51 protein-coding genes and 4 pseudogenes (1 of these 55 running past the window's edge) are annotated in these 57,671 nt (G+C 56.9%); 20 read left to right on the top strand and 35 right to left on the bottom strand.

The window, feature by feature from the left end; translation table 11 throughout:
* The 3 genes and pseudogenes from TU86_RS19505 to TU86_RS19495 form a co-directional block, all read right to left on the bottom strand.
* Positions 1–219: pseudogene (locus TU86_RS19505) on the bottom strand (CitMHS family transporter); it reaches 1,086 nt to the left of the window's first position.
* A 143-nt stretch (positions 220–362) separates the two neighbouring features.
* Positions 363–575: pseudogene (locus TU86_RS19500) on the bottom strand (cation:dicarboxylate symporter family transporter); the annotation flags it as partial.
* Positions 576–619: 44 nt separating this feature from the next.
* On the bottom strand, positions 620–1,702 hold the full coding sequence (locus TU86_RS19495) for a 4-oxalomesaconate tautomerase (protein ID WP_048365969.1): 1,083 nt from the start codon (positions 1,700–1,702) through the stop codon (positions 620–622).
* 166 nt (positions 1,703–1,868) lie between these two features.
* Between TU86_RS19495 and TU86_RS19490 the strand changes: the two genes are divergently transcribed.
* Together TU86_RS19490 and TU86_RS19485 are read left to right on the top strand one after the other, a co-directional pair.
* A complete protein-coding gene (locus TU86_RS19490) occupies positions 1,869–2,759 on the top strand; it encodes a LysR family transcriptional regulator (RefSeq protein ID WP_048365968.1) in 891 nt (296 codons plus the stop codon).
* Positions 2,760–2,968: 209 nt separating this feature from the next.
* Positions 2,969–3,526, top strand: a complete 558-nt coding sequence (locus tag TU86_RS19485; RefSeq protein WP_125828562.1) for a hypothetical protein — start codon at positions 2,969–2,971, stop codon at positions 3,524–3,526.
* A 9-nt stretch (positions 3,527–3,535) separates the two neighbouring features.
* Here TU86_RS19485 and TU86_RS22980 read toward each other — a convergent pair whose 3' ends face one another.
* From TU86_RS22980 to TU86_RS19415, 16 genes and pseudogenes are all read right to left on the bottom strand, one after another.
* Complete coding sequence (locus TU86_RS22980) at positions 3,536–3,703, bottom strand: hypothetical protein (protein WP_157395930.1); 168 nt, start codon at positions 3,701–3,703, stop codon at positions 3,536–3,538.
* Positions 3,703–3,936: a hypothetical protein gene (locus TU86_RS22655; protein ID WP_193387792.1), complete on the bottom strand. Its 234-nt coding sequence runs from the start codon at positions 3,934–3,936 to the stop codon at positions 3,703–3,705. Before TU86_RS22655 ends, TU86_RS22980 begins: the two co-directional genes overlap by 1 nt.
* Positions 3,899–4,090 (bottom strand): annotated as a pseudogene (gene tssD / locus TU86_RS19480) (type VI secretion system tube protein TssD); the annotation flags it as partial. The gene TU86_RS22655 and the pseudogene tssD, both read right to left, overlap by 38 nt.
* 431 nt (positions 4,091–4,521) lie before the next feature.
* Positions 4,522–5,100: a TerD family protein gene (locus TU86_RS19475; protein ID WP_048365966.1), complete on the bottom strand. Its 579-nt coding sequence runs from the start codon at positions 5,098–5,100 to the stop codon at positions 4,522–4,524.
* A gap of 39 nt (positions 5,101–5,139) precedes the next feature.
* Positions 5,140–5,715: a TerD family protein gene (locus tag TU86_RS19470; RefSeq protein ID WP_048365965.1), complete on the bottom strand. Its 576-nt coding sequence runs from the start codon at positions 5,713–5,715 to the stop codon at positions 5,140–5,142.
* Between the two features lie 27 nt (positions 5,716–5,742).
* Complete coding sequence (locus tag TU86_RS19465; RefSeq protein WP_048365964.1) at positions 5,743–6,789, bottom strand: TerC/Alx family metal homeostasis membrane protein; 1,047 nt, start codon at positions 6,787–6,789, stop codon at positions 5,743–5,745.
* Positions 6,790–6,796: 7 nt separating this feature from the next.
* Positions 6,797–7,246 carry a tellurite resistance TerB family protein gene (locus TU86_RS19460; protein WP_048365963.1) on the bottom strand — a complete coding sequence of 150 codons (450 nt, stop codon included), beginning with the start codon at positions 7,244–7,246 and terminating at the stop codon, positions 6,797–6,799.
* 66 nt (positions 7,247–7,312) lie between these two features.
* Positions 7,313–8,524 (bottom strand): TerD family protein, encoded by a 1,212-nt coding sequence (locus tag TU86_RS19455; RefSeq protein WP_048365962.1) that lies wholly within the window; start codon positions 8,522–8,524, stop codon positions 7,313–7,315.
* The gene (locus TU86_RS19450; RefSeq protein ID WP_048365961.1) at positions 8,521–9,111 is read right to left on the bottom strand and encodes a TerD family protein; all 591 of its coding nucleotides are present in this window, start codon (positions 9,109–9,111) and stop codon (positions 8,521–8,523) included. The genes TU86_RS19455 and TU86_RS19450 overlap by 4 nt, the downstream gene beginning before the upstream one ends.
* A 76-nt stretch (positions 9,112–9,187) precedes the next feature.
* The gene (locus TU86_RS19445) at positions 9,188–9,862 is read right to left on the bottom strand and encodes an HAD family hydrolase (protein ID WP_048365960.1); all 675 of its coding nucleotides are present in this window, start codon (positions 9,860–9,862) and stop codon (positions 9,188–9,190) included.
* Positions 9,859–10,818, bottom strand: coding sequence for an HpcH/HpaI aldolase/citrate lyase family protein (locus tag TU86_RS19440; protein ID WP_048365959.1), 960 nt, complete (start codon positions 10,816–10,818; stop codon positions 9,859–9,861). The genes TU86_RS19445 and TU86_RS19440 overlap by 4 nt, the downstream gene beginning before the upstream one ends.
* Positions 10,818–11,912 (bottom strand): cysteine protease StiP family protein, encoded by a 1,095-nt coding sequence (locus TU86_RS19435; protein ID WP_048365958.1) that lies wholly within the window; start codon positions 11,910–11,912, stop codon positions 10,818–10,820. The genes TU86_RS19440 and TU86_RS19435 overlap by 1 nt, the downstream gene beginning before the upstream one ends.
* A complete protein-coding gene (locus tag TU86_RS19430; RefSeq protein WP_048365957.1) occupies positions 11,905–12,663 on the bottom strand; it encodes an HAD family hydrolase in 759 nt (252 codons plus the stop codon). Before TU86_RS19430 ends, TU86_RS19435 begins: the two co-directional genes overlap by 8 nt.
* On the bottom strand, positions 12,653–13,789 hold the full coding sequence (locus tag TU86_RS19425; protein WP_048365956.1) for a phosphoribosyltransferase domain-containing protein: 1,137 nt from the start codon (positions 13,787–13,789) through the stop codon (positions 12,653–12,655). The genes TU86_RS19430 and TU86_RS19425 overlap by 11 nt, the downstream gene beginning before the upstream one ends.
* Before the next feature lie 76 nt (positions 13,790–13,865).
* Positions 13,866–15,005, bottom strand: coding sequence for a trypsin-like peptidase domain-containing protein (locus tag TU86_RS19420; protein ID WP_048365955.1), 1,140 nt, complete (start codon positions 15,003–15,005; stop codon positions 13,866–13,868).
* A 41-nt stretch (positions 15,006–15,046) separates the two neighbouring features.
* Positions 15,047–16,060, bottom strand: a complete 1,014-nt coding sequence (locus TU86_RS19415; protein WP_048365954.1) for an ATP-grasp domain-containing protein — start codon at positions 16,058–16,060, stop codon at positions 15,047–15,049.
* 291 nt (positions 16,061–16,351) lie between these two features.
* On the opposite strand from TU86_RS19415, the gene TU86_RS19410 reads away from it, so the two are divergent.
* The 5 genes from TU86_RS19410 (at position 16,352) to TU86_RS19390 (ending at position 19,570) form a co-directional block, all read left to right on the top strand.
* Positions 16,352–16,795, top strand: a complete 444-nt coding sequence (locus tag TU86_RS19410) for a TM2 domain-containing protein (protein WP_048365953.1) — start codon at positions 16,352–16,354, stop codon at positions 16,793–16,795.
* 254 nt (positions 16,796–17,049) lie between these two features.
* A complete protein-coding gene (locus TU86_RS19405) occupies positions 17,050–17,556 on the top strand; it encodes a hypothetical protein (RefSeq protein WP_048365952.1) in 507 nt (168 codons plus the stop codon).
* A 233-nt stretch (positions 17,557–17,789) separates the two neighbouring features.
* Positions 17,790–18,173, top strand: coding sequence for a transcriptional regulator (locus TU86_RS19400; protein WP_048365951.1), 384 nt, complete (start codon positions 17,790–17,792; stop codon positions 18,171–18,173).
* Between the two features lie 81 nt (positions 18,174–18,254).
* A complete protein-coding gene (locus TU86_RS19395; protein WP_048365950.1) occupies positions 18,255–18,902 on the top strand; it encodes a DUF2589 domain-containing protein in 648 nt (215 codons plus the stop codon).
* A gap of 65 nt (positions 18,903–18,967) precedes the next feature.
* Positions 18,968–19,570 carry a DUF2589 domain-containing protein gene (locus TU86_RS19390; protein WP_239658840.1) on the top strand — a complete coding sequence of 201 codons (603 nt, stop codon included), beginning with the start codon at positions 18,968–18,970 and terminating at the stop codon, positions 19,568–19,570.
* Between the two features lie 5 nt (positions 19,571–19,575).
* Here TU86_RS19390 and pmrG read toward each other — a convergent pair whose 3' ends face one another.
* Positions 19,576–20,298 carry a lipopolysaccharide core heptose(II)-phosphate phosphatase PmrG gene (gene pmrG / locus TU86_RS19385; protein WP_420876388.1) on the bottom strand — a complete coding sequence of 241 codons (723 nt, stop codon included), beginning with the start codon at positions 20,296–20,298 and terminating at the stop codon, positions 19,576–19,578.
* Positions 20,299–20,645: 347 nt separating this feature from the next.
* Here pmrG and TU86_RS23770 point away from each other — a divergent pair.
* The 3 genes and pseudogenes from TU86_RS23770 to TU86_RS19375 all read left to right on the top strand — a co-directional run.
* Positions 20,646–21,713, top strand: a pseudogene (locus TU86_RS23770) (methyl-accepting chemotaxis protein); the annotation flags it as partial.
* Positions 21,705–22,568 (top strand): methyl-accepting chemotaxis protein, encoded by an 864-nt coding sequence (locus tag TU86_RS23765; RefSeq protein ID WP_420850457.1) that lies wholly within the window; start codon positions 21,705–21,707, stop codon positions 22,566–22,568. The pseudogene TU86_RS23770 and the gene TU86_RS23765, both read left to right, overlap by 9 nt.
* Positions 22,569–22,754: 186 nt before the next feature.
* Positions 22,755–23,135, top strand: a complete 381-nt coding sequence (locus TU86_RS19375) for a hypothetical protein (RefSeq protein ID WP_048365947.1) — start codon at positions 22,755–22,757, stop codon at positions 23,133–23,135.
* On the opposite strand, the gene TU86_RS19370 is transcribed toward TU86_RS19375, so the two are convergent.
* The 5 genes from TU86_RS19370 to mdaB all read right to left on the bottom strand — a co-directional run bounded on the left by TU86_RS19370 (position 23,136) and on the right by mdaB (position 29,149).
* Positions 23,136–24,581 carry a SulP family inorganic anion transporter gene (locus tag TU86_RS19370; protein ID WP_048365946.1) on the bottom strand — a complete coding sequence of 482 codons (1,446 nt, stop codon included), beginning with the start codon at positions 24,579–24,581 and terminating at the stop codon, positions 23,136–23,138.
* 112 nt (positions 24,582–24,693) lie between these two features.
* Positions 24,694–26,361: a gamma-glutamyltransferase gene (gene ggt / locus TU86_RS19365; RefSeq protein WP_048365945.1), complete on the bottom strand. Its 1,668-nt coding sequence runs from the start codon at positions 26,359–26,361 to the stop codon at positions 24,694–24,696.
* A 155-nt stretch (positions 26,362–26,516) separates the two neighbouring features.
* The gene (locus TU86_RS19360) at positions 26,517–27,410 is read right to left on the bottom strand and encodes an NAD-dependent epimerase/dehydratase family protein (RefSeq protein WP_048365944.1); all 894 of its coding nucleotides are present in this window, start codon (positions 27,408–27,410) and stop codon (positions 26,517–26,519) included.
* 115 nt (positions 27,411–27,525) lie between these two features.
* Entirely contained in the window at positions 27,526–28,437 is a 912-nt protein-coding gene (locus tag TU86_RS19355) for a LysR family transcriptional regulator (protein WP_048365943.1), read from the bottom strand.
* A 127-nt stretch (positions 28,438–28,564) separates the two neighbouring features.
* The gene (gene mdaB / locus TU86_RS19350) at positions 28,565–29,149 is read right to left on the bottom strand and encodes an NADPH:quinone oxidoreductase MdaB (protein ID WP_048365942.1); all 585 of its coding nucleotides are present in this window, start codon (positions 29,147–29,149) and stop codon (positions 28,565–28,567) included.
* A gap of 200 nt (positions 29,150–29,349) precedes the next feature.
* On the opposite strand from mdaB, the gene TU86_RS19345 reads away from it, so the two are divergent.
* Positions 29,350–29,664 carry a putative quinol monooxygenase gene (locus TU86_RS19345; RefSeq protein ID WP_048365941.1) on the top strand — a complete coding sequence of 105 codons (315 nt, stop codon included), beginning with the start codon at positions 29,350–29,352 and terminating at the stop codon, positions 29,662–29,664.
* Here the strand turns inward: TU86_RS19345 and TU86_RS19340 are convergent.
* Complete coding sequence (locus TU86_RS19340) at positions 29,654–30,418, bottom strand: sulfite exporter TauE/SafE family protein (protein ID WP_048365940.1); 765 nt, start codon at positions 30,416–30,418, stop codon at positions 29,654–29,656. The genes TU86_RS19345 and TU86_RS19340 overlap by 11 nt on opposite strands.
* A gap of 120 nt (positions 30,419–30,538) precedes the next feature.
* On the opposite strand from TU86_RS19340, the gene TU86_RS19335 reads away from it, so the two are divergent.
* Both TU86_RS19335 and TU86_RS19330 read left to right on the top strand, forming a co-directional pair.
* Positions 30,539–31,423: a LysR substrate-binding domain-containing protein gene (locus TU86_RS19335; protein ID WP_048365939.1), complete on the top strand. Its 885-nt coding sequence runs from the start codon at positions 30,539–30,541 to the stop codon at positions 31,421–31,423.
* A gap of 148 nt (positions 31,424–31,571) precedes the next feature.
* Positions 31,572–32,975 carry an amino acid permease gene (locus tag TU86_RS19330; protein WP_048365938.1) on the top strand — a complete coding sequence of 468 codons (1,404 nt, stop codon included), beginning with the start codon at positions 31,572–31,574 and terminating at the stop codon, positions 32,973–32,975.
* Between the two features lie 105 nt (positions 32,976–33,080).
* Here TU86_RS19330 and mmsB read toward each other — a convergent pair whose 3' ends face one another.
* Complete coding sequence (gene mmsB, locus TU86_RS19325) at positions 33,081–33,968, bottom strand: 3-hydroxyisobutyrate dehydrogenase (RefSeq protein ID WP_048365937.1); 888 nt, start codon at positions 33,966–33,968, stop codon at positions 33,081–33,083.
* A gap of 10 nt (positions 33,969–33,978) precedes the next feature.
* On the bottom strand, positions 33,979–35,490 hold the full coding sequence (locus TU86_RS19320; protein ID WP_048365936.1) for a CoA-acylating methylmalonate-semialdehyde dehydrogenase: 1,512 nt from the start codon (positions 35,488–35,490) through the stop codon (positions 33,979–33,981).
* Between the two features lie 113 nt (positions 35,491–35,603).
* Between TU86_RS19320 and TU86_RS19315 the strand changes: the two genes are divergently transcribed.
* The 7 genes from TU86_RS19315 to TU86_RS19285 all read left to right on the top strand — a co-directional run bounded on the left by TU86_RS19315 (position 35,604) and on the right by TU86_RS19285 (position 44,535).
* Positions 35,604–36,551 (top strand): LysR family transcriptional regulator, encoded by a 948-nt coding sequence (locus tag TU86_RS19315; RefSeq protein WP_048365935.1) that lies wholly within the window; start codon positions 35,604–35,606, stop codon positions 36,549–36,551.
* Between the two features lie 772 nt (positions 36,552–37,323).
* Positions 37,324–39,399: a type VI secretion system Vgr family protein gene (locus TU86_RS19310; protein WP_048365934.1), complete on the top strand. Its 2,076-nt coding sequence runs from the start codon at positions 37,324–37,326 to the stop codon at positions 39,397–39,399.
* Positions 39,396–40,253 carry a DUF4123 domain-containing protein gene (locus TU86_RS19305; RefSeq protein WP_048365933.1) on the top strand — a complete coding sequence of 286 codons (858 nt, stop codon included), beginning with the start codon at positions 39,396–39,398 and terminating at the stop codon, positions 40,251–40,253. The genes TU86_RS19310 and TU86_RS19305 overlap by 4 nt, the downstream gene beginning before the upstream one ends.
* Positions 40,250–41,023, top strand: a complete 774-nt coding sequence (locus TU86_RS19300; protein WP_048365932.1) for a hypothetical protein — start codon at positions 40,250–40,252, stop codon at positions 41,021–41,023. The genes TU86_RS19305 and TU86_RS19300 overlap by 4 nt, the downstream gene beginning before the upstream one ends.
* Positions 41,024–41,035: 12 nt before the next feature.
* Positions 41,036–41,560, top strand: a complete 525-nt coding sequence (locus tag TU86_RS23590; RefSeq protein WP_048365931.1) for a hypothetical protein — start codon at positions 41,036–41,038, stop codon at positions 41,558–41,560.
* The gene (locus TU86_RS19290) at positions 41,557–42,333 is read left to right on the top strand and encodes a hypothetical protein (protein WP_048365930.1); all 777 of its coding nucleotides are present in this window, start codon (positions 41,557–41,559) and stop codon (positions 42,331–42,333) included. Before TU86_RS23590 ends, TU86_RS19290 begins: the two co-directional genes overlap by 4 nt.
* A 12-nt stretch (positions 42,334–42,345) precedes the next feature.
* Positions 42,346–44,535 carry a lipase family protein gene (locus tag TU86_RS19285; protein ID WP_048365929.1) on the top strand — a complete coding sequence of 730 codons (2,190 nt, stop codon included), beginning with the start codon at positions 42,346–42,348 and terminating at the stop codon, positions 44,533–44,535.
* Positions 44,536–45,056: 521 nt separating this feature from the next.
* On the opposite strand, the gene yfiB is transcribed toward TU86_RS19285, so the two are convergent.
* The 7 genes from yfiB to TU86_RS19245 all read right to left on the bottom strand — a co-directional run bounded on the left by yfiB (position 45,057) and on the right by TU86_RS19245 (position 57,322).
* A complete protein-coding gene (yfiB, locus tag TU86_RS19275; protein ID WP_048365927.1) occupies positions 45,057–45,560 on the bottom strand; it encodes an outer membrane lipoprotein YfiB in 504 nt (167 codons plus the stop codon).
* A 6-nt stretch (positions 45,561–45,566) separates the two neighbouring features.
* The gene (dgcN, locus tag TU86_RS19270) at positions 45,567–46,838 is read right to left on the bottom strand and encodes a diguanylate cyclase DgcN/YfiN (protein ID WP_048365926.1); all 1,272 of its coding nucleotides are present in this window, start codon (positions 46,836–46,838) and stop codon (positions 45,567–45,569) included.
* A complete protein-coding gene (yfiR, locus tag TU86_RS19265) occupies positions 46,835–47,410 on the bottom strand; it encodes a regulatory sequestration protein YfiR (protein WP_048365925.1) in 576 nt (191 codons plus the stop codon). Before yfiR ends, dgcN begins: the two co-directional genes overlap by 4 nt.
* A 118-nt stretch (positions 47,411–47,528) precedes the next feature.
* A complete protein-coding gene (recD, locus tag TU86_RS19260) occupies positions 47,529–49,613 on the bottom strand; it encodes an exodeoxyribonuclease V subunit alpha (protein WP_048365924.1) in 2,085 nt (694 codons plus the stop codon).
* Positions 49,610–53,302 carry an exodeoxyribonuclease V subunit beta gene (recB, locus tag TU86_RS19255; RefSeq protein WP_048365923.1) on the bottom strand — a complete coding sequence of 1,231 codons (3,693 nt, stop codon included), beginning with the start codon at positions 53,300–53,302 and terminating at the stop codon, positions 49,610–49,612. The genes recD and recB overlap by 4 nt, the downstream gene beginning before the upstream one ends.
* Positions 53,302–56,751, bottom strand: coding sequence for an exodeoxyribonuclease V subunit gamma (gene recC, locus TU86_RS19250; RefSeq protein ID WP_048365922.1), 3,450 nt, complete (start codon positions 56,749–56,751; stop codon positions 53,302–53,304). Before recC ends, recB begins: the two co-directional genes overlap by 1 nt.
* 208 nt (positions 56,752–56,959) lie before the next feature.
* Positions 56,960–57,322: a P-loop NTPase family protein gene (locus tag TU86_RS19245; protein ID WP_053076073.1), complete on the bottom strand. Its 363-nt coding sequence runs from the start codon at positions 57,320–57,322 to the stop codon at positions 56,960–56,962.
* Positions 57,323–57,671 lie beyond the last annotated feature (349 nt).

Raw genomic sequence — 57,671 nt, 5'->3', positions numbered from 1 at the left:
CATCAGGCCGAAGAACAGGATGGCAAACAGCAGAAGCGCAGCCGAAGGCGCAACCATCTTCAGGCCGTCTAGCATCATCTTGCCCGTACTGTCAGCAAAACCGCCAATCACCGCAAACACAATCGGCACCACCGTCAGGGCGACAATCGGCTATAAGCGTTTCGACATTATCAGGTAGGTGAAAACCACCACCATGGTCAAACCAAGAAATGCGAGCATAGGTCAATTCTCTTGTTCTTATCATTAGCGTGGGCGATGCGCAGGCGCACGACCTCGAACCCGCACGACCAACGGTGCCTGGCGGGGAGTTGAATGAAATGTTTGTTGGGGGGGGGTCAGCCGTGTCCGGTCAGACGTGTGCCGCGCCCGAGGGAGCGTTTATCGCTCATGCCGGCGATACCGGTGACGATGGTGCAGAACACCACCGGAGCGATCATCATCTTGATGAACGCGTCGCCAAGCGGTTTCAAGGCAATGGCCTGTTGCGACCCAAAATGCCCGACCAGCGCACCCAACAGCACGGCGAGGAGAATCTGGAAGTAGAGCGATTTTACAAGTTTCATGGCATCACCCATTTTTAGAATTGTGCTGATGCAAGAACCGCCAGGACCAAGAAAAATTATCCGGCAAGTCGTTGGGAAACCGTGGCGTAGACAAAACCGGAGAACAGCCTGCGCGATGTACGCACCACAGAGGCACGAATTGTCGCCCCCTGATCTCCGGTGTAGGACAATGCGACATCTATCCCGCCACTAGGATGTTCAATGCGTACTTGCTTCAAGCGCGGCTCGCTAACCTCGCCGAGCAATTGCGCGACCACACTGCCCTCAGTGACACAAGCGGTGGCAAGGCCGATGGAGCCGGTGATCGCCAAGGCTCGATGGCAGTTGTGTGGCATGAAGTAGCGCACCTGGATTGTGCCGCCAGTCTTGGCCGGTGACACCAGTACTGGCTTGGGAATCACTTTGTTGCTGACGTCACCCAGGCCCATTGCCAGGCCGACTTGGAGTCGCAAGGACTCCAGGCGGCGCATGAACTCTTTATCGGCATCCAGTTCAGCAGGACTTTCATCGCCGCGCTTACCCAGTTGGCCGGCTTCGACAATCAACATCGGCATCGCCATGTCGATGCAGGTGACTGGAATACCGTCGATCAAATCTTGCGGTTGCCCAGTAGGGAAAAGTTTGCCGGTCTTGCTGCCCGCAGCATCCAGGAAGGTCAGTTGCACAGGAGCGGCGGTACCCGGCACACCATCGATGGCGGTGTCACCTTCATAGCTGACCTTCCCTGCGGGCGTCTGTACCTCGCAGTTCACAAAAGTCCCCGTGTTGAGGTTGCGAATACGCACACGGGTCAAGTCTTTAGAGGCTTTTACCAGCCCCTGCTCGATGGCGAACGGGCCAACGGCGCAAAGCATGTTGCCGCAATTAGGCGCGGTGTCGACTCGACGCTGGGAAACCATTACTTGGACGAACAGATAGTCGACATCCGCCTCCGGATGCAGCGACGGGCTAACGATCGCCACCTTGCTGGTTTGTGGGCTACCGCCACCGATGCCATCAATTTCCAGCTCATGACCAGAGCCCATCACGTTGAGCAGAAGTTCATCACGGTCTTCGATCGCAACAGGTAGATCCCGGGCGAGGAACACTGGGCCCTTGGAAGTACCACCGCGCATTAGCACACAGGGAATTCGTTGCATGAATACTGACTCTTGTTGATCAATCGGGGTAATTGATGTCTTGTGAGCAAGAGTCGCAGGCTGGTGAAGTTGTTTCCAATGCAAATATCAGCCTGATTATTGCGTTTTGCGAATGATAGCTCTAGGCATACTGGGCTTAACAACTCTTGGCTAGTGAGACAAATAAGTGAATTATGAGCTCAATGACATCCGATCTTTCGTGAAGATCGCAGAACTTGGAAGCTTCCACGAAGCTGCCGATGCATTGCATCTCTCTCAACCCGCGTTGAGTCGCAGAATGAAAAAGCTTGAGGAGGGATTGGGAACAGCGCTTCTGGATCGCACGACAAGAAGGGTAAGCCTCACCAGCGTTGGGCGAGACTTCCTGCCCAAGGCGCGACGCTTATTGGATGACTTCGACGACTCGATACTTAACATCCGAGAGTTGGCGGAGCGACAGAGCGGCCGTGTAACCCTCGCCTGTATTCCCACCGCAGCCTTCTACTTTCTCCCTTCGGTAATCCGCCTCTACAACGAGCGCTATCCACAAATCCGCATTCGCTTGCTTGATCTTAGTGCGAACGAAGGATTGGAGGCTGTTCTGCGTGGCGAAGCCGACTTTGGCATCAACATGATGAGCGGACAGCACCCAGACATAGAGTTCGTGCCGTTGGTCAACGAGCCTTTTGTTTTAGCTTGTCGACGCGATCATGAGCTGGCCGAGCGTAGCTCGGTAACCTGGTCTGAACTCAGCAATTACCGCCTTATCGGGGTCGGTCGCCTAAGCGGCAACCGCATGCTGCTTGACCACGCTTTGTCAAGTTTGAGCTGGCGTCCACAGTGGTTCTATGAGGTTCAACACCTGTCTACATCGCTGGGTCTGGTAGAAGCGGGATTAGGTGTCTCGGCAATGCCGAGCCTCGCAATGCCTGCTGTGGATCATCCAACATTGGTAAGCGTCCCTTTGATAGAGCCTATTGTGAACCGATCGTTGGGACTGGTTTACCGAAGAGGTGCCTCGCTGTCTCCGGCAGCGGAAAAATTCGTCTCAATACTGCTGGAACAGTGGGAGAAATGACCCGCACCAAACACCGCGATCACCCTGGCCAGCGCTGTTTCAGTGTCGTCACGCATGCCCATGAGCTCATGCGCGATGAGAGGCGCAGTGCACCGCCCACCCAGAAAAGTGGCTTAATGCTAGCATCTGAATACAACCGTTTTTCAAACTGCCAAGGCGCACGACCTTAACGCGTACACTCGGCCACATAATCCCTGAGTACAACAGACATGCTACGCACTGATTTGCTAAACGACTTTGCCACGCTCTTCGCCTACAACTGGTATCGAGATTTCCCCATGGATGGCTACAACCGGGACATGGGCTCGTTGTCGGACTGGAATATCCATACCGGCATCACGGTGCGTCGTGTTGGGGATCTGCTCGGATTTTTCACTCACTTCGAATCGTCCAATCGCACTGACGCTGTGGTACGCGACGCACAGCGGTCGCCTATTTTGTTTGCCGAGTGGGAATGGATTGATCCGTCACGGCAGGAGATCGGCGAACCTGAAAAATTGTCGGATGCCGCGTTGTTGCACAACCCGCAGTTCTGCTTTCTGTTTAGCTATGTACTGCAAGGCAGTATTGAATGCGCACATGAGTTCATTGCCAAAAACTGGAATGCACAAGTACCTTTGTTGGTGTCGCTGATTGAATACACCGGCATTACAAAAAGAACCTTTCACCAGATGTCGATGCATCAATTGCACAACGGTCAATGGACCTTACTGCGTGAGCAGCCAGCATTAGCTTGGGCATTGCCAGGAACCCGTTGGCAGCTCTGATAATAGCGCCTATTTTTTAAAGGTTTTACGCTTGCCCGCTTCAGTCTTTTCACGGGCATAAACCTGTGCAAATACATCGGTAATAGACAGACGTGGGCAGGCGCCCAAGCTGCTTCGGGCGTCACCCCGGCTGTTGTTGACGTGGTTCGGGGTTTCTGGAAAGAAAGCGTTTGGCATTACTCAGGCTCCCGCAGACTCAAGGCGCGGCATCGGGCGATATGGGCGGCTTTTTCCACCCTCTGCGAAGGCGTTTGGGGGGAGGCAGTGCTTAAGATCCGTTCAAGGTCGAGGTGGATCTGAAGGGCCTCTTCGCCCAAATAGCCGTGGATATTGGCGTAGCGGATGATGTCGAGTTCACGGTTAAAGCCACGGGATGCGCTGCCCGGTTGGCTGGCCGGACTGCGGATCACGCGCAATGATCACTTGATGACTGAACCCCTGAACCATAATTTGATCTTCATGCCCTTCCTGATACGTATTTCCCACTGAGTCTGCTGTAAATGCACCCGCTGTGATCAATCCTTGTTTCTCGCCGGTGACGGACATATACGCTGGCGTAGCCATAACACTTTCCTTGAAACTCTATGACTAACCCGCAAGACAAATGTACTTGCATCCCCCGTTATATAACCAAGCGTTGTGCCAACAATGAGCCGACGCGTTTAAACCGAGGCCTTGGCGAAAGCGACAATATAAACAAACACTAAAAATCCTGATCTCCAGCTGAGAGTGAGCAACTTGTTGCGCAACGCGCTGCCAATAATTGCGCAATGAACCACAGGCCTTTGTTTTAAAGGAATGGCGAGTTTAAAACCGAGCACATTACATTTTTCACTGTGTAAAAGTTGCGCAATCGCTCACATCAACATGTCCGCTGCGGACATGAGTATTTTTAAAGCGTTCTAGACGGGATACGCCAGCAATGCGTGTTGGCCTGTAGCTCAAAAAAAGGCCCGCTGCGGTTACGCAGCGGGCCTTTTGATTAACGCTGGGGATTAGCCCAGATTAACGCCGTAGCTCGCAGCCAATGGCGCCAGGCCACCCGCAAAACCCGAACCGATTGCCTTGAACTTCCACTCGCCATTGTGGTTGTACAGCTCACCAAAAATCATCGCGGTTTCAGTCGAGGCGTCTTCGCTCAGGTCGTAGCGCGCGATTTCCTTGCCATCCGCTTTGTTCAGAACACGAATGAAGGCATTGGAAACCTGGCCAAAGCTCTGCTTGCGTGCATCAGCGTCGTGAATGGTCACTGCAAAAACCAGTTTCTTGGTTTCTGGAGCAAAGCCCGCCAGGTTGACGTTGACCTGCTCATCATCGCCTTCGCCTGCGCCGGAGCGGTTGTCGCCCTGGTGCACCACGTTGCCGTCTGGCGAAGTTTTGTTGTTGTAGAACACAAAGCTGCCGTCGTTCAGCACTTTGCCGTTCTCGCCCACGATGAACACCGAGGCGTCCAGGTCGAATTCCTGGCCATCGGTCACGCGTGGATCCCAACCCAGACCTACAACTACGTCGGTCAGGCCCGGCGCTTCTTTGGTCAGGGAAACGTTGCCGCCTTTACTCAGACTTACTGCCATGTTCGTGAACCCTTATATAAAAAGTTGATGGGGTGACGATTAAAATTTCAGGCCGTAGCTTTCAGCCAGCGGCTTGAGACCGCCTGCAAAGCCCTGGCCGACCGCGCGGAACTTCCACTCGGCGCCGTTGCGGTACAGTTCGGCAAAGATCATGGCCGTTTCGGTGCTGGCGTCTTCAGCCAAGTCATAACGGGCGACTTCACTGTTGTTGTCCTGATTCACAATGCGGATAAACGCATTGCGCACCTGACCGAAGTTTTGCTTACGCGCGTCAGCTTCGTGAATGGTGACCGTGAACGCGATGCGATCAATATCAGCAGGGACCTTGGACAGGTCGACCTTGATTGCCTCGTCGTCGCCGTCACCTTCACCGGTACGGTTGTCGCCGGTGTGCTCTACCGAGCCATCAACGCTTTTGAGCTGGTTGTAAAAAATGAAATCGGAGTCAGCGCGAACTTTACCGTCAGCCTTGAGCAGGAAAGCACTCGCATCCAGGTCGAAATCCTGACCATCGGTGGAGCGAGCATCCCAGCCCAGACCCACGAGGACTTTGGTCATCCCGGGGGCTTCTTTGGACAAAGACAGGTTGCCGCCTTTGGAGAGGGAAAGTGCCATGAGTAATTCTCCTTAATAAATATGCGATCAAGCGTTCGTGTCGTTTTTGACGTCAGATTGCTCTTCATCTTTACCGGGAAAGATGATGCTGGCCACGATACCTATGGCCAATACCACCAACACAACGATCAAGCTGGTGTTCGGATCAATGCTGATGCCGTGGCCAAACAGGTGATCGGTTGCGTTCAGGGCCAGCTTGCCGGCGATAAAGAACAACAGTGCAATAACCGATTTTTCCAAGTGAACCAGGTAGCGTTTCAGGGCCTCAAGCACGAAGTACATGGTACGCAGGCCCAGAATCGCGAACATCATCGCCGAGTACACGATCAATGGCTCACGGCTCACGGCAATCACTGCCGGGACGGAGTCGAATGCGAACAGAATGTCCGACACCTCAACCACCACCACACACAAAAACAGCGGTGTCGCGAACAAAGCGCCTTTACCGACCAGGGTCATTCCCTTGTTCTGCGGCTTCGTGATCTCTTTTTCAAGCTCTGTGCGCGAAACAAAGAAATTATGCCCGTGCAGCTTCGGCCATACCGGGAACAGCTTTTTCGCAAAACGGTAGGCAATGTGCTGAGAGTAGTCCTCTTCTTCGTCCTCTTCCTTGCTGCGCAGCATCATGATCGCCGTCCAGGCAACCACGACCGCGAACAGCACTTCGACCCATGGGCCAAACGCCAGCAGACCCGTACCGATCGCTACAAAGATCAGACGGAACACGATGGCGCCGATGATGCCCCAGTACAAAACACGGTGACGCAAGGCGTCAGGGATTTTGAACCAGGCAAAGATCGCCATGAACACGAACAGGTTGTCGACGCTGAGGACTTTTTCCAGCGCGTAACCGGTCACAAACAGGCTGGCCACGCTTGGGCCGTGGGCGTAATACAAGTAGCCCGCAAAGGCGAGGGAGATCAGTACCCAAAACACTGACCAAACGGCAGCGTTGGTCAGCGAGACCGGTTTATCGCTTTTGTGGGTGAACAGATCGATTGCCAGAGCAATGACCGCCAGTGCCACAAATACAGCGATGGTAGTTGGCGGAAAGCCAATTGCCGTGTTTTCCATGATGTCCTCAGAGATCAAAATCGCCAGGGTTCAGCCCCAGCTCATTGCAGATGGTGCGGCAAGCAGCCCGCTCACTTTCATCGAAGTTGCCGTCTGCACTGCCGATGGCGCAGCACACGCGCACCAGCAGACGGGCGGCATCTTCTTTTTTACGCAATTGACCAATCGACTTCAGCGCCTCGGCACGTCCGATCTGTTGGTCAAACTCAAACTTTTCGCACACGGCGTTGAATGACTTGATCACGTCTTTAACATCGAACGCTTTCAGTTCATTGGAGTTCTGGATAAAACCGACCATCTTTTGCTTTTCATCGCTGCTGATGGTGCCATCAGCGGCGGCCACCAGAGCGCACCCGGAAACGACCGCTTCCATGAATTCGCGGTTCTTGAACTTGCTGACTTCCGCCGAGAGCTTGTCACGGGCGGCAGTTGCGTTGGTTTTCAGCCATTCGAGCATTGGAGTCACCTTGTCAGAGATTGAGGGAGCACCGCCTGCATCAGCAGGCGGCCATTCACAGAGCGCTCATTTGGACCCGGCAGACCAGCGCATGCCCCAGCCAAAGGCTTTGTCCATGTCCGAATGCCCTTTGAAGAACTCGACCTTGCGGTTAACCCGCACACTGCCACCGACGTTTTCGAGCAGGGCGATGGCGCACATGCCTTTGCTGCCGCCCTCCTCGCTCAAGCGCACTTCAATCGGCGCTTCGCCCGGTATGTACAACGTGATCACGCCGTCAGTCGCTTGCCAGTTCGGGGCGCCTTCGTAAATGAAGGCATACACCAGCACGCGACGGATCTGACGCCATTCCTTGCCGTTGATGCGCAACCACTCGCCATCACTCACCGAGCCTGTACGGTCGTCGCCCATCAGTTGGATAAATGGCTCGTCACGGAAGTCACCGAACGCATTGCCCAGGGCCTGTACTGCACCTTTTTGGCCATTGGCCATTTCGTAAAGGCAACCCACATCCAGATCGATGCCGCCCGACTTGCCGCGCAGCGAAGCAAAGAAACCACCTGCGCCACTGCTTTGCGAGGTACGGTTCCAGTTAAGGTTGATTTTGATCTCGCCAAAATCGCCGTCCTTCTTCTCCAGACTGATGGAGGGACGCTGTTTGTCGAGGGTGATCTTCGACAAGTTGATTTTGGACGCCGGCGCCGGCGCAGGTGCTGCTGGAGCAGGCGTTGGCGTTGGCGTTGGCGTTGGCGTTGGCGCAGAAACGGGCGCAGGCGCGGCGATATCAACCCCAAAGTGCTCAGCCAAAGGCGCCAGGCCACCGGCAAAGCCCTGGGCTACACAACGGAATTTCCAGGCGCCCTGGCGACGGTAGAATTCGCCGAGAATCAATGCCGTTTCTTGCATGCCCTGTGTCGGAATCGGCGCTTCGATGCCGCCGCTCACGGATACATTCAACTGCGGGAACGCTGCAAATTTGGCTTTGTTCTCGTAGATCGTGGCAGTCAACGCGACTTTTTCAATGGCCGGATCAATGGCCTCAAGGTTGAGGCTGAACACCGTACGCCCTGCGGCGGATTCCACGAGTTTGACCGCGCCATTGTTCACGCTTTGCTGACCGAAGAAGCACATGTGGTTGTCGCCACGCACCTTGCCCGACTCCGCGAGCAGGAATGCCGACACGTCAAGGTCAGCGCCTGCAACCGGGGCATAGCTGATGGTGACGGTTTGGCTACCCGATGAAACGGACGTATTGGCGCCCGGAGTCAATGTGGTCATGCGCGCACCGCCTGAGCAGCCTCGTTAGCCAGGTCCTGAGCAGTACGGCCATTGGCCACAGTCCCGATTGCGGTCAAATCCCAGCCCGCCGCTGTGCGGCTCAGGTAGGCCATAACCACACCCGTATGCCGGCCTTTATCCGACAGGTTGAAACGCGCCAGCTCTTTGCCTGTCACTTCATCGACGATACGGCAGTAGGCGTTTTCTACCGACTCAAAGTTTTGCCCGGTGAACGAGTTGACCGTAAAGACCAGGTGCTTAACACCCGACGGCAATTGCTCAAGATTGACCTGAATCGACTCGTCATCCCCATCACCTTCGCCGGTGCGGTTGTCGCCGGAGTGAACGATAGAGCCATCTTTGGATTTGAGCTCGCGAAACCACACCAGATCCAACAGCTGTTTGCTGCTGTCGAGCACAATGCAGGAGGCATCGAGGTCGATGGCCGTGTCACTGTTGAGCAACTTGGCAAAAAAACCGCTCGGCTTGACCGGGTCCCAGCCCAGGCCCATGCGGATTTTCTTGAGACCGGTTCCTGCTTCTTTTTCGAGGGAAATGGTTTGGTTCTTGGACAGCGAAATGGCCATGAAGCGTCTCCTTGTCTGCTACGGTGCACAACGTGCTGTTTAACCTAGTTTATTGCCTGTATATGACGAGTCGTGCTTACAGTTCTTCACGCAAGCACACGTCAAGTGGCCGCTTACGGCGCCACAGCGCGTGAAATTCACGCCAGTGTGGCTCTTGAGCGGCTCCGAGCATCTGTTCATCGCCCCGGGTGTCACCCCAGGCGCGCAATGTGTATTGGTCCAAAGGCCCGTATTGCGCCTCTAGCCGGATTACTTTTTGTTCGCAACGGCAATTGGTGCCGCTGATCTCACCCGTCAACACGCCATCAACCGATTCCAGCTGAGTGCCGATCAAGCCGATGCCCAGTTTTTTGGCGAAAGGCTTGAGCACTAACTCAGGCGAGGCCGAGCAAATGGTCACCAACGCTTGCGCCTCTCGCTCGCGGGCGACAGATGTTAAGCCCAAAGGCCGCATTAACCGCTGCCACGAAACGTCACAAAATGCTTCGGCGCGTTCCTCTACCCAGGTGACTTTGGCGCCGGTCAGATAAACCGTGATGAGCTTCTCTTTCAAATCGTTGCGAGATATCTGACCCAACAGGTAGCCAAGAGTGGCTGGAATCATGCGCAACAGGCGCATGGCGAACAGCCGGTTGCCGAACGCAAAGCGCAAGAACGGCACAAAACTGTCGTGATATGTCAGCGTGCCATCGAAATCGAACGCCGACAGCACCTGTTTATTTGTAGCCGGTTTCTTTAAAACTTCGTTCAACCTACCAATTCAGCCAATCTCAGGCTGCCTCCAAAAGTGTCGGACGGGTTACCACACTCGGTACGAACCCCTTGCCAATGCGCGCGTTCAATCACCGTTTGCGCCCATTTATAATGCGTCGCCGGCTCGCACATGGCGTCATTGAACTTGAACACCGCAGGCGCCGACTCACTGAGTATTTGGCGTGCGCTGTTCAAATCTTCAAGGGTGACTTGCAGCGCCCTGTGGATAACTGCAATTTGCGACGGGTGGATGGCCGTTTTACCCACAAGCCCGTGCGCCATGTCCAACGCCAGTTCCTGCTCCAGCAAGTAAGGCGTATTGAGCTGTTCAAAAACCGGCGCAGTCAACGCAAACCCCGCAGAGCCCATCACCCCGCACAGCATCGGGATCACATAACTCATAGGCGTGCTGTAAAGGGTCATCGCCGGGTTACGGCGCAAGCCCAGGCAGCCCATCAGGTCGTTACCACCGATGCGCAGCGCGATAATACGCCCCGGCAATTGTTCCAGCATGGCACTGCGCAGTTCTACCATCGCCCCCGGATCAAACACCTCCGGGGTTTCAAGGGTCGGCATCAGCATCAACTCGCTGCGCGTGACCGCCTGTTGCCATTGGCCGATATTGCTCAAGCGCAGTTTGGGCACCACAAAGCCATCGACATGGCGCATCAATGACCAGTCGTTCAGCACCGCCGCCATTTCGGCATCGCGCGGGCGCACAAACAGGATCGGCCCGCTGGACGGTCGCCCGCCGCGCGCTTCAATCCCCAGCAACAGGTTCTTCAGGTTGGCCAGCGCCTGCTGCACGTCGGTGTCGGCAACTGCGTCTTCAAGGCACACCACCAACGAGCGCAACCCTTGAATTTTTTCGCCAAACACGACGTCCAGAATATCGGGGCGCGTGGCCGGCATATAAAGGGTGGCGCCCAAGGCATAAGCGGAATGTTTGATCATCAGCGAACACTCCTGATTACAGTCACGGCACGGTAAGGCCCCAGTTCGTCACCTACTTCTTCGACGTCAATATTCGCCTGACGGGTGAGGTGCATCAGCAATTGCACATCCTGATCGTCACGGCTGCGTACCAGCACATGGTCAGGAACGCGGCGCATTACCGCGCGCGTCGCCTCGGCAATACCCGGTTTAACGCGGTTGGGATTGCTCACCCCAAAGCGCGCCGAGATACGTTCGACCGCAGCCACCGCCGAGTGTTGCAACGCCTGTGCTTGCGCTGGCGTCCACGGTTGCGCCGAGACTTGGGGCGCCAGCTTGGCGCGCTCGGTTTCGATGCTGTGGATAAACGCTTGCGTCACGTCATGCCCGGCCAAATGCCCATATACCACACAGCCATGCAGCCCAGGCTCTTGCGGCCAAATGGAGCGCGACACCAAACCGGACACGGTAGCCCCCAAAATACCCGACGGTATTAACCAGTCTTCTGCCGACGCCGACAACCACGCACGGCCACATGGATCGGCCAGCACCACCAGCCGCGGGTCAGCCGGGAAACGCGAATCGCCCGCCAGGCTGGCACGGATTTGACCGCTGATCGCCCCTTTGCCGGTCCAACCGTCTACAAACACGATGTTCTCGGCGCCGTGGGCTTTGATAATAGCCTCTAGTGCCACGCTGTCGATGCCACGGTCACGGATGATGCTGATTCCGTAATGCCGTGCGTCGCGCCCCTGCTCTACCAGCGCCCGGCGTAACAGCACACCGAGCGGCAGGCCCGCGCGCACAAACGACACCAGCGCGATGGAAGGCCCGGTGTAGCGCTCATTCAACGCCTGAGCCAGTGCTTGCACATCGGCAGCCATGCGGGCGCCATTTTGCGCCAGCGCCAGCAGGTAAAGGCTTTTATGCGTGTCAGACGGTGGATGCTCCTGACTGATCATCTCGGAGTAATGACGCTGTTGAGTCTGGATCAGCCGCTCTTTTTCCTGCACATCGGTGACTTCAATTTGCATCGCTTGCAGCAGGAAGTGCACGTCATCAGCGGCATAACTGCCGCTGCCCACTGTCAGCAACCCTTCAAACGCGTCACTCATGGTCAACGCTCGCCATTACATGGCTGGCCAGTTGCCCGCGCCGGGGCGTGCCCCACCAATCGCACTCAGCCATAAAGCCCAGGTCTGACACGCTGTCGCCAAAGCCAAGCATCGGGCGCTTGCCGTTGATCGCTTGGTCGCGGCGGATCCACTCGCGCACCGCTTCACGCTTTTGCAGCGCCAGCGGCAGGAACGCCAAATTGTTACCGTTGCCGTGGACGTACAAGCCCTCCAGCAGCCCCCGCGCCTTGACCTCGGCCAATACGGTGAGCAGCGCTTCATCGGTTTCGTTGTTGTGTTTGGTGACCACGTAATTGGCCAACCCTTGCTCTTCAACCACCCAACCGCGCAACGAGAAGCCCAACTCAGTGCCAATCGCCAACGTTTGCTCACTCAGTTGACGCAGGCGCGTTTGCTCAAGCGCCAACTGCTCGCACATGCGTGCGTGCCAGGCGGCATCCAGCGAACCATCCGCCGCGAGAATCACGCCACCGTGGGCACACACCGCGCCGTGGGTAAACGGCACTTTCACCCGCTGGTAGGCTTCAATACTGCGCGCGGTGACCGGTACTACGTCGGAGGTCGCCAACAGCCACTCAACGAAACTCTTTTGCGTCGCGCTCATAAACCCATTGGGCTGACCGTCAACGTCGAGGGTCGCAGTGAAGCGCGGCTCGTCGCCCATTTTGCGGGCGGTCTGGAACAGGGTGTCGTCGAGGTCAACAAACACCAGCGGACGATTACTTGTCATCAACGATCACCTGCGCATTCAATGCGCTGATCAGCGCCGGGTCGACAGCAGCGGCCGGGGTTTCACTGCAAATCAGCACCCGGTCGAACTGGCCGGGGGCGACGTTATAAAGGAAGTTGGGAATGCCCAGCCCGTAGTTGTCAGAGAACGACAGCGCGTGGTCGATGGCATGGCCCAAGGCAATCGGCGAGCGACTGGTGGAGCTGAAATGCACATCGGCACCGGCTTTTTCCAGGCGTTCGGCCAACAAAAAGGGGCGCCATACAAACTCGCTGGTACCCACCACCAAGATGCGTTCACCGGGTGTGACCTCAAGGTCTGGCGCCAGTGTATCGAGGTGTTCGCGCACGCCCATGCGCCCCCAGTCGCGATTCGCATCCAGAGGCCAGTCGCCTTGGGCAACGCTGCCCACTTCAGGCATTTCAGGTAGCTCAGCGGCTGGATCTTCGTCGAACGTGTAGCGACCATCGAGCAACGACACGCTGGTGACGTGTTGACCCAGCGCTGTACGCACTGCATCTTGCGACCAGTCTGTAAGGGTGGCAGTGACGAGGCGCTCAATGTTACTCAGCCCGGCCTCGGCCAAGGCTTTGGAGAGATTGATAAACGTGTTGCCGGTCGAGGCTTCGTCATCCACCAGCACCAGCGAGCGAGCAGTCAGCATCAGCTCGCGGGTTTTCGGGTCTTGCGGCAGGTGCAGCAAGTGAGAACTGGCGTGGCTGTGTTCTTCTTCAAAGCGGGCAAACAGTTCGCTGCCAGTGGGGTGACGGGTGCTGACCAGATAAACACTGTCATCACGGGTCTGGCTCAGCGCGCGGTGTACACCGCCACCCAGGCCGACGGCCGTTTCTGCCATGCCGATCACCAGCACGGGGCCAGGCAAGTCCGCAGGAATTTGTGCCGCAAGGGCGTTGAAACTGTCAGCCATCAACGAAGGACGGGCCGGGATGTGACGACCGAGCACGCGTGACACAAACAAAAAGGCGCGCTTGGGATTACGACGTTCGGCAAAGCTGAAAAGTGCCTGAGGATCAAAGGTCGATGCATTGACCTCAACCACCAGGCGACCGCGCTTAAGGTTTGCGTGCAAAGCCTTGGAGTCGGTCGGGGGGTTACCGCTATTCATTGAAGTTTCATACCTGAGAATACATAAAAGTGAGAGACGATTCGCGACTCAACCGTTTAAAACAAGCGCGAAATCGTTACTGGAGATGGCTGGCGTCTATTCGCCACAAACCCGATTGCGAAGACCGCACCAATTCGGGCGTACTCAATGCGTGTTCGCTGCGTCCCCTCTGAGCGGGAACGCGGGCAGCTTCAAGAAAAGCCAGCAACAGCGCCGTCTTCACGGCAAAGTTCATGTTCTGTGCATCGGCCATGCTTGAGGTGACCAAGCCTGCCACCATGCCGTACTGATCAAACACCGGGCTACCGCTGGAGCCCGGTTGAATCGGCGCCGTGAACTGCATGAGGCTGGCATCATCGCGCACACCAAACAGCCCCGATACCACCCCTTGGGAGACTTGCACGCCTCCACCCGCCAACCCGGCCAGTGGAAAACCAAGGGTGACCACGCTTTCGCCCAACTCGCTGCCGATGCCTTCACGAAACGTGACAGCCGTGAACGCTGGCGCGCCACTGACCCGCAACAACGCCAGATCATTCTTGCGGTCCACCACCACGGCTTCGGCCTTAAAGCGACCGTCGAACGAGTCAATAAACAGATGGTTCAGCCCTTCAATCACATGGGCGCACGTCAAAATATGCTGCGCGCTGACAGCAAAGCCTGTACCGGTCGCGCTCTGCCGCGAGGCACTGTCGTCAGATTCGGTGCTGAGCCGTTGCGGATGCCGGTCATCCAGGCTGATGCCCATGCGCCGGGCAAAGGCGCTCAGACCGTAAGCCGAAGCCTCCGCCAAGGCGCGGATTTTCCATTGATCGCCACGCCGGTACACCTCGGCAATGACCATCGCGCTGTCGCCATAGTCCGCCAGGGTCAGGTCATGCTCGATGGTTTCGTCGGCCTGGAGTTGAAATGAACCCAACTCACGCAGCGGGCCCAGCGCGCCATACACATACAGCACCACTAACACGCGCTCACAGCTCGCCGGTAATTGATCCAGTGCCAGGCTCAAACGCGCCACACCGCAGGTGTCGTGCCATTGCATCCAAGGTTGCGGCTGATGGAGCAGCGCAGGCTCGGCGACCGGCTGACGCTTATCATCCAGCGCCAGCAACGCCAGCCCGGCGTACTCTCCCAAAGCCCCCGCGCGCGCGCAGGTCAGGTTCAGTTCACAGCGCACCGACTTCAGAGGCCCATTGCCTCCCGGCATCAATTTCATCTTCCTTGATTCCTCTGGCCAGTACGCTTAATGAATGGCGCTCACCTTAACAGCTCTTCTTCACGAACCGAAACGGCGACCGTGATGGCTTTAACCTGAATATCCGGGTGCCAAACACTCACCGGCTCTGGCAGTTTCAGGCGACGGGTGGCGAAGATACCGGGCAAGTTCACACCGGTTTCACGGGTGTAACCCACACCGCCTGAATAACGCAAATTGATCTCCAGCAAATGTGGCGCGCCATGGGCATCATCGCGGGTTTGTACGTTAACAATACCGTCGCATCTGAAATGCTCTGCGGCCTTGATCGCCAACTCGACGGCAGCGCCGTCGCGCTCGAACGACTGCATCAACCCCTGCTTGCGCCGACCGACGAACGCCACCGCTTTACCTGCTTCGCACACCATGTCCACCGAGCACTCACTGCCCGGCATGTAAGGCATCACCAGCAAAGGCTTGGGCTGTTGTGAACGGCCATAGGCCTGGGCGAAAACACTCAGGTCCACTTCGTGGGAATCGGCGTTAGCGAAGCAGCGAAACGGGTCTACATCCTCGGCCAAACGCCAAAAACCCTGTCCATAAATGCCGTGCGTAGGTTTCACGCAGACGCGGCCATCACGCGATAACTGCGCGTAGGCACTTTCCAGCTCGGCTTGAGTCTGCACCGTGATCGCAGGAATACAGGCCATGCCTGCGGCCAGCGCTTCACGGGTAAATATCGACTTGTCGTCCACCCGTTCAAAGGTGTCGAGGCTCAACGCGCCGGTGACCAGCACCAACCCTGCGGCTTCGAAGTCTGCACGATGCGCTTCGTAGACATGCCCCACACGGCCCGCCAAAACCACCTTGATGCCGTTGGCGCAGGCCTGCTGGATGACCCAGGCAATCCGCTCTTCGTTGTCCTGCGGCTCGCGCCAGGCCACGTCCGCCAACCCGGTGATTTCAGGACGACGTTGGCGGTGCGAGGCAAAAATTTGAACGCCGTCAGGCAACGCCGCTCGGGCGCCGGCAATCACATCACGTTGGCTGGATTGCCCTTCAAGAAACCAGATCATGGACATCCCTTGGTACAGGTAGAGGAGAGACACGCTAAGCGCGCGATTCTACGCCAGGCCCTGTCAATTTAAACGCATCTAAACAGTACTATTGAAATGCCACTATCGCGCGTGCTCCAATTGCCGCCCATTTTGAAATATTCGGCATTAATTGGCTTTGACCGGCTCGTTTGCGGTCGCCGATTCGATTGAACGTGCTTCACGTTTAAGTCCGCCGGTTACACCCCAAAGACTTCGCAGCAACTCATCTATCTACCCCTCACTCAGCGAGGGGAAAACAAGGAGCAGTACATGAAAGGCAAGGTTCTTGAGTTCAACTCTACGAGTCGTACCGGCACCATCTCGGCGGATGACGGCAATCGTTATTCGTTCAGCGTTGATCATTGGAAAAGCGCAGTACTGCCAAAGGCTGGCAGCCGGGTAGATTTCTCCACCAATGGCAGCAACGCTGAAGCGATCTTCCAGGACGGCCCGGCCACCTCCGGCAACTCGAAAAAAATTCCGGCGGCGTTGCTGGCGTTTTTCCTGGGTGCCTTTGGCGCGCACAAGTTCTACCTGGGCTACAACGCTCAAGGCATCATCATGCTGCTGGTGTTCCTGTTCGGCTTCATTCTGCTGGGCGTGCCATCGATGATCATCGGCCTGATCGCCTTCATCGAATTCATCATCTACCTGACCAAGACCGACGAAGACTTCGAACAGACTTACGTGGTTGGCCGCAAGCCTTGGTTCTAAGCAACCGCTGCGCATAACCGCCGTCAGGCTGTGGCCGGACGCAAAACGGGCGTGAACTCTGAGCAGGCGTTTGATCTCAAACATCGCCTGATTGGACTTTATGACGACGTTGTTGCCGGACGCCGCCTGCACCAGCGGCTACGGCATCTGCCACAACCCTGATCCACGGCAATAGAACCCGACTTGGGATGGCCGATCACAGGGTTTTGGCTACGCTCCTCTGACAATGTTTTCAACACGTCAAGGAACCTGCCATGACCATTACCGTGACCAGTAAAACCCTGAACGACTATGACGCCCATTTGGCTGTGAACACGGCCACTGCCTATTTGCGTCAATCGGACCTGGCCTACTATTTGATTGACCAGCTCGAAAAACAAAAACTCAAAATCACCCTTGAAGTCAGCTCTGACCCGGCCTACGCCAATAAAGATATGTCCAGTAACGGCACCTTGGTGTGGAGCCTGCTGAGCGATAGCTTGATCAGCGCTGAAGCGAGTGATGTATCGACGCTGCTCAGCCGCACCCCTCAAACGCAAAAACCGTACATCGCCAGCCACCTGAACCTGCTGCACCTGCTCGCCCTCGCCTGCCAACAACTCAATGATCAACTCAACTTTCGTGATGCCGATGCGACGTGGCCGTGGCTGGACGAAAAGACGTTGAGCGCCACTGACATCGACAATGTTGTGGCCCGCGAGCTGAGCGATAAAGCCTTTCCCGATGAGCAAAACTGGGATCGCTTGCTGACACGCAATTAAACCGTCCTGTCACCGCCCGACCGCAATGGCCGGGCGTTAACGCTGACGTTCACACCCTCGCCAGAGATGACGTTTGCCTTGATCGCTAGGGGAAAACGCAGTGCAGCGCTCAGGCTTCGCCCTAGATCACTTGGTAATAATTCCTATCTGTAAGGGGTGCATTTCCTACTTATACCGAGGTGGCACGCGTCCTTAGTATCCAAATGGACACTTAAGATTCCAAGGACCGAACAATGGACGTCAACGACCTCAACCTGGTCAACATTCGCCAACTGCCTCATTCGCTGCAAGCGCTGATCGACTGCGTGGGCCTTGAGCATGCGTACACCCTGACCTGCGCGTTTGGTGGCAGGCCCAAGTACATCCCCAAACACCCGGAGCGCACCTCGCTGTCGCAAATTTTGCCCCCCGATGCGCTGGGCGCGCTGATCAAGCGTTTCGCCGGGCTGGCGCTGGAAATCCCCAAGGCCGATCACTTCTGCCGCCAGATCCGCAATCAACACATTCAGCAGGAAACCTGTGAGGGCTTGTCACGCAGCGTACTGGCGGACAAGTACGGTTTGAGCCTGCGCCAGATCGGCAATATTCGCCGCCTCGAAACCTCGATTGCGAGGTAATCGGTTCCCGCTGAACGGCCCTCGGCCGGCCCCCTAGAGTGACATTGCGCACCCTCGCGCAGCTCAATACGGAGATTGACCATGTCACAAATCGATTCGGGCCTCATCGGCTCAGTGATCAACGCCCTGCCGCTGGACCGCATGATCGCCGGACCTTTGCAGGCCATGATTCAGGCACAAGTGCAGGCCAGTAAATCCTATGCCGACTTCCTCATGGGTGTGTGCATTCAGGATGGCAAAGCGGTTTCGGTGCAGTTTGACTACGACGAAACGCTGGTAGACGACCAAGGCGTCTACAAGGGGACCGTCACCAAGCAGATGCGCATTCCGCTGCTCGCGGCCATCAGCCACCCGAACATCACCATTGAAGAGGGCAACATCGACTTCGAGCTGACCATCAGTCAGCAAGCCGAAAGCACCCGTGAAACCAGTGGCGAAGGCAGTTTTGCCGCGTCGATGGGCTGGGGCCCGTTCAATGTGTCGATCAAAGGCTCGGCCAGCCATAAATCGTCGCAAACCCGCAAAACCGATACCCGCGCACGCTATGCCATCAGCACCAAAGTGGTACGCCAAGACCCGCCTGAAGCCCTGATGCGTGTGATCGACTTCCTCACCGATGCCGCCACCAAGCCCATCGTGATGCCGAACGCGACCGCGCAACACCTTGATGCGCTGCCCACCGCAGGCGTATTGCCAGCGCCAGGCAGCGCCACCCACGATCCGGCCTGAGCCTCCTCGACCTGACCCCGTCCGTGACGACGGGGTTACTCACCCCACACCAAGGAGTGTGAAACATGGCGCTTTTCAATCGCCAAAAAGACCCGCTGGCGTTGCCCGACCGGCGTAAGACGCCAATGACGGCCTGCGACCTGAGCAGCATCACCCGCGGCTTGCAGCAAGCCGCGGCCGCCACGCAAAACCTGGTGGCGCAGCAATACATAAAACTGTTCGACCAGTTTTTCGACTACGACATTGATGATTTGCAAACCCCCATGAAAGCCAAAATGGTGGCCGTCGCACTCGATGAGCAGCACACCATGCGCGTGCCGCTGGTCACGCTGGTGGCACCACGCGGGTTGGCACTGGAGGTCATGAAAGTCGACCTGTCGGTGCGCATGCACGCCACCGAACAACAGAAGGCCAGCCATGCGCTGGAGAACGGCGAACTCGATTGCGCGCAGTTCTTTGTGACATTCGGCAGTGAGAAGAGCGACGTGCACACGCGTAAAACCGATGAGATGCAAATCAGCATGGAGTTTCGCGCGTGCGAGCCGCCAGAGGCGATTCACCGCATGATCGAGGAATACACCCAACTGATCAGTCCGGTGCGCAATGATGACTCACGCCTGAAAACACCCGCCACCCCCCAAACCCTGTGCGTTTTGAGTGAACCGTGAGGGCATCAGAGGTGGGGCATGTCTGCCTCTTCGTGAACGCTCGCCACTTGCGTCGGCAAGATCTTTTTCCAGTCCTGGGTTTCGATAAAACCCAACATCTGCGGTGGCGTGTTTGTCCCCGGCGCATTGATAAATAACGAGGCGCCGTAACTGAAAGTCGTGTCGGTGGCCACGTGCATCGACTTTTCCAACTGATCCATGCACTCGCTGTGGGTCACCAGTATCAGATTGCGCCCCGCCACCTTGTGCTTGAGCGCATCGCGCAGCATGGAGCCACGACAATTGAACAGCCAGTCCTGCGGCTGCACGGGCCGCTCAAACATAAAGTCGGCTGTTTGCCGGGCGCGGGTCAGCAGGCTGCTGTAAACGTCGACACTCTGTAGCCCCAGGTGCTGAAAGTCGGCACCGAGCCGGCGGGCGGTGCTGGTTGCGCGCAGAGTCACGCCATCCACCGGTCCCAGGCACGCCGCGCGTGAGCGGTCGCAACGCTCAACATGGCGCACCAAAGCAATCACATCGCCCCGCGCCCAACTTTCAGTCAGTGTCTGCAAACGGTCGAGATGACGCGGCTGCGCCAGGTTCGGCGCCGAGGCGGGTGCCAGCAGCTGCACGGTCAGCGCAATTGCCAACACGCTGGCGGCCAACACCACCAGAGCACTCCTGTAACGCGCCAGCACGCTGCGCAGCGCTGAGCCTTTAACGCCGGTAAGGCCGAAACTTAACGTCACGATACACATGCCCCTGTACGAGTCGGTGAACGAATGAGGTCGAAAAGCCGTGTGTGCGAGGCAGATCCTTGCACGCGGCAGCCATCACCCGACTGAACAGAAGTCTAAAAACTGCGACGTAAGTGATCGGTGAAACGAATGTGAAAAAAAACGTGATCGGCCATTCGCGCCGACCCAAAAAAGCACAACGTTTATAAGGTTGTTTACCGTTTATCGAGCCGTTTAAAAAACCGTTTCAGCTCTGTAACTGCCCGCCGATACAGCCCAATACACCTTCTGCTGGGCCAGAATAAAAAGACTCTCCAGCGAAATCTCGATCAAGTAGCGAACGGTTCCTGGAGGAACAGATGAATAGCTGGCTGAGCAACATCAGCGTGAACATGAAACTGGCACTGGGCTTTGGCCTGGTGCTGGCCCTGACTTTATTAATGGCAATCAGCGACTGGCTCAGCTTGGACAAACTGATCGACCGCAGTAACTGGATGAGTGACATCACGCGCCTCAACGGCTCGCTGACCAACCTGCGCGTTGCACGTTTGCAATACATGCTGACCGATGGCGACGAGACCGCCGCGCAAAACGTACAGAACACACTGGACGCGTTTGTGGCGCAGCAAAAGCTGCTGATCGCCTCGTTCAAAAGCCCGGAAAACCTCAAGCTGCTCAACGAACAGCACGACATCATCAACAAATACCAATCCGCGCTGGTGACCATGCGCAAGGCGTATGTCGAGTCCGCTGTCTCACGCGACAACATGGACCACAGCTCTAAAGTCGCCCGCGATGCGATGGACGTGCTCAAAACCCGCGTGATGCAAAGCGCGCCCGGCGATGAAGGGCGCTTTGAACAACTGAGTACGTTGACCGCCGTCCGTGAGCAGTTCTTGCTGGCGCGCTACCAGGTGCGTGCCTACATGGCCGCCCAAACGGTTGCCAATGAACAAGCCGCTCGCCAACAACTGAGCGAGGCCATCGCCAGCCTGAGCGCACTCAATACCCACTTCAGCGCCAGCGCACCTGACACCTTGCGCACGCTGGATGGCGCCCTGGCGCAATACAAACAGGCGTTGCAGGTCTACGCCGACACAGACAAAACCATCACCGACATGCGTAAGGAAATGACCGACTACGGCTCGGGCATCCTCAGCCGCAGTGATGAGCTGTACAAAATCCAGCTCGAACGTCGCGACAACGAAAGCGCCAGTGCCAACACCCTTCAATTGATCAGCACCCTGCTTGTGTTGCTATTTGGTATCTGTGCAGCGGTGGTCATTACCCGCCAGATCACCCGCCCGCTGCGTGAAACCCTGGACGTGGTCGAGCGCATTGCCGCCGGTGACCTGAGCCAGAACCTGCGCATTACCCGCCGCGATGATTTGGGTGTGTTGCAACAAGGCATCGCACGCATGGGCACCACCCTGCGCGAGTTGATTGGCGGTATCCGCGATGGCGTGACGCAAATTGCCAGCGCCGCCGAAGAACTGTCGGCGGTCACCGAACAGACCAGCGCCGGGGTCAACAGCCAAAAGATCGAGACCGATCAAGTGGCCACCGCGATGCACGAAATGACCGCTACCGTGCAGGAAGTGGCGCGCAACGCTGAAGACGCCTCGCAAGCCGCAGCGGCGGCCGATGGCGAAGCCCGTGAGGGTGATCGGGTGGTGAATCAGGCCATTGATCAAATCGAGCGCCTGGCGGTTGAAGTCGGTCGCTCAACCGAAGCGATGGCAGTGCTGCAACAAGAAAGCGACAAGATCGGCAGCGTCATGGACGTGATCAAAGCCGTGGCCGAACAAACCAACTTGCTGGCGCTCAATGCGGCCATCGAGGCAGCCCGTGCCGGTGAAGCCGGACGCGGGTTTGCGGTGGTGGCCGACGAAGTACGCGGCCTGGCCCAACGCACGCAAAAATCCACCGAAGAGATTCAAACCCTGGTCGCAGCCCTGCAAAGTGGCACGCAACAGGTGGCCAGCGTGATGAACACCAGCCGTGGCCTGACCGACAGCAGCGTGACCTTGACCCGTCAGGCGGGCACCTCGCTGCAAGGCATCACCCGCACCGTGTCGAATATTCAGTCGATGAACCAGCAAATTGCCGCCGCTGCCGAACAGCAAAGCGCCGTGGCCGAAGAGATCAGCCGCAGCATCATCAACGTGCGCGACGTGTCCGAGCAAACAGCGGCTGCAAGCGATGAGACGGCCAAGTCCAGTGTTGAATTGGCACGCTTGGGCAACCAGCTGCAAATGATGGTGAGCCACTTCAAGATCTGACCTGCGCCAACGGCTACGTACTGAAAGGTTTGAGTGGAATCTAAAAAATGGCGGCCGTGAGTGAAGGCACTCACGGTGGCCGAACCGCTACAGTCCTGACCCGTTTATTTTCCTGAAAATGCGCTGAAATAGTTGATCCAGACAGGTCGCTGTCACAGCGCATGCTCAGGCTTGAGTAGGTTGAGAATGCGTTTGAAAGTGGTTGGCTGGATCAGTGCGTTGTGTGTGTTGCTTACCTTGCAGGGCTGTGGCCCTAGCGTCTCTTACGTGTACTCGCCGCCACCGGATGTGGCGGGCAAATACTGTATCAACGCCTGCTCCAGCCAAAAAAGCCAGTGCAAGACGCTGGCGCAAATGCAGTCACAGAGCCAGCGTGCCGTCTACGATGCGCAGATGACGGCCTATAACTACTGTCGCCAGAATGGCGATAAAAAACAGCGCAAACTGTGTAGCTACCCATCACCCAGCTACCACTACGGCGGCTTTGGTGACACCTGCGGCGAAGACTATCAAACCTGCTACCAGAACTGTGGTGGCACCATTCGCCGCGTGGTTCACGAGAATTGATCAGACCGCTTGCACGCGGGCGCGCTTGAGCAGTTTTTTGCAGCGCTCGGACAAATGCAGCACGCGCAAGTGCTTGCCCGCCTTGGCGTAGCGCTCGCGCAGGGTGACCAGCGCGGCAATCGCCGAGTAGTCGACAAAGCTCAGGTGCTGGCAATCGAGCGTCACCTGGGCCGGGTCGTTAGCCGGGTCGAACTGATTCAAAAAAGGGGTGGTGGAGGCAAAAAACAGCGTGCCATGCACGCGGTACAGCTTGCTGCCATCGCTTTGAAGTGACGTGTCGGCGTAAAGCTGTCGCGCTTGTTGCCAGGCAAAGTTCAGGGCGGCAATGATGATGCCGCACATCACCGCAAAGGCCAGGTCGGTAAATACCGTAATCACCGTCACGGCGACGATCACCAGCACGTCGTTGAGCGGCACTTTGTTCAGTACCCGCAACGAGGCCCAGGCGAAGGTTTGTTGAGCCACCACAAACATCACGCCCACCAGCGCGGCCAGCGGGATACGCTCGATATACGGCGACAGAAACAACACGAACAACACGATCATGACCCCTGCGACCACGCCAGACAGTCGACCACGCCCACCGGAGCTGAGGTTGACCACGGTCTGTCCGATCATCGCGCAGCCGCCCATGCCACCGAACGCACCCGAGACCATGTTGGCGGCACCCAACGCCACGCATTCGCGGTCCGGGTAGCCACGGCTTTCGGTGATTTCATCCGTCAGGTTGAGAGTGAGCAAGGTTTCCAGCAGACCGACCATCGCCATCAAGAACGCGTAAGGCGCGATGATGCCCAAGGTTTCAAGTGTCCATGGAATGTCCGGCAGGCTGAAGGTCGGCAGGCCGCCAGCGATGTGCGCCATGTCACCCAGCGTACGTGTCGGCAATCCCAGAAAATGCACCGCAAGGCCCACGCTCAAAATCGCCACCAGGGCGGCGGGCGCCATTTTGGTCAGGCGCGGCAGCAAATACACAATCGCCATTGTCAGCGCCACCAGCCCCGCCATCACATACAACGGCGTACCGGTGAGCCACTGCTCGCCATTTTTGAAATGCTCCAATTGCGCCATTGCAATGATGATCGCCAAACCGTTCACAAACCCCAGCATCACCGGGTGCGGCACCATGCGCACCAGTTTGCCGAGTTTGAGCAAGCCGAACGCCATCATGATCAAACCGCCCAGCACCACAGTGGCCAGGAAATACTGCACGCCGTGCTGCACCACCAGCGCGACGATGACCACCGCCATCGACCCGGCCGCACCGGAGACCATGCCCGGCCGCCCGCCAAAGAGCGCGGTCAGGGTACAAATGATGAAAGCGCCATACAGGCCCATCAACGGGTTGAGGTGGGCCACCAGCGCAAAAGCAATGCACTCGGGCAACAAGGCAAAGGACGTCGTAAGTCCGGCCAGAACATCGGCGCGCACACGGGAGAGTTTCATGGAGTACCTAAAATCGGGGCTAACAGAAGGGAACAGCAGAAACAGATAGTAACAAACTGGCAAGGACAGTAGGCGCTGCCGAAGGCTGCGGCAGCGCCTACAGGTTTGGGGTTTATTTCACCACTTTACCTACGCCGCGCCCGCGTGGGTCAGAGGCGGTTTCGAGTTGAGTGCCATTCACGCGGATCGCTTGAATGTCACCCATGTTCCAGCCCTGATCTTCCAGGGTGTAGCCCATGGCTTTGAGCTCGTCGGCCACTTTGCCGGTGATCGGCGCGTAAGCGTCATAGTAGATCGTGTCTTTAGGCAGCAACTGGTGATGCACACGCTGGGCAGCCACGGCTTTTTCCAGCGGCAGGTTGTAGTCATAAATGTTGTTCAACACCTGAAAGATCGAGGTGAAGATGCGCGAACCACCCGGCGTGCCGAGCACCAGCGTCACTGCGCCGTCACGTGTGACCAGGCTTGGACTCATGGATGACAGCATGCGCTTGCCCGGCTCGATGGCATTGGCATTGCCGCCCACTACGCCGAACGAGTTGGCCACGCCCGGTTTGGAGCTGAAGTCGTCCATTTCATCGTTGAGCAAGAAGCCTGCGCCTTTTACCACTACGCCACTGCCGTAATCCCAGTTCAGGGTGTAGGTGTTGCTCACGGCGTTGCCGTCTTTATCGACGATGGAAAAGTGCGTGGTCTGATGCGGCTCCAGGCCCGGCTTGACCTTTTCTGTCGCCGAAATGGCGGTGGGATTGACCTCTTTCGCACGCTTGGCGATGTACGCCGGGTCGGTTAACTCTGCTACCGGCATCTTGCCGAAAGCCGGGTCGCCCAAGTAGTCGGCGCGGTCGGCAAACACGCGTTTTTCAATTTCAGCCAGCAGGTGAATATAAGGCGCGGAGTTCAGCTCCACGCCTTTGAAGTCGGCGGCACGGTCTTCTTTGATGCCGATCAGTTGCGCCAGCGCGATCCCGCCAGAACTCGGCAGCGGCGCGGTGTACAGCGTGTTGCCACGGAAGTCGACACGCATCGGCTCACGCCAGTTGACCTTGTAATCGTTCAGGTCCTGCTTAGTGATCAGACCTTTGTCTTGCTGCATTTGCGCGATCAGCAGGTCAGCGGTTTTGCCGTGATAAAACTCTTTGGCACCCTGGTCGGCAATGCGCTCAAGGGTTTGGGCCAGCTCTGGCTGTTTGAAGGTTTCGCCCGGTTTCATGGTGCCGAAATAGTCAGCAAAGTTGGTCGTGCCGTTGAACAGTTTCAAGGCATCTTCGCGGTACTGGTATTGCTTGTCGGCGACCTTGAAGCCGTTTTTCGCGTAACCCACGGCCGGGGTCAGCAGCTCAGACCACGGCAGTTTGCCGAAGCGCTGGTGCGCTTCCCACAGGCCCATCACCGTGCCCGGCACTCCCGCGGCGCGTGAACCTACCAGGCTCAGGTTTTCAATGATTTCGCCTTTGTCATTCAGGTACATGTCGCGGCTAGCCGCTAGCGGAGCCGTTTCGCGGTAGTCGAGAAAGTAAGGTTTGCCGTCGATGAACAAGGTCATAAACCCCCCGCCACCGATGTTGCCGGCTTCGGGATACGTCACGGCCAGGGTGAACGCCGTGGCGACAGCGGCATCGACGGCATTACCGCCTTTTTTAAGAATTTGCGCGGCGACTTCAGCGCCATATTGATCCGGCGCAGCAACGGCACCGCCTTCCAGAGTGACGGCAAACGCCGAAGAGCTGGCAGCGATGGCCGCTGTCAAAGTCAGGGTTTTGAACCAAACAACACGCATGGGTACTTCCTTTTATTTTTGTAGGACGATGCTGAACATTGTCTGATTTCAGAACCGTTTTCAAACCACACAATAAAAAATGCGCGAGCGCCCACAAAACCACTGATGCTGGCGCAGGCTGCGCGGCCTGCGCCAGCGGTGACACGCAATAGGTGTCAAAGCATGTCGTGTTTGATCCATTGCACGACGCTGGTGCGTTCAGGCACCCAACCCAGCAGCTCACGGGCATTTTTACCGCGCACCCGGCTGTTGGAACCCAACCCGTAGTTGGCCATTTCATAGCCCCATTCGGCTTCAGCGTCGGCCAATGGCCAGTCGTGGGCCTGACCCAGACCCAACGTTTGGGCGATGGCGTCGCTCATGTCGGCAAACGCCGCTTCGCCGCTCTCGACAAAGTAGAACGTACCGGCCGGATTTTTCGTAAGCGCCAACAAGTACAAGGCCACCACGTCTTCGATGTGCACGTTGGACCAAATATTTTGCCCGGTGCCGACGTGGCGCACGATCCCGCTTTTACGCGCCTGTTTAAGCAAGCGCGGCAATTGCACGCTGTCGCGCTTCACGCCCAGGCTGTGGCCGTAAATCAAGGTGTTGCAGATCACCGCCGAGCGCACGTTGTCGTGGGCCGCCGCCAGCACCAGGTTGTCGATCGCGACCCGTGCAGCCTTGTCCACGGTGGGTTCAGGCAACTGACCTTCGTAATAAATCACGTCGCTGGCTTTGCCGCCCGACGCATCGCCCACGATGCTGGAGCCGCTGGTGTGCAAAAACACTTTGCCACTGCCGCGTAACGCATCGAGCAAGGCTTGAACCGCGCCCCGATGGTCACTGCTGGCGGCGTTGATCACCGCATCGGCCTGCTGGGCCTGCCGGGCGAGCAACGCGCTGTCATCAAGCGCGCCCAGCACCGGGGTGATACCCAGCGCCAGCATGGCTTGTTCTTGATCGGTGCTGCGTACCAGCCCCGTGACTTGATGCCCTGCTTTAACCAACGCAGTGGCAATAGAGCCACCAATGAAACCCGCTGCGCCTGTGACAAAAACCTTCATGGAGAAACTCCCGATTGAATAAGTGATGGCGCCAGTATCAAAGAGCCAGGACGGGCGAAAAAGGCGCCGCAGGCCAATTCAATCTTGCGCACAGGTCACGAATCAGGTGCTGGCTTTAGCTTTTGAAGTAAGGGGCTGCATAGCTCGCGAGTTTGGTCTGGATAAAGTCCAGAAAGCATTGAATGCGTAGCGCCAATTGCGAGTTGCGGTAGTACACAGCGTGAATCGGCTGACGGTAGCCACTGTTGAATTCACTCAACACCACCTCTAAGCGTCCGGCGTTGATGTCTTCATGCGTCATGAAATGCGACAGGCACGCAATGCCCTGCCCTTGCAGCGCCAGATGGCGCACTGTTTCGCCACTGGAAGCGCTGATGTGTGGCTGGATCGGCCAGCGGTCGCCCTGGGCATAACGCAGTGGCCATTGGTTCAGGCCCTCGTTCTGGGTGAAGCCGATCAAGGTGTGATGCGCCAGGTCTGCAACGCTGCGGGGTGCACCATGAGCTGCGATGTACTCAGGGCTTGCGAGGATGTTCAGCGGGCTGCAACCCAAGGAACGGGCATGTAGGGTGGAGTCGGCCAGCGTGCCGATGCGAATGGCGATGTCGGTGCTTTGTTCCAGCAGATCAATGATCAGATCGTTGCTGTTTAGCTCCAACTGAATGTCCGGGTACAGCGCCCGGAATTCGCGGATGTACGGCACGATGGCGTGCAGCATGAAGGGCGAAGCCGCATTGATGCGCAAACGCCCCGAAGGCGTGCGCTGGTGCGAAATCAGCCGCTCTTCCAGTTCATCCATCTGCTCAAGAATCAGCTTGGCCTGTTCGAAGAAGAACTTGCCCTCCTCGGTCAGGTCCATGCGCCGCGTGGTGCGGTTGATCAGCGTGGTCTCAAGCTTGGCTTCGAGCCGCGACAGCGTACGGCTGACGGCTGACGGCGTTTGCCCGGCCTGCTCGGCAGCGGCCGAAATGGAGCCGCACTCAATCACCGACACAAAGGTTTGCAGCTCATCAGATCTGGCTTTCACATCGGCCCCTCATTGGATAGCCAATGATTGTAGTCGCTGGCGAGCCACACGAGGCTGCGGGCTTTATTTCCAGGTGCCACCCCTACGCGTGGCAACACCCGATCGCAGCCTCGTGCCCGGGCAGCGATCAGGAAGCAAACACTTCAGTCAAATGCTGCTCGTAGCGTGCGGCATCCACCTCAGGCTGCGGGCGCTTCATCACGTCAACACAGAGGAAGGTCGGCAAGGCGCTCATGCCCAAAAATTCGTTGGCTTTGTGAAACGGGAAGTACACCGCATCGACACCTTTGCCTTCAAAGAAATCAGCTGGATCGTCAAATGCTTGCTGTGGCGCGTTCCAAGTCAGGGACAACATGTATTTTTTGCCGTGTACCAAACCGCCGCTGCCGTAACGCTGGGAGGCGTCGGAACGGGTACGGCCGTCGCTGGCGTAGAGGCTGCCGTGGCCTTCGGTGAACACTTCGTCGATGTATTTTTTAACGATCCAGGGCGCGCCCATCCACCAGCCCGGCATCTGATAAATGATCACGTCAGCCCACACAAACTTCTGCACTTCTTCGGCCACGTCGTAGCCTTCGTCGATATGGGTCACTTTGACTTCAAAGCCGTGGCGATCAAAAAACGCCAGCGCCGTGTCATGCAGGGTCAGGTTGTAACGACCGTCCGAATGCGCAAATTTTTTAGCGCCGTTAAGCAGGAGTATTTTTTTCATCATCAGCCTCGTCAGGAATTAACCCTCTGCGCTGTTGAGCGGCGTTGGGTGTTAAACGTTTAAAAGTGACCGCCACACTATCGAGCCTCTCCTTTAGGAAACACCCGTGCCCGAGCAAATGACATTTTCTCTAAAAGCACGAATACAAGCTCGATTGTTGCCGTAGCCTTTTAAAACCACTGATGAGAGGAGCCAACCTGATGAGTTCATTGCACGGATTTATTCTGCACGCCTACACCAAACCCGAGAAATCCGACGACTTTGAAGCGCTGTTTCGCTCATATGTTGCGCCAAGTCGCCTTGAACCGGGCTGCATCGAATACCACATGCTGCGCGATCAGCAAGACCCGAGCCTGTTCATCTTTTACGAGATCTGGCAATCACGCGAACACCTCGCCGCGCACGAAAACCTGCCCCACATGAAGCAGTTTTTCGAGACCCGCATGGACTACCTCGCCCGCGACTTTGAAGTGCGCATGATCGACATGCTCAGCCCGTCTAGCGCTAACCGCTGATCAACAGGTGGGTGCCCAACAGCGCCATGCCGATAAAGAACACCCGCTTGAACAGCGTGGCACTCACGCGTTGACGCAGGCATTGCCCCAGCCACATGCCCGCCATGGCAGGCAACAGCGCCAGCAACGACGCAGTCAGCTCACCGCCTCCCAGGCCGCCGCGCCCATAAAGCCCGGCAGCCAGAGCCAACGTGGAGACGCTAAAGGACACCCCCAAGGCTTGCACCAGCTGATTCTTACTCAGCCCCAATGCTTGTAAATACGGCACCGCCGGGATCACAAACACGCCGGTGGCCGAGGTGATAAGGCCCGTGACGATCCCGCAGAGCGGCCCAAGCCAAGCTTCATGGGCGAGCGGCACGCGCAGGGCAGGCAACAGCAATCCGCTGAGCGCATACAGCAGTAACGCTGCGCCCAAGGCCCGGACCACCCCGCTGCCGCCATCGACGCCGAGCCACAGCATGCCGAAGCCAGTGCCCGCGAAAATGCCCACCTGCATCGGCCACAAGCGCTTGATCAGCCCCCGCAACTCCCCGCCTGCGGCCAATTGCCAAGTATTGGTCACAAGCGACGGGATGATCAGTAACGCCGCAGCCTGTGGCGGTGCAATAGCCAAACCCAGCATCCCCATCGCGACCGTAGGCAAGCCCAGACCGATCATGCCTTTGACCGTGCCCGCCAGTAAAAAGGTGACCATCACCAGCAATGACAAGGCCCAGCCCAGCGTTTGGTAAAACTCGATTAATGTTTTCATGGGCGTATGCTGAGCCACCCGATACCCGCTGAAAATGCGCAATTGCTTGAGGCAGCCTATTGTCCAGCGATAGGCAGACACTGACCGAAGGCTGCGCCGACAAGAAACAGGACACCCGTGATGCACATCGACCTGATTGATCTACGCCTGTTTGTGAACATCGTGCAGGCAGGCAACATCACTGCGGGCGCCCGCCTCAGTCATTTATCGCTGCCCGCCGCCAGCGCGCGAATCAGGGCAATCGAGGCCTCGCTAGGCGTTGAATTATTGCAGCGCAGCCGACGCGGAATCAGCCCCACGCCCGCCGGTCAGGCACTGGCGCAACATGCCCGGTTGCTGCTGCAACAGGTCGAGCGCATGAACCATGATTTGAGCGAGTACGCCCAAGGCTTCAAAGGCCGCGTGCGTTTGCTGTGCAATACCGCCGCACTCACTGAATACTTGCCCGAACTGCTGGCCGACTTTGTACACCAACACCCTCACATCAGTGTCGATCAGCACGAGTTGACCAGCTTGCGCATCACCCACGCGCTGCGTCAGGACGCTGGCGACATCGGGATCATTTCTGACGCCGTCGACACCCAAGACCTGCAAACCCTGGCGTTCCGCGATGACCCACTGATGCTGGTGATCCCGCTCGACCATCCCTTGGCGCAGCAACACGGGCTGAGTTTCACTGCCACGCTGAGCCACGCGTATGTCGGCTTGGCGGCCCACAGCGCACTGGCGGTGTACCTGGAAGAACAAGCACTGCACTGCGGTTATCGCATGCAGACGCGTATTCGGGCCGAAGGTTTTGACGGTGTATTGCGCATGGTCGCCCGCGGTGCCGGACTGGGGATTGTGCCGCGCGCCACTATCGAGCGCTGGCAAGCACCGCGCACCTTTAAAGTGGTTGAGCTGAACGAGCCGTGGGCCGATCGCAAGCTGCTGCTGTGTGCCCGCTCGTTTGCGCACTTACCCGCCTATGCGCAGGCACTCCTGAAGGCGTTATCGGGTCTGTAATCCAGTAAGAATTGGCCCGAAAACCCGCACAACGGTATGCCTGCATTTTTACCGGGGGTACTATCGCGCACTTCATTGTGCAGATGGCTGGCTGACACCCGGCCTGATTTTCTTTGCGCGCCGAAAACAACAACGAACAGGGCACCTGATGGCTGACCACAACGCTCCCCCCATCACACTCAAGCGCGGCTTGAAAAATCGCCATATCCAGCTGATTGCTTTGGGCGGCGCCATTGGCACAGGGCTGTTCCTCGGCTCGGCGGGCGTACTCAAATCGGCCGGACCGTCGATGATCCTTGGCTATGCGATTGCCGGGTTTATCGCGTTTTTGATCATGCGCCAGCTGGGCGAAATGATCGTCGAAGAACCGGTCGCAGGCTCGTTCAGTCACTTTGCGCACAAGTATTGGGGCGGTTACGCAGGCTTTTTGTCGGGCTGGAACTACTGGGCGTTGTACGTACTGGTGGGCATGGCCGAACTGACCGCTGTGGGCAAATACATCCAGTTCTGGTGGCCTGAAGTGCCGACCTGGGTCAGCGCGGTGGTGTTCTTTGTGTTGGTCAACCTGATCAATACCTTGAACGTGAAAGTCTTCGGCGAAATGGAATTCTGGTTTGCCATCATCAAGGTGGTGGCGATTGTCGGCATGATCATCCTCGGGTGCTATCTATTGTTCAGCGGCACCGGCGGCCCGCAAGCGTCCATCAGCAATCTGTGGAGCCACGGCGGCTTCTTTCCCAACGGTGGCACCGGCCTGTTGATGGCAATGGCGTTCATCATGTTTTCGTTCGGCGGGCTGGAGCTGGTGGGCATCACCGCCGCCGAAGCCAGCGAACCGAAGAAAGTCATCCCCAAGGCCATCAACCAGGTGGTTTACCGGGTGCTGATTTTCTACGTTGGCGCGCTGACCGTGCTGCTGGCGCTGTACCCGTGGGATCAACTGCTGGTGACCCTGGGTGCATCCGGCGATGCTTACAGCGGCAGCCCGTTTGTGCAGATTTTCGCGTTGATCGGCAGTAACACCGCAGCGCAAATCCTCAACTTTGTGGTGCTGACCGCAGCGCTGTCGGTCTACAACAGCGGCGTGTACTGCAACAGCCGCATGCTCTTCGGCCTGGCCAAACAGGGCGATGCGCCCAAAGCGCTGATGAAGCTGACCAAAAACGGTGTACCGTTGCGGGCACTGGGCGTGTCGGCGCTGGTGACGATGCTGTGCGTGGTGGTGAACTATGTGGCACCGCACAAGGCGCTGGAGTTGCTGTTTTCGCTGGCGGTTGCGTCACTGATGATCAACTGGGCACTTATCAGCCTCACCCATATCAAGTTTCGTAAAGCGATGGCCGCGCAAGGCGTGGTGCCTTCGTTCAAAGCCTTTTGGTCGCCATTGAGCAACATCGTATGCCTGATCTTCATGGCCGTGATCGTCGCCGTAATCTGGATGATCCCCGACGTTCGCGCCTCGGTGTATGCGATCCCGGTATGGCTGCTGATCATTTATGTCTTCTACCTGCTGCGTCTGCGCACCGGTAAGCCATTGGCCACTCTGCGTTAAACGTGACTCAGGCACACAAAAACCCCGGCGCTCGTTGAGTTCCGGGGTTTTTTATTCGACGCAAAAAACCGGGAAGCCCGCCCGACGCGGGTTCCCGGAAAGTCTTTATTCAGGCTTGCGGTAGCTGTCGATGATGGCCGAGAAATCTTTGCCGCCTTCGCCGCGCAAACTCATGGCCTGATACAACTGCTGAGCCACGGCGCCCAGCACCACGGGCTGGTGCGCCTGACGTGCCGCCTCGGTGGCCAACCCCAAATCCTTTAGCATCAATTCGGCACCAAAACCGCCGGTGTAACCCCGCGATGCAGGGGCCGTCTCCACGATGCCCGGCCACGGGTTATAGACTTCAGAGCTCCAGCAGCGGCCCGTCGAGCTATTGATCACCCCGGCCAACACCTGCATGTCGATGCCCAGCGCCGCGCCCAACGCCATGGCTTCACTGACACCCACCATTGAGATGCCCAGCAGCAGGTTGTTACAGATTTTAGCCACTTGGCCGGTGCCCACATCCCCGCAATGGACGATGTTGCGCCCCATCTGAGCGAGTACCGGGTGCAAGGTGTCGAACAGCGCCTGCTGCGCGCCGACCATAAAGGTCAACGTACCCGCCTGAGCGCCGCCGGTGCCGCCAGACACCGGCGCATCGGCCATGTGCACACCTTGTTTGGCCGCTGCGGCTGCCACATCGCGCGCGGTTTGCGGGTCGATGGTGCTGCAATCCACTGCCGGAACACCCTCGCCTATCCCCGCCAAAACGCCCTCGTCGCCCAGCCATACACTGCGCACATGCGCGGCTGCCGGCAGCATCGTGATCACCAGTTCAGCACCTTGCGCCGCTGCACGCGGTGAGGCGCTGATATGACCGCCTTGGTCAGCAAGCTCGGCCAGAACAGCGTGGTTCAAATCAAACACATTCAACGAATGCCCGGCTTTCAGCAGGTTGCGCGCCATCGGTGCGCCCATGTTGCCCAAGCCTATAAATGCAATTTTCATGACGCGCTCCTCAACGAAGATTGATGGTGGTGTTAACGCCATCATTCACGCTGTCATCGTCGAACCAACGACTGGTGACGGTCTTGGTCTGGGTGTAGAACTGCACGACTTGTTTGCCGTACGGCCCCAGATCTCCCAGCTTGGAACCCCGCGAACCGGTGAAGCTGAAGAACGGCACCGGCACCGGGATCGGAATGTTTATACCGACCTGCCCAACGTCGATTTCGCTCTGAAACTTACGTGCCGCCGCACCGCTTTGGGTAAACAAACCGGTGCCGTTACCGAAGGGGTTGGCGTTGACCAGCGCGATGGCTTGCTCAAGCGTATCGACCTCTAGCACCACCAACACAGGGCCAAAGATTTCCTGGGTATAGATCTGCATGTCAGTGGTTACGCCCGAAAACAGGGTCGGGCCAACAAAGTTGCCTTGCTCGAAACCCGGCACGCTGACGTTGCGACCATCGAGTTCCAGCGTTGCGCCTTCTTTGATACCGCTCTCAATCAGCCCCAGCACGCGCTCTTTCGCACGCTTGGAGATCACCGGGCCAATGTCGGTGCCCGCCTCGCTGCCGGCGTTGACCTTGAGTTTTTGCGCCAGCGCCTTGAGGTCTGGCAGCCATTGCCTGGCCGCGCCCACCAACACCACCACGGAGGTGGCCATGCAGCGCTGACCGGCTGCGCCAAAACCGGCACCCACCAGTGCATTGAGGGTTTGTTGGCGGTTGGCGTCGGGCAGCACCACGGCATGGTTCTTGGCGCCCATCATTGATTGCACGCGTTTGCCATGACGACCGGCCAAGTCATACACGTGGGTGCCGACGGCGGTTGAGCCGACAAACGACACGGCCTTGATATCGGCGTGGGTGCACAGCGCATCGACCACGTCCTTGCCGCCATGAACCACGTTGAGCACACCCGGCGGCACCCCGGCTTCGAGCGCCAGCTCTACCAGCATCAAGGTCGACAGTGGGTCCTGCTCCGAAGGTTTGAGCACGAAGGTGTTACCGCAGGCTATCGCCATCGGGAACATCCACAGCGGGATCATGGCCGGGAAGTTGAAGGGGGTGATGCCTGCGCACACACCAATTGGCTGGCGCAGTGTGTAGGTGTCCACCCCGCCCGCAACGTTTTCAGCGAATTCGCCCATTTGCAGGGTGCCGATGGAGCACGCGTGCTCAACCACCTCCAGCCCACGGAAAATATCGCCCTCGGCGTCGGCAATGGTTTTGCCTTGCTCGGCGCTAAGGACTGCGGCAATGCGCTTGGAGTGTTCACGAATCAGTGCTTGCAGCTTGAGCATGATGCGCATGCGTGCGCCAATCGGCGTCAGCTTCCAGGTCTGGAAGGCGCGTTGGGCCGCTTCAATCGCTGCGTTCACTTCACTGGCGGTGGCGAACGGCACTTTGGCCAATACTTGCTGAGTGGCCGGGTTGACGATGTCGTGCCACTCGGTGGTCTGCGACTCGATCCACTCACCATCAATCAGCAGGCGGGCGTTTTGATACGGGGTAGAAGCCGTCATGAAGGTCTCCGAAATTATTCTTATGGGAGCGGGCGCCGGGTTGGTCGCGGGACTGTTTTTGGAGTATAGGTGTGCGTTCTTCTAATAAGAACGCACATAAAAGCCGGTCTAACATGCAAAAAAACATCACATCGTTAAGCGCATTGAACTGGGATGACTTGAAGTTTTTTCTCGAAGTGGCCCGTACCCGCAAAGCCAGCACCGCCGCCAAGCGACTGGCGGTGGACTACACCACCGTGTCTCGACGCATCAGTTCGCTGGAAGCCGCACTCGGCACTTTGTTGTTTGAGAAGTCGCGCACCAATGGCTTCACGTTAACCAACGAAGGTCAGCGTTTGCTGGGGTATGCCGAGTCCATCGAGAGCACGCTGCACATGGCGTGCGAGCAGGTTTCAGGCTCGGGCGTGGCGTTGTCGGGGCATGTGCGGATGGGGTGCACCGAGGGTTTTGGCAGTTTCTTTATCACGCCGCAGCTCAGCCATTTTGTGGACACCTACCCGGCGATCTCGGTGGATATCCTGCCGCTGCCGCACTTCATCAGCCTGTCCAAGCGCGAGGCCGATATCGTGATTGCGCTGGAGCGCCCGGAACATGGGCCGTACGTGTGCTGCAAATTGTGTGACTACCGATTGCAACTGTTCGCGACGCAGGAATACCTCGACGCGCATCCACCGATTGTGCGGGCCTCAGACTTGGCCGAGCATCCGTTTATCAGTTACGTCGACGATCTGGCGTTCAGCTCCGAGTTGCTGTACCTGGCCAATGTACTGCCCGGCGCCAGCGCCAACCTGCGCAGCACCAGCGTGATCGCGCAATACGTCGCCGCACAGCAAGGCCGCTCATTGGCCATCCTGCCGTGCTTTTTGGCGGCACAAGATCCGCGTTTACTGCCGGTATTGCCGAACGAAATCAACCTCACGCGGCAGTTCTGGATGTACTGCCGCGAGGACTTGAGGAAGTTGAAACGCATCACCTTGCTGTGGGATTACATCCGCGAGGTGACGGAGCTTAACGGCCCGTTGCTGCTGGGCGAAACGCATATCCTTCGGTTTGCAGACTGAGTGCCTGCAAGGAGTAAGGGAGCAACTTCGTAGCGAGGTCAATAGTTCTTGGCAACGGTTTGTGACAGGCCTTGGTACGCAACTTGTGACAGCCGGACGGTATCCGCAGACACTGAATGCTTTGGCCTACAGAGGCGCCCACAAGCGCGTTGAGGACCTATGCAGGTGCGCCGGGCTACGGGGGAATCGACGGTGTTTATAGTAATGAGGTGACCAGAGAGATTTTTCTGCCAGATTCTCGAAGAGGCTTGCAAGCACCACCACGAGAGCACCCGTCACAGCCACCCAGTAGAACGCAGACGACATCCCCCCTGAAGGCCTTCGACCAAGTGTTGATATCAAGAAGGTGTGTTGGCCGGACGGTTGGGTCAGGCAAGGTCCAAGGTTCCCGCGATAAAATCGTTGTCAACTTGGCGTGTGGTGATGCGCTGTCGGTCCAGTTCGGCAAGTGTCAGCATCGTGTTGCTCCTCATCAATAAGTCAGTCGAACGGAATGCCCTTCTTCCCTATAGTGAGGAGTTTTAAAACTGCGGCGGCTTGAAACCTCCAAGATCAAGCTCATGCAGACGTGACAAAACTCCCGAACCAACGCCTTCCCAAGCGACACCCTGAACCAAGGACAATTCAGCTCGCATTCAGGACGCTTCCTACATATTTTCCTTCCATAGCTTGTTAGCTTGGCTCGCTTTGGTTTTCTCACAAACTCACAGGCATATAGTTCGCTGGCCCCGTGTATGTGGGACTACGCTGCATGCCTGGAAGGGAGCAGTGGATGTTCAACGCAAGCCCTAAAACGGATTTCAGCCTAACCATCAGCGACTTCAAGCACGACCTTCAGATCCTCTCATTCACCGGCCAAGAATCTATTAGCGCTCCCTTTTCTTTTGATCTGGAACTGGTCAGCGAACGTCCTGATTTGGACATCGAAAATCTATTGCACAAGCAAGCCTTTCTGGCATTCAACGACAGTGACGCAGGTATTCATGGGCAGATTTACCGTGTTGCGCAGGGTGACTCCGGTAAGCGCCTGACCCGTTACAGCCTTACGCTGGTCCCGCAGTTAACCTATTTGGCGCATCGGGCCAACCTACGGATTTTCCAACAACAAACCGTCCCGCAGATCATCGCGCAGATTCTTGAAGAGCATGGTATCCAAAGTGACACCTACCGATTTCAGTTGGGCTCGATCTATCCAGCACGTGATTACTGCGTCCAGTACAACGAATCCGACCTGTACTACATTCAGCGTCTGTGCTGGGAGGAAGGTATCCACTACCACTTTCAGCATTCGCAACAAAGTCACGCACTGGTATTTGGTGACGACCAAACCATATTCCCCAAGCTGGGCAGGCCAACGGCCTATGTGCAGGACAGCGGCTTGGTCGCCGATGAGCCCGTAGTCAAACGCTTTAACCTGCGCCTTGCGACCCGAACCAGTCGAACAACGCAACGTGATTACGACTTTGAAAAGGCCCGCATCACGCTGGAGGCGGACTATCGCCCTGCCGCCCGAGGCAGACAGCCTGACCTGGAAGACTACCAATACCCCGGTGGTTTTACTCAGCGCGAACGAGGCAAATTGTTGAGCCAGAGAGCTCTGGAAGGCCATCGTGCAGATTACCGTCAGGCCGAAGGTAAAAGTGATCAACCCACACTGGTCAGCGGCCACTTTCTTGAACTGTCGCAACACCCGCGCCAAGAGTGGAATGACCTCTGGCTACTGACCTCTATTCGCCACGAAGTCCAGCAACCTCAGGTTCTGGAGGAGAGCCTTCCCAGCGACACCAGTGACCGTAAGGACGATTTCCATCAGGGCTACCGCAACACCTTCACGGCAACTCCGTGGGATGTGTTCTATCGCCCACAGCAGGCCTATGAGAAGCCTCGGATACTTGGCAGTCAAACCGCTTTGGTTACCGGTCCCAAAGGTGAGGAGATACATTGTGACCAACACGGGCGGGTCAAGGTGCAGTTCCATTGGGACCGCGAAGGTCAGACCAATGACAAAAGCAGTTGTTGGCTGCGAGTCGCTTCCAGTTGGGCGGGCAACAGCCATGGCGCGGTAACAATCCCTCGGGTCGGCATGGAGGTACTGGTGTCATTCCTGGAGGGTGACCCCGATTCCCCCCTGATCAGTGGTTGCCTGAATAACAGTGCTAATCCCGTCCCCTACGAACTGCCCGCCCACAAGACCCGCAGCGTCTTTCGCAGCCGCAGTTCACCAAACAGCACGGGCTTCAACGAATTGCACCTGGAGGACCGTAGCGGCCAAGAGTTGATCTACCTGCGCGCTCAGCGGGACATGGAACAGAAGGTTGAACACGATAGTCGCTTAGAAGTCGGTAACGAACGTAAGGAAATCATCAAGGGCAACAGCATCGCGGTGCTGGAAGCTGAAGAGCAACGCACTGTCACCGCAGACCGAAAAGTCCAACTCAAAGCCAACGACTACTTGTTGGTAGCTAGCAGCAGTCATACCCGTGTCGGGCAAACATTGGTCGTCGAAGCAGGACAGGAAGTCCACATCAAATCCGGAGCCAATCTGATTCTGGATGCGGGCGCCAGTATTACCTTAAAAGCCGGTGGTCAACACATCGTGATTGGTCCCGGTGGGATCTTCAGCAGCTCCGATATTCAACTCGGCGGTGCCCCGGTTGGAGGAACTGCGGCCAATCCAATATTGCCGGGTGCATTAACTGCGCTAATGGTTCCTACCGCGCTCCCGCCTATGATTGCCCCTTCCCAGTACGCTCTGATGGCCATCTCAAAAGTTAAAAGCCCTGATTTCTGCCCGATCTGCGAGGCCTGCAAAAATGGCGTTTGTCTGATTGAGGGAGCCACAGCATGACCAACAGGTCTCCTCAGCAATGGATGATCGAACAACGCCAACTCGGGCATTTTTTATGCCTGATTCTGGACTCCGAGGACGAACGCCAAACACGTCAGGCTCTGTTGGATTCTCAAGACGCTGACCAGTATTGCAGTGTGTACAGCGAGACACCGGTCGCAGATCTGGCGGATGCAGGGCCCTTCATGTTCCTTATCGACAACGCGGAAGATGGGCGCTTGAATGAGTTGCTCAAGGCCCCTGAAAGGAACTGGGGATGGCTTGCCAGTATTCCACCTGAGGCAGGGCTACAGGAGCTGGTCAAACATTGGCGTGAACGTCTGATTGTCGGGACGAGACCGTATCAAGCGCTCTATCGGTTCCATGACAACCGAGTATTGACCCGCGCACTGAAGCACTTAGCCACTGGGGCTATTGCGGGGTACTTGGGGCCCATTATCAGCGTCTGCTACTGGCAAGGTCAGCGCTGGGAAATGCTCAGTAATCCCACACCCGGTAACCATCCCGCTCCTGAAAGCCCTGCATGGTGTGACGTTCCCGTTGAGGGCGATCAGTCCGCACACATACGCGAGGTCAATACCCGTCGCTACTTGCTGGCCGAACATCTGGATGCCTACGCCCGGATTGCTGAACAACAAAACCCCGATCTATGGCTCAGCACTCAGTTGGCCTTGGCTGACACTTGGGGTTGGCAAGCACCGGAGCAACTGGAGTTCTTGATGGTCCAGAGTTTAAAGGAAACAGACGGTACGCTTGCGGAGCGCTGGCAAGCCCGCCCTGATGAAAATCCGGCAGCTCATTTCGAGAGGGTTTATCAGGCAACACGATTTTGGCAAGGAGATGCCCCGCTATGAAGCAAGTACTTAAAGCCCTGCTCTCGGGAGGCTGCATAGTCCTGACAGCAGGATGTGCTACTGGGAAGTCGGAAAGCTTCACCTTTACGGCTGATCTACCTCCCAACTTCGCTTATTACGCCATAGCAAAGTATGCCCCCGCCAAGGGCGAAACTTGTACAGTCACCCTCGATGACAACCCATATCTTGCTTTTAACAGAGAATGGCGTACCGAGTACAAACCAGAGTCTGAAGTCCCGATTTATCGAACCGTGAAAGGTTGTCGATTGTCCATCTATAAAATCGATCTGGAAATTAATGCCACTTATGGGAAAACCCGAGGAGACTTCAGCGGGGATACAACTGCCGTGATTGTTCGGGAGCAACTGGAAGAGCAATACAAAGGGGCTTTTGATGCTACTGGAGAAAGCGCCATAAATGGTCAGTGCCAATGGTTGTTTCGTACTATCGGACCTGACCGCTACATCACTAAGCTTCTCGATTGCAAAAAAATTGATGATCAGGGCATGGTGACGAAAGGACGTCCAGTAGGGGCTTACACCTTGGATCAACTGCCGGGTAAAACCGTAAAGCTGAAGATCAAACTGGCTGACGAGGAAAGACCTGCTATTGGGAATACTTGGCTGAAGTTTCCTAATGGTTGGAGACGGTGCATGGGTAAAGGCATGGAAGACCAATATGCATTCTGCCGTGAAAATCAGAAAGTCTTCAGCGCATTCATGATGCCTGACGGTAAACAGTGTTCGATTTATCCCGGCTGCACTGAATAAGGAAATCAAACAATGAGCAATTTGGATGCGGAATTAAAGCACCCGTTAAACAGTCGTATGTTCACCTGTCCGGTTCAAGGCCGCTGGACCAGCTTTCAGTTAGTTGATGAGTCGGGCGAGGGGCTACCCTATGCGGGACTGGCCTATGAGGTTATCGATACAGAGGGTCACTTCCACAAAGGCGCACTCGACAGTACCGGGACAGGCAAGGTAGAAAACCACTTTGCAGGCCCAGTAGCGTTAATTATCAAAGAACAGTATCGAGGTGGTAAAGATTTTTATGAATACCTACTTGAAAGGCCACATTACCCACTCCCAATAACCGAACTTAAAGTCCGCGCCGAGCAAACTCGTTACTTCCATAGAGACGGTTCGCGGATCCAAAACAATCTGGAGTTCTTGTTGGTCCAGAGTTTAAAGGAAACAGACGATACACTCGCAAAGCGCTGGCAAGCCCGCCCTGATGAAACTCCGGCAGCTCATTTCGAGCGGGTTTATCAGGCAACACGATTTTGGCAAGGAGATGCCCCGCTATGAAGCAAGTACTTAAAGCCCTGCTCTCGGGAGGCTGCATAGTCCTGACAGCAGGATGTGCTACTGGGAAGTCGGAAAGCTTCACCTTTACGGCTGACTTCCCTCCGAACTTCACTTATCAGGCCGTAGCCAAATATGCACCTGTCAAGGGAGAAACCTGCACAGTTAAAAAACCAGACGCTGGTTATAATCAAAGATGGCATTTAGACCACAAAGAAAGATACAAGATCGACTCTGAAATCCCCATCTACCGAACCGTTGAAGGTTGCCGACTGGCTATTTATCGCTTCGAACTGGATATCTACGGAACTTATGGAAAAGATCGTGGAGACTTCGGCGCAGATTCAGCAATGATTATTATTAGAGAGCAACTTGAAGAACAATACAAAGGAGCTTTTGATGCTGCTGGAGAAAGCGCCATAAATGGTCAGTGCCAGTGGCTGTTTCGTACCCAAGGGCCAAAGCGTCGTCTATCGAAGGGTATTGACTGCAAAAAACTTGATGATCAGGGCATGGTGACGAAAGGGCGCCCTGTTGGGGCTTACACCTTGGATCAACTGCCGGGTAAAACCGTGAAGTTAAAGATCAAGCTGGCTGATGAGGAAAGGCCCGGCTGGGGGGACACATGGGTCAAGGTTCCGAATGGCTGGAAGCGCTGTATGGGGAAAAGTTTTGAAGATCAAGACGCTTATTGCTTCGGAAACCATAAAGACTTCAGCAGTTTCAAAATGCCAGATGGCCGCAACTGTACCATTTACCCAGGCTGTACCGAATAAGGAAATCACTCAATGAGTACTTTGGATGAAGAGCTAAAGCACCCGTTAAACAGCCGTATGTTTACCTGCCCTGTTCAAGGTAAATGGACCAGCTTTCAGTTAGTGGATGAGTTTGGCGAGGGGCGATTTTATGCTGGGCTGTCTTATAAAGTTATCGATACGGAGGGTCACCCATACACCGGCAAGCTCGACACCACGGGCACAGGCAAGGTAGAAAATCACTTTGCGGGTCCAATAGTCTTAATGCTCGAAGAGCAATATCAAGGACAAGAGCTGACCTATGTTCGCCGGATGCAAAGACCTAACTACCCACTCCCAATAACCGAACTTCAAGTCCGCGCCGAGCAAACTCGTTACTTTCATAAAGACGGCTCACGAACCCAAAGCAATCCGGCGCAAGCCTGTGCGGACTTCTTCTGCCAAGTCGAAGTACGCCACTTGGTTGACCATGTTGCGCATTTACCGCCTGAAGTCGAGTGTCACTTTCCACTCAATCATGGTTGGGCCACGCTGATGCGCGAGCATGGCAAGCACGGTGTCTGCCTGCTTCCCAACAAGCACAACGTGTTGGAGGTTCGCCCTTTACGTGCTCTACGTCCGATGCTCTCCACCGACTCACAGTTCTGTGCGCTGAATCTGTATCAGCTCGCCATTATGGCCACCCTGAGCTACAACCCATTTGGTCAGGCACCAGATAAGACGCCCATCAAAGACAAAAAAGTAAGTTTCCCGCAAAAACCAAGCATGGGTAACTGGTTTGGTGACGCATTGGCCAAGTTCGATGAAATCTGGAAAGCCGACCCAGCCCAATCCAAGGCGTACTACCCGCTCTACGAAGATGTACCGTACTCCAAGCGTCTGGAAGTCGTGCCGTTTGATCCTGACCTATACCCAGTGAACAGCCCTGATTTAGAAGAAAAGCAGGAGCATCCGGCCAGTATTCATTTCCTTGATGATCGAGACCAAATTGATAATACCGACACCCAAGCGTTTATCACGCATAACGATGAGCTGATCCTGATTTCGGTACGCGGCACCAATGAAAAGTTAGCGGATGGGCTTCGGGATGCCGATGCGCTTCAGGTTCCATTTACACAGGGTGTGGGCAAGGTTCACCGAGGATTCTATGAGGCAGCACTGAAAGTCTACGAACTCACGATCAATTATCTCGAGAAGTTCTACACCGGACAGAAGTTGATTATTTGCGGCCACAGTTTAGGCGGGGCAATCACCTTGCTGCTCTCGGAGATGCTGCGTCGTCGGGCTGACTACGATTACAACATCGTGCTGTACACCTACGGTGCCCCAAGAGCTGCTGACGCTACCTTTGTAAAAGGGGCTGCTGACTTAGTGCATTACCGCATGGTCAACCATAACGACCCAGTGCCGAGCGTGCCTGGAACATGGATGAACACCAAGACCTCGGTCTATGCGACAGGGGCAGCTTTAACCTTCTTAAACGTCCCTGCGGGGCTCGCCGTGTTTTCTGCGGGCATTACCAACCTTAGCGGTGAACCCTATGAGCACCACGGCAAGTTGCGTCACTTCTTTCCGGTGGAGCTTGGAGGCAAAGAGAAATCTTCGATCCTCTGGGAGCCTGGTTGCGACACCATTACCCAGCACGCCGCCTGCTCGTTGTCTGTGCAGCAAATTAATGGCCTGCCCAACCGCCCCGGTTTGATTTCTCAGTTTTTTCATGGTGGCAATCATTCAATGGTGGGGGGCTATATCCCCAGTAGCTGGGCCGCTCTTAAACGTGCGCAGGAATCGCTGAAGCTCAAGAGCTCGCTGGTTACCGACCGTGAATTCGACTTCATAGATGGTGCTCTGACACGAATTACCGAGCAGTTGCGCAGTAAACGCAATGACTTGCGGGGTCGTGGTGACAAGTATCGTGAAACTCACGAACCAGTAGTTGATGCATTCAACCGAGAGGTCGATAAAGTGCGAGAGACCCGCGACCGATTAGCGACCGTGCATAAGGATAAGGTTGACGGAGCGAAGGTCTACGGCTCGTTTTCACTGCAACCTGAAGTACTGGCAGACAACTTGCTTCGCTGGGAGGCGCACCCAGAAAACAGGGTAGCGGAACAATTGGCCATGGCGCCGCCCGCTGTCGAAAGCGACCATGAGTTATTCGCGTCAATATTAGATCGCCCAATCGGCGCTCCACACACGCTTGATATTGATTCAATCGTCTGAAACAAAGCGATAGCAGGCAACGCTACGAAATGGTTCCCTGCAAGATATCCGGCAGGTTACCCGATTCAAGGGTCTGAATATCACTCGTGGTCAACTGCGAAATTTCATTGAGTCGCCCGCCAGTGACAACCCCGAGGCTCAGCAACCAGCGCTTCCAAGAAGCCTCAGAAAGCTTTGCAGCGTAGGCCATGAGTTCGCCTACTTGTCCCTGCGTAGCCCCCGTGATCATTGGGTTAACCCTTACTCCCTGGCAGTTCTGGATGCACTGCCGCGAGGACTTGAGGACGTTGAAACGCATCACCTTGCTGTGGGATTACATCCGCGAGGTGACGGAGCTTAACGTTTGCCGATTGAAACGGACCTGAGGCACGCGGCTCAATCGGTTGCGCAGCGGTCGTATATCGGGTGACTGCGGCGTATCAGCCGCAGCGCTTTGAGTGACATTACGGCCGCTACGCGCCCCGAGGCAGCCGCGCATGATACGTCAGCGGCTGCCGTATTTACGTGCGCCAGGCATGGATTTAGTCGGCGATGACGACAATCGCGACCCGGCGGTTTTCGGTGCGCCCGGCGCGGGTTTTGTTCGAGGCCACAGGTTCACGGCTGCCCAGGCCACGCACCTGGATATTTTCAGGACGCATGCCGACCTTGGTCAGCGCTTTGACCACACTGTTGGCACGGCGCACAGACAGCTGTTCGTTGTAGGCTTCCTGCCCCGAAGCATCGGTGTGTCCATCCACGCGCACGCGCTGGATGTCCACCGCCAGCAGCGCAGTGCCAATGCGCTCAACGATTTCCTGGCTTTGCGCGTTCAGCACTTCAAGGTCGCTGCCAAACAGGACTTTACCTGACAAACCAAACGCCCAGCCTTCGTCAGTCAACTCAAAACCCTGCTGTTTGAGCACAGCGATTTGCGCCGGGCTCAGGCCTTTTTGCGGGGCCGTCTGGCAACCGCTCAATGCCAGCGTCGCCAGCAACAGGGTGAAGCCAAAAAACTGTAAGTAACGCTGGGTAAAAGCACGCATAGGTGTCTAGCTCCTTGTATTTGCGGGGGACGCAAGCTGCTGCACTTGCGAAAGGTGTTGGCCGCCCCGGTCCATCCGCTTGGCCTGGTACATCGCAGTATCGGCGGCATTGAGCAGGGAGTCCGGGGTGGCACCATGTTCGGGGTAAACCGCAACGCCGATACTGAGCGAGGTCACCACCTGCGTCTGATCGGGCAAAACAATCGGCGCCAGCATGCTGGCAATGATCTTGTCAGCGATACGCTCGGCGTCTTCGGTCTTGTGCAGCGGCGTCAGCAGGATTGCGAACTCATCACCGCCCAAACGCGCCACCAGGTCTTCTTCACGCAATTGGGCGCGGATACGCGTGGCCACGGCCACCAATACGGCGTCACCTGCGGCATGACCATAAGTATCGTTGATACCTTTGAAACGATCACTGTCGAGAAACAGCACGGCGGCTTTTTCGTTGGCCTTGCTCAGAACACGTAATGTGCGCGCCAACCGTGCTTCAAAATAGGCGCGGTTGGGCAGGTCGGTCAGGGAGTCATGACTGGCCTGATGCGCCAGGGTTTCGTTCTCATGCTTCAAGTGACTCTGCCAGGACTCCAACTCATCAAGCAGCGCATTGAAGTCATTGCCCAGATTATTCAACTCTTTGATGTTGGCCGCAGGTACACGTCGGTCGAAGGCCCGTTCACGGCGCGCCGCGTGCGCAACATCGGCCAACTGACGAAGTGGCCCCGTAATGCCATTGAGCAGGCGCCGAGACAAAAACAATGCACTCCAGGCGCTCAACACCGTGCACACCAGGATGCCGAGCAGGCCGCTGATCAAGAACCGCAGCATGTTGGCGCCGTGGCCCCTGAGCGTGACGGTGCCCACTTCTCGCCCCTGATGCAGGATCGGCAGGGTGACGGGCTGCGCGAGCAAACTGTTGGCCAGCAGCATTTCGACTTTAGACAGCAGGTCTGTTTCCGGGCGCTTCCATTGCGCCAGCAGCTCACCATCGGCGGTAAACACTTTGGCCTCGGCCACCGCCTCGGTAGACGCAATCAGGGCCAGTGCTTCGGTGGCTGCCGCACTGTCATCGAACACCACTGCGGCTTCGACGGTGTAGTTGATCGAGCGCCCGATCAGGTGCAAGTTGTGGTCGGCGTACACCTTCAGTGCAATCACGCCCAGGATGGTCAGCGACACGCTGGCCATCGTCACCGCCACCATCGCCAGCCCCAAATGCCCACGGCTAAGTACAGAGCGCAAGCTACGTCGGTGCTTGGTGTTATTGAGCGCGATCATGGTTGTGCCGCCCTGCGGCGCGACAACTGCAACACGCTGGGATGAATACGCACGCCGCTGCGGGCGACGGAGTCGAGGTTCACTTCAAAGGACACTTGCTCATCGGCCACACGCAAACAGAACAGCGTGCCGACCGTGCATTGATCACCGCCCTCACTGATGCTCAGCACCGCATGCCCCGTAAGTGCATTGAACAGGCTGCTGCGCTCTTCGTCTGAGAGCTTTCCCAAATACAGCGCATTACAGTCGTCGGCTATGGTCGGATTGTTCACCAACAAACGGCGGACGAACACCTGCCTGCCACTGGATTGCGTGGCGCCTTTGAGCAGGTCATCGGTGTATTCGGTGGGGCCGACCACACACAGTTGCAGTTGAGCGGGTTCAATCGGCCAGCGTGCGTAGCTCAGAATGCCGAGTACCACTTGCGTCACGGCTTTGGCACGCTGATCAGCCAAACTAATCGGCGCTTCAGGTTGGGCAAAGCAGGGAGTGCTCAACAGAAACAAGCAGAGTGAAAGCAGCCATCGCCGCACACCACCACGCTGCTCTGAAGACGAGGCAGCCACATCCATGCAGGAATTCTCTGATTTCTATGTAGGAATTATGCCGCAACGATAGCACAGCCCTTGTATAGACTGTGATACACGTCACGTTACGGCACCTGCCCTACCTTCGTGTCGCGTGCACGATTTAACCTAAACCCAGCATCAAACCACTCAGGCGTTTGACCTTGCGCAGTACAGCCCCTTCAAAAACGCCAGCACGAGGTTCTACAAGACTAAACCAGTGCTTGGCCCGCGTGATGCCGGTGTAAATCAGCTCTTTGGTCAACACCGGGTTGAGCGCCTCGGGCAGTACCAAAGCGGTATGAGAAAACTCCGAGCCTTGAGACTTATGCACCGTCATGGCGTACACCGTTTCAACATCATTCAGACGGCTTGGTAGCACAAAACGGATGCCTCCCTGACCATCATTGCGCGCGAACGCCACACGCAAAACCTGACGCTCGTCGTGCCCCTCGCGCTCAGGGAGTTTGAGGGCGATGCCTATGTCGCCGTTCATCAGGCCCAGCCCGTAGTCGTTGCGGGTCATCAGCACCGGGCGCCCTTCGTACCACTGCTGGTCGCTGTCTATCAGTTGGCGGGCAAACAGCGCGCGCGTGATGCGCTCGTTCAAACCCTCCACACCCCACGGGCCTTTTCGCACGGCGCAGAGCACTTGAAACCCTTCGAATGCGTTCAGTACGGTGCCCGCCCATGCCGCCCAGCAAGGGTCTTCGAGGGGCGCACCCGCCACAGGGCGTTGCTCGCGCAATACATTCAGGTAATGCCGATAGCCTTTGGCTTCGTCCCCGCAGCCCTCAAGCACCAAACGTTCAAAGCGTTTGTCTTGCTCGCCACTCAGTGGCCACGCAGACAGGTCCGCATACGCGCCAGAGGTCAGTAACGCGCGGGCCTCTTGGGCCTGCTGCTGGTTGACCAGACGGGAGAGCTGCCCGATGCCGCTGCCTTCACCAAAACGCCGCGAGTGACGCAGCATCACCACTTGTTGGGCCAAGGGATGCGAACCCTCGGTATCCGTTTGCAAACCACTGCCCGCCAGGTGTTCGCCGCTAATCTGCTCCAGCCATGCTCGGGTTGAGGGGCTGTACCAGCCTGCTTCTGCGTCGCGACACAGATCACCGAGTACCGCACCGGCTTCAACCGAGGCCAACTGGTCCTTGTCGCCCAATAACACCAGGCGCGCATGATCAGGCAGCGCATCGAGCAGGTTTGCCATCATTTCGAGGTCGATCATCGAGGCTTCGTCGACGACCAGAACATCCAGCGGTAAGCGATTGCCCGCGTGATGACGAAAATGCCGCGTCCCCGGACGGCTGCCGAGCAGGCGGTGAACGGTGGTCACATCACTGGGGATTTTTTGCCGTAGCGTGTCGTCCACTTCCAGAGACTTGACCTGAAGGCTGATGGATTCGGTCAAACGTGCGGCCGCTTTGCCCGTGGGTGCGGCAAGGCGAATACGCAGCGGCGCCCCGGCTTCAACAGCCGGTGCTTGTAACAGCGCAAGCAAACGCACCACGGTGGTGGTTTTACCGGTACCCGGCCCGCCCGTTACGATGCTGAATGCGCCACGCGTGGCCAAGGCACATGCCAGCTTTTGCCAATCAATCGGCGCATTCGCTTTGGGGCTGCCGAACAAGTTGTTCAGACGTGCAGGCAAATCAGCCGGGGTCACCTCCGCCGTGGTCAGACGTTGGCGCAAGGCACTGTCGATTCGTCGCTCGTACGCCCAATAACGACGCAAATACAAACGCCGCTCGCTCAGCACCAAGGGGCGACTGGCGGCATCAGCCGTCGAGAAGCCCGCGTGCTCAACCAGTGGACTGGCCTGCAATGCCGTGCACCACGCGTCGCCCTCCAACGCTTCCAGCAGTTGCGATGGCAACAACATGGCGCCGGTTTGCACGTCCCCCTCAGGCGGCAAAGACAGTGCAAAGTCAGGCGCTTTAAGGGTTTCAAACAGGTCAAGACACACGTGGCCGTGGCCCAACTGATGGCTGGTCAACGCCGCTGCCAGCAGTACCAGCGGATCGCCCTGGGGCGCCCGCTCGTGAAGAAAAGCGACAAACGCTTTATCCAGCGCGCGCAGCCAGCCGCGCTCCACCCAACGTTCAAGCAACAGCAGCAAGTCTGCGGCGCGATCCAGAGGTTGCAGTTGCGCCAGCCTCTCGGCCGTCAACGGCGTGGGTAACAGTTCGGCAAACGAGCGACTCATAACAACACTCCCTGTTCCCACGCGGGGGCCGCCGGTATTGGCCGAGGCTTGCCCTGGAACATCAGGTCCAGGCTTTCAATCAGAACTCTGGGTGGTCGCGTAAAAAATACGCCCTGACCTTGGGAACGCGTACCACGTAAAAACAGATATAACGCACCGCCCATGTGCTGGTCGTAGTCGTAATCTGCCAACCGCGCCTTGAGCTGGCGGTGCAAGGCCAACAGGTACAGCACGTATTGCAGGTCGTAACGGTTGTCCAGAATGGAGGCCGTCATGGCCTCTTCGGTGTAAGCCGTATCGTCTGCGCCCAACCAGTTGGATTTGTAATCAGCCACGTAATACCGCCCTTCGTGTTCGAAAGTCAGGTCGATAAAACCTTTGAACATGCCATTAAGCAGGCTCGGCTCAGCCCCTGCGCGCGCCGCCCCGCCATGCGTGTGCTGACGCACCCGTTGATCGAGTTGCAGCACGTCGACGTTGTGGCTGGCAAACCAAAACTCCATTTCAATCTGATACTGCGTCAGCTGGCTAAGGACGACAGCCGGTTGGCCATTGTTCAGACGCAGGGGTTCATCTTGCAGATGCACCAACCACTCGCTCAGGGTGTCGATCCAGCCTTCCCAGCCACGCCGATTACAACGCCGCGCGACAGCATCTTCGATAGCCGCTGGTTGCGCCTTGAAACCCTCACTGCCCGCCCACTCAAGCAAGCCATGCAAGAACGTCCCAGGATTTGGCCCACGGGGGAAACGGTGGATATCACCGCCGCTGAGCAACACATCACGCGGTGCATCTGGGTCCAAGCGCTCGTCATCTGACAGCTTTTGTGCCAAAGCACTTTCCGGCGCTTCGCCAGCGCTGAGGCTGTCACCAATGCGTAAAGCACTGTAGGAAGCAATCCACCAGTTTTCCGCTGCACGGCGTGTCGGAATCAGCGGTTTGAGCAACGTGGCCGAATTGAGTGGCGGGTAAAAGTGGGCTTCGCTGGCGGGCGGAGCGGCTTGGCAGTGAATCGCCGGGCAATCGTTTTGCAAGTCCGCAAGCCAGCGCTCCAGCCCTGGTGATTCGGTCAACAGCGCACCCCCGCCGAGCAAATAGCCCAAGGCTGAGGCGTGTAACACCGAGCGGTTGTTGTTGCCTCGTTTCAGGTCAGCCACGCCCAGCCAGCAGGCATGTTGTGCGCGGGTAAGTGCCACGTAGAGCAAGCGCAAATCTTCAGCCAGGCGTTCATCGTCGGCTTGAGTGATCAATTCAGGTGTTGGTTTCAAACTGACCTGTGCGTGGCCTGCGGCATCGTGAAAATGCAGGGGTAGACGGCTGCCATCCACAGGCTTGGTCGAGCAGATAAATGGCAGGAACACCAACGGGTATTCCAGCCCCTTGGACTTGTGAATGGTCACTACCTTGACCAGTTGCTCGTCGCTTTCAAGTCGCAGAATTTGTTCTTCACCGGCCTGGCCCGACAACGCCAAATGCTCGGCCAAGTGCCGAATCAGCGCCTGTTCGCCGTCCAGTTCGCCGGCCGCTTGCTGCAGCAACTCGGACAGATGCAAGACGTTGGTCAGTATTCGCTCGCCCTCCGTGCGGGTCATCAACGCTTGAGGCAATTGGAAGTCGTGCAGCAAGCGGCGCAGCATGGCCAGTACGCCTTGCTTGCGCCAGATGTCCCGGTAACCGCGGAACTGCATGACCCGCGATTCCCACGCCAGTTCGTCCTCATTCAGACGCTCCAGTTCGATCAATGGCAAGTCCAGCGTGATGCAAGCCAGTGCGGCCCGCAGCGGCCGTTCGACGTCAGGCTCGGCACAGGCTTTGAGCCATGCCAGCACATCATGTGCTTCCTGAGCTGCGTAGACTGAATCCTTATCAGACAGGTACACGCTTCGCACGCCACGGGTCGATAATTCACGCCGTACCGCCTGAGCTTCTTTACCATCGCGCACCAAGATGGCGATGTCGGCGGGCAAGACGCCGCGCAAGGCTTCACCGTCTTTGGCAAAACCGCAGCGTCCCTGCTGACCGCCGTTGAGCAGCTCTACAATTTGGCTGGCACACACGGCCGCCAGTTGCTGGCGGTAAACCGCTCCGCTGAGGGGTTGCTCGGCGGGCAGTTGCCAGAGGTTCATGGCTGGGACGGGCTGGCCCTCAAGCTGTAGGACTTCTTTGCGGCCTTGGGATTTAACTGAAACAAAGGGCACAGGGTTTTCAGACCCTTCGCGAAATAGAAACGCACCACGGCCGGTGTCTCGATGTTCGGCACGTTCAAATACATGATTGACCGCGCTGACCATCGCATGGCTGGAACGGAAGTTGGTGTCCAGTGTATGCAGCCGGTCACGGGTGGCGTGACGAGCACGCAAGTAGGTATAGATGTCCGCGCCACGAAACGCGTAGATGGCTTGTTTGGGGTCACCGATCATGAACAGACCCGTGTCGGGGTCATTGGCCTGGATGCGATAAATGGTTTCAAAAATGCGGTACTGCACAGGATCGGTGTCTTGAAACTCATCAATCAGCGCTACCGGAAATTGTTCGCGTATCAGGGTCGCCAAACGCTCACCGCTCTCTGCTTGCAAGGCAGTGTCCAGCCTCACGAGCATGTCATCGAAGCCCATCTCGGCGCGACGGCGTTTTTCCTCCTCAAAACGTGTACTCACCCAATGTGCAGCGTGCTCCAGCACAGCCGCATCGGGGCTTGGCAACGCATCGAGCGCTGCTTTCAGGTCGCGCATGGCATCCAAGGCTGGGTGCTGCGGGGGGGCGCCTTTTTTCCAGGCTTCGGCCATGCCGTCCGGGGTCAGGCGCGTAAAACCTGTGCCCAGGTCCAACTGCTCCAGTGACTCATCCGCCGCCCACGCGCTGAGTTTTTCAAACCAGGGTTCAAAGTAGCGCGCCTGCATTTTTCGGCCATCGACAGCTTTATCGGCCACGCCTTGCAGGCATATCTGACGTAACTCTTGAGCCCATTGCAACCAGGGGGTTTTGAGCTGCAACAGCGCTTGGCGGCGTTCGTGCAAACAGACCTCGATCATTTCGGCCGGTGTTTGCTCGGGGTGTTGGGCCGCTCGCGAGCTACCAAACAAGGCGCGGACCCGTGGTAATAAAGCCGCGGGACCGCTCCAGTTTGAGCGCACCCAATTCAAGGCATCGCCCTGCATCGGGTAGCAGAACAGTCGCCAGTAATCGCGTAGCACTTCGCCCAGCAGGTCGCTGTGATCGGTTTCGAGGGTTTGCGTGAACAGACTGCCGCTATCGAAAGCATGCTCACGCAACATGCGCTGACACCAACTGTGAATGGTGGAAACCGCCGCTTCGTCCATCCATTGCGCTGCGATATCCAGACGCCCGGCACAACCTGCCCACTGCTCGATCTCGAACGCTTCGCGCAGTTGTGCGACCAAGGTGTCCGGGGCTTCAATTTCGTCCCGAAAAAAACGCGCTGCTTCAGCAAGACGTGTACGAATGCGATCGCGCAGTTCTTTGGTCGCGGCATCGGTGAAGGTGACGACCAGTATTTGTGGCGGTAAGAGTTCGCGTCCAAAGCCTGTTGCTTGCGAGCCGTGCCCTAGAATCAGACGCAGGTAAAGCGCCGAAATGGTGAAGGTTTTGCCAGTGCCAGCACTGGCTTCAATGAGTTGGCTGCCGCGTAACGGAAAGGACAATGCCAAAGGAAGTGCGTGCGCGTTCATTAGCGAGCCTCCTCGGCCGTCAAGGACCGCCACGACGCTTCGAACAGTGGCCGATAAAGTGCGTCACACCACTCTTCAAACTCCCCACCGGCCATGAGTGCAGCGAAGTCAGGGAACTGACGAGACAGCGCCGCGCTTTCCCGGCGCTCACCTTCACTGGTCTGGCCGTCCCCTTCATAGGCTTTTTGCGCAGCCGCAGCGGCTTTGGCAGCGTCGGGTTGGGCTAACCAGGCAAAGGCTGTTTTCACGGCGACAGGCAGCGGGCGCCCCATGCCAATTCTCCACGTTAAAAGCAGGTTGGCGAGAATGTCGCCTGCCTGTTTGGGTGCAAGCGGCGCAAGGAGCAAGGTGTCATCGCTGGCCACCAACGCCGTGGACATGTCTAACCCGCTGGCACAGGCCACTAAGTGGTTGACCCACGGTCGGGTCAATCGATGCCACTTACGGGTTTTAATGCCCCCGATGCTATTAGGAATCGTCGTGATGGACAGTAAGCCGTTATCACTACGTTGGTGCAGATGACTCAACCAGCCCTCAAGGATCAGGCCTTGCTCTGCAAAACTGACCGGCAAGGCGCTGTTCAAGGGCGTCGGCCAAAGACTCACTAATTGCTGATAACGCTGGAGCACGTCAGGCAGTGGCTCGATCAACTCCTGCTGCAATGCCTCGCCAAAACCGGCCATCGGCAACAAACCGCTGCCCTGCAACCGCAGGGCGCGGGTATGCAACGCTTGTTCGAGTTGATCGGGTTGTGCCAGCGCGGCTTCGAGCAAGCTGTCGCTCAGGGTGTAACGCTCCAGTGCATCAAGCACGAAGGGTTCCTCATCAGCCAAAGGCACTTCTGCCGCCTCAAAGTAAACCTTCAGGCGCTGACTAAAGAAGTGACGCACAGGATTACGCAAAAAGTCTTGAAGCTGAGTCAGGTTGACCGGTTCTTCCTGGTGATGGGCCGACAACATCGCGGGTGCAGCATGCTCGGGTTGTGCCTCATGGAGTTGCTGCCATTCACGGGCGTAACTGAACAGTTTGGGATTACCTTCGTGGAAATATCGGGCACTGAAGGGTTGAAGCGGATGCTCTTGGGTCATGGCTTCAAGCAAGTCCGCACCGTTAGAGAGTGTCCAGCCACTGGCCAAGTGGTCACGAAGCTGGCCGATGAGCACGCAGGCCGGACGCTCACTGTTGTCGCGAATACTGCGGCCTACCCAGCTGATATACAGTTGATCGCGGGCGGACAATAGCGCTTCAAGCAGCAGGTAACGGTCGTCTTCACGGCGAGAACGGTCGCCGGGGCGGTAATCGCTGCCCATCAAGTCAAAGTCCAGCGGCGGTTGGGCACGCGGGTAGTCACCGTCGTTCATCCCCAGCAAGCACACGAGCTTGAATGGAATGGCTCGCATCGGCATCAAGGTGCAGAAGTTGACCGCGCCCGCAAGAAAGCGCTGCGAAAGTTTGCCTTGGTCCAGACCGGTCAGCCACGCTTCGCGCACGACCGTCAGCGGCAACTCATCGTCCAGGCCCACAAGTTCGCAGGTTTCCAGCCAGTTCTCGCGCAGCTCTTCGAGCTGGGCCAGCAGGTAATCGTCGTGCTCAGTCTCGGCCTGAAAAAATAACTGCATCAGGGCTTGCAGACGCTCGCCCCACTGCTGCGGCAAAGCAGGCTGCGAGAGTTCTTGATGGGCGATTTCAAGGGCATCTAGCAAGGCGACCAGCGGGCCAATCAGGACGGCATCAAGGCCACCTATTTCATCGTAAGGCTCAATGCCATCGCAGGCTTCGCCACTGCCAACGGCATAGCCGAGCAACATACGGCGCAATCCAAAACGCCAACTGTTCTGCTCCAGGTGCGCAGGCAGGCCCAGCCCTTCACGCTGTTCGGCATTCAACCCCCAGCGAATGCCCGCGCCTTCAATCCAACGGTGCAACGTAGGCAAGTCGCGTTCTTGTACGTTGAATCGGGCACGTAAGGCCGGCACGTCCAAGAGGTCTAGAATTTCGCTGACCGGGAATCGACTGTCAGGCAACTTGAGCAAGTGCTCGATCGCGATCAAAAGAGGATCACGCCCGCGCTGGCCCTGGTCGGCCAAGGTAAAAGGAATAAAGCGGCGGTCATTACGCTCGATCTGCCCGAACACCGCGCGAATGTGCGGCGCATAGCTGTCGACATCCGGCACCATCACGATCACATCTCGCGGCTGTAAATCCGGATTCTCACTGAATCGTGCGAGTAGTTGATCGTGAAGGATCTCGACTTCACGTTGCGCGCTGTGGGCAACGTGAAAACGAATTGACTGATCTTTCTCCAGCTCAATAGCAGGCCAGCACTCGCGTGTTTCATTGAGCGGGCGAAGCTCCAGGATGTCGTCCTGTAATTGGTTAAGTAGATTGCGCGGTTCAACTTCACTGAACAGGTCAATCCGACCATCACGGAACGCGGAACGGTAGCTGTTGGGGTCGTCGAAACTGTCGAGCAGATTGATGTAGTCGCGCCCCTGCTTGCCCCACGCAGCTAGTAGCGGATGGGCGTGCTGATGCAGGATATCCGCGTCCAGTACTGTAGGCATTCCCGCTTTGCGCGCTTGGCGCTTGTACTGATGACGCAGCAGATCTTTGTCTGCAACGATGTCAGACCAATGGTGGCGGCAAGGGTTGTGTACACATAGCAATACCTGACTGAAACGTGCGAGACCTGCCAATGCTTCGAGCGCTTGCGCGGGCAGAGAAGAGATGCCGAACACAATCACCCTGGCGGGTAACCCGGACGGGGCTTGTTCGAGGCTGTTGATTTTTTCTATAAAACGCTGATGAACACCCGCCCGACTTTGGGCCATGCCCTCTTGCCCTACATCCAGCAACAGGGCACGCCACAACTCGGCTTGCCAGCAGTTGGCCGGGCTCAAGGCAGGCGTTTCGCCTCGTGCATTGCGTAACTGATGGCGGCCAGCAGCCCAGTCTTCCAGCCAGTCAGCGCGGTAAACCTGATATTGGTCGAACAGATCCGCGAGCCGCTCTGAGAGTTGATAGCGTTTGCGCAGGTCGGTGTCATGGGTAAGAAAGCGCTGCAACGGCTCAAAATGCGGTAGATCAATCAGTGCTGGTAACAAACGCATCAGGCGCCAGGTTAACGGAGCCTTGTCGAGCAAAGACTTAGCAGGGATTTGTTCGCTGCCCAGCACCAGACGATAGAGTTGCCATAAAAATGTACCGGGTAACTGGACATCAATCGCTGCCGCTATACCACAACCACCCAAGTCATCATCCTGAGCATCTTCTGCCAGGGCCAACTTGAGCCATTGCGCGATCCCGTTGCTTTGCACCAGCGCTATTTCATTCTCCAAGGGTGCCAAGGGATACATGCGCATCCAGCTCACGACCAGGCTGCGCAGTTCATCAAGCCGGTTACCGTGAACCACCATAAAACCCGCATTGAGGGGCGTAGCAACCGACATATCGGCATCCTTTGGAGAAGATTAAAAACCCGGAGGCGAACCTTAACATCGCCCAGTCATCTGAGTGCAACGCAAGGTACGTACGCGCTCAATATGCCTTCAAATAATGGGAGGCTTACGGCTGGCGATATCAATAGCGTCGTTTATGAGATGTAGCCGATCAGTAATGGACATATCGCCTACCAGCCTGATAACAGGGCAAGTCCGTTTAGAAAGCCAGTCCTTCTGGTTTTACATGACCGAAACGTTTTACCTCCCGCAGCGTTAGTCGTTCTAAGCGCAGGTCAACGGGGAGGTATAGAAACACCATGAGATCAAAAGCGTCCTCAAGTGCGCAGCCCCACCCCCTTATCGAGCCAGCGACAACTGCCCGGCTTGCGCGGCGCATCTCATGAAGTAAACGCTCACACCGCTGCGCTTTTTCGACCTGATGTTGATAAGGCGGGTTACTGGGTAGCCACAAAAAATCATCGGCCTCCAGATGTGTCGCACACAGTTCGTACGCAAAGGCTCTGGCCAGGGTAGTTGTGCCGATCCCTGCGGCACCCGTCATGAGGATGTTGCGAGTCATACTAGCCTCTGTCTCGCCAAGTGCTATCAAACCTCATACCAAATGACAAAAACGGTTATTCACTGGCCTGCTCACGTTTCGAGATACTGACACAGAGCGTAATAACATCCGTTAAGAAGCAAGTGAGCTTAGTCACGCTTGGGCTTATTGACTGAGGATTTGATTACTAAGCGCATGCGGGGTAAAGACAACGCAAATATTCAGCTGTTTGGATCAAGAATATTTTTCGAGCGCACAAACAAAATCCCCATCTGCGTGAGCAGACAGGGATTCTGGAATTTAATCTTGACGATGACCTACTCTCACATGGGGAAACCCCACACTACCATCGGCGATGCATCGTTTCACT

This window comes from Pseudomonas weihenstephanensis (assembly GCF_001043055.1).
GTDB classification, from domain to species: Bacteria; Pseudomonadota; Gammaproteobacteria; order Pseudomonadales; family Pseudomonadaceae; genus Aquipseudomonas; species Aquipseudomonas weihenstephanensis.
The sequence above is the reverse complement of the archived record's forward strand: the minus strand, read 5'-3'. Positions and strand labels throughout refer to the sequence as shown.

Coding starts and splice junctions, on each gene's coding strand:
- TU86_RS19495 (WP_048365969.1), bottom strand. CDS start 1,702: ATGCAACGAATTCCCTGTGTGCTAATGCGCGGTGGTACTTCCAAGGGC.
- TU86_RS19485 (WP_125828562.1), top strand. CDS start 2,969: ATGCTACGCACTGATTTGCTAAACGACTTTGCCACGCTCTTCGCCTAC.
- TU86_RS22980 (WP_157395930.1), bottom strand. CDS start 3,703: ATGCCAAACGCTTTCTTTCCAGAAACCCCGAACCACGTCAACAACAGC.
- TU86_RS19475 (WP_048365966.1), bottom strand. CDS start 5,100: ATGGCAGTAAGTCTGAGTAAAGGCGGCAACGTTTCCCTGACCAAAGAA.
- TU86_RS19470 (WP_048365965.1), bottom strand. CDS start 5,715: ATGGCACTTTCCCTCTCCAAAGGCGGCAACCTGTCTTTGTCCAAAGAA.
- TU86_RS19465 (WP_048365964.1), bottom strand. CDS start 6,789: ATGGAAAACACGGCAATTGGCTTTCCGCCAACTACCATCGCTGTATTT.
- TU86_RS19460 (WP_048365963.1), bottom strand. CDS start 7,246: ATGCTCGAATGGCTGAAAACCAACGCAACTGCCGCCCGTGACAAGCTC.
- TU86_RS19455 (WP_048365962.1), bottom strand. CDS start 8,524: ATGACCACATTGACTCCGGGCGCCAATACGTCCGTTTCATCGGGTAGC.
- TU86_RS19450 (WP_048365961.1), bottom strand. CDS start 9,111: ATGGCCATTTCGCTGTCCAAGAACCAAACCATTTCCCTCGAAAAAGAA.
- TU86_RS19440 (WP_048365959.1), bottom strand. CDS start 10,818: ATGATCAAACATTCCGCTTATGCCTTGGGCGCCACCCTTTATATGCCG.
- TU86_RS19435 (WP_048365958.1), bottom strand. CDS start 11,912: ATGAGTGACGCGTTTGAAGGGTTGCTGACAGTGGGCAGCGGCAGTTAT.
- TU86_RS19430 (WP_048365957.1), bottom strand. CDS start 12,663: ATGACAAGTAATCGTCCGCTGGTGTTTGTTGACCTCGACGACACCCTG.
- TU86_RS19425 (WP_048365956.1), bottom strand. CDS start 13,789: ATGAATAGCGGTAACCCCCCGACCGACTCCAAGGCTTTGCACGCAAAC.
- TU86_RS19420 (WP_048365955.1), bottom strand. CDS start 15,005: ATGAAATTGATGCCGGGAGGCAATGGGCCTCTGAAGTCGGTGCGCTGT.
- TU86_RS19415 (WP_048365954.1), bottom strand. CDS start 16,060: ATGATCTGGTTTCTTGAAGGGCAATCCAGCCAACGTGATGTGATTGCC.
- TU86_RS19410 (WP_048365953.1), top strand. CDS start 16,352: ATGAAAGGCAAGGTTCTTGAGTTCAACTCTACGAGTCGTACCGGCACC.
- TU86_RS19405 (WP_048365952.1), top strand. CDS start 17,050: ATGACCATTACCGTGACCAGTAAAACCCTGAACGACTATGACGCCCAT.
- TU86_RS19400 (WP_048365951.1), top strand. CDS start 17,790: ATGGACGTCAACGACCTCAACCTGGTCAACATTCGCCAACTGCCTCAT.
- TU86_RS19395 (WP_048365950.1), top strand. CDS start 18,255: ATGTCACAAATCGATTCGGGCCTCATCGGCTCAGTGATCAACGCCCTG.
- TU86_RS19390 (WP_239658840.1), top strand. CDS start 18,968: ATGGCGCTTTTCAATCGCCAAAAAGACCCGCTGGCGTTGCCCGACCGG.
- TU86_RS23765 (WP_420850457.1), top strand. CDS start 21,705: ATGGGCACCACCCTGCGCGAGTTGATTGGCGGTATCCGCGATGGCGTG.
- TU86_RS19375 (WP_048365947.1), top strand. CDS start 22,755: ATGCGTTTGAAAGTGGTTGGCTGGATCAGTGCGTTGTGTGTGTTGCTT.
- TU86_RS19370 (WP_048365946.1), bottom strand. CDS start 24,581: ATGAAACTCTCCCGTGTGCGCGCCGATGTTCTGGCCGGACTTACGACG.
- ggt (WP_048365945.1), bottom strand. CDS start 26,361: ATGCGTGTTGTTTGGTTCAAAACCCTGACTTTGACAGCGGCCATCGCT.
- TU86_RS19360 (WP_048365944.1), bottom strand. CDS start 27,410: ATGAAGGTTTTTGTCACAGGCGCAGCGGGTTTCATTGGTGGCTCTATT.
- mdaB (WP_048365942.1), bottom strand. CDS start 29,149: ATGAAAAAAATACTCCTGCTTAACGGCGCTAAAAAATTTGCGCATTCG.
- TU86_RS19345 (WP_048365941.1), top strand. CDS start 29,350: ATGAGTTCATTGCACGGATTTATTCTGCACGCCTACACCAAACCCGAG.
- TU86_RS19340 (WP_048365940.1), bottom strand. CDS start 30,418: ATGAAAACATTAATCGAGTTTTACCAAACGCTGGGCTGGGCCTTGTCA.
- TU86_RS19335 (WP_048365939.1), top strand. CDS start 30,539: ATGCACATCGACCTGATTGATCTACGCCTGTTTGTGAACATCGTGCAG.
- TU86_RS19330 (WP_048365938.1), top strand. CDS start 31,572: ATGGCTGACCACAACGCTCCCCCCATCACACTCAAGCGCGGCTTGAAA.
- mmsB (WP_048365937.1), bottom strand. CDS start 33,968: ATGAAAATTGCATTTATAGGCTTGGGCAACATGGGCGCACCGATGGCG.
- TU86_RS19320 (WP_048365936.1), bottom strand. CDS start 35,490: ATGACGGCTTCTACCCCGTATCAAAACGCCCGCCTGCTGATTGATGGT.
- TU86_RS19315 (WP_048365935.1), top strand. CDS start 35,604: ATGCAAAAAAACATCACATCGTTAAGCGCATTGAACTGGGATGACTTG.
- TU86_RS19310 (WP_048365934.1), top strand. CDS start 37,324: ATGTTCAACGCAAGCCCTAAAACGGATTTCAGCCTAACCATCAGCGAC.
- TU86_RS19305 (WP_048365933.1), top strand. CDS start 39,396: ATGACCAACAGGTCTCCTCAGCAATGGATGATCGAACAACGCCAACTC.
- TU86_RS19300 (WP_048365932.1), top strand. CDS start 40,250: ATGAAGCAAGTACTTAAAGCCCTGCTCTCGGGAGGCTGCATAGTCCTG.
- TU86_RS23590 (WP_048365931.1), top strand. CDS start 41,036: ATGAGCAATTTGGATGCGGAATTAAAGCACCCGTTAAACAGTCGTATG.
- TU86_RS19290 (WP_048365930.1), top strand. CDS start 41,557: ATGAAGCAAGTACTTAAAGCCCTGCTCTCGGGAGGCTGCATAGTCCTG.
- TU86_RS19285 (WP_048365929.1), top strand. CDS start 42,346: ATGAGTACTTTGGATGAAGAGCTAAAGCACCCGTTAAACAGCCGTATG.
- yfiB (WP_048365927.1), bottom strand. CDS start 45,560: ATGCGTGCTTTTACCCAGCGTTACTTACAGTTTTTTGGCTTCACCCTG.
- dgcN (WP_048365926.1), bottom strand. CDS start 46,838: ATGATCGCGCTCAATAACACCAAGCACCGACGTAGCTTGCGCTCTGTA.
- yfiR (WP_048365925.1), bottom strand. CDS start 47,410: ATGGATGTGGCTGCCTCGTCTTCAGAGCAGCGTGGTGGTGTGCGGCGA.
- recD (WP_048365924.1), bottom strand. CDS start 49,613: ATGAGTCGCTCGTTTGCCGAACTGTTACCCACGCCGTTGACGGCCGAG.
- recB (WP_048365923.1), bottom strand. CDS start 53,302: ATGAACGCGCACGCACTTCCTTTGGCATTGTCCTTTCCGTTACGCGGC.
- recC (WP_048365922.1), bottom strand. CDS start 56,751: ATGTCGGTTGCTACGCCCCTCAATGCGGGTTTTATGGTGGTTCACGGT.
- TU86_RS19245 (WP_053076073.1), bottom strand. CDS start 57,322: ATGACTCGCAACATCCTCATGACGGGTGCCGCAGGGATCGGCACAACT.